Below are 57,671 nucleotides of genomic sequence, written 5' to 3' on the forward strand. Positions count from 1 at the left end.
AGAGCGCCGAACTGACCCGGCCATGGATATCGAGGGCATTCCTCCAGAGGTGGATTTCGTGTTACTCTCACACTATCACGGGGACCATTTCGATCACCTCGTCGAGGAGGAACTCGACAAGACGCTTCCGATTGTGACGACTCACCATGCAGCGGACAACCTCGAAGAAAAGGGGTTTCAGGAGGCGTATCCGCTGGATACGTGGGACACCATAGCTATTTCCAAGGGTGAGGTCGAACTCGACATCACCTCGATGCCCGGCAGACATGGGCCGCCGATCGTCGAAAAGGCATTACCGCCAGTCATGGGTAGTATGTTGGAGTTCGCACTCGAATCGGAGACAGTATTGAAGTCGCTCTTGTGTAGTGTAGCGGAACCGAGTCACAGCGGTTAGGGCATCCCGCCGACAGCAGTTGTTCATGTCTAACGAACACGCCGCTCTCGGCGGGATGCTCGAACAACTTGCCGAGCTCGGTGTAATAGAGTTCTGCTCCGAGCCGCTCGACGCCATCGTCGAGCGGCGTCTCAAGACCATCTGGACCTCCCAAGCATTCCGAACTGTGACGCTGACGCCCTCCGCGCTCTCGATGGCTCGACGCGAATCTGGTGTGGTCGCTGTGACTGGAAAACCACCTATACCCGTGGTACACCCTTCTACGACACGGAACTCGCTCCTGGCGAGTTCCTCGTCGCCTTCATCCTCTACGCTGACACTCTCCTCAGCATCAACCAAATCGCACCGCTGCTCGACCGCGCCTACAAAACCGTCTTCGAGGCAATTAGCGACGTGGAAACCGCGTTCACTCGGGGTTTCTCGACTGTGTGGGAACGCATCGGTCACACGATTGCTGGACCAACACAGGTGGACGAAACTCAGCGGGTGTGTTCGGGGTACAAAGGTCAGAACCCACCGCGGGACGGACTGTCCCGCGGCGGGTCTCCTGGACCCGGACGGGCGCGATGGACAGGAGAGCGGGGCGATGAGATGACGCTCGTCGCGGCCTGCCGCGACGTGCTCCGGGTGATTTCAGCCGAAGAAGGATCGAAATACGACGAGAACCTCGGGCCAGTCATAGAGGAAGCAGGCGATCTCTCCCAGCCGCTGGGAGAGATCTGGACCGACGAACTCCCCGCGTATCAGCAGATGGAACACGAGCATCGAACCGTTGTCCACGACGATGAATACGTCTCGGACGACGGTGTCCACACGAATCAGGTCGAGTGCCTCTGGTCGTTAGTGCAGCCGTGGCTGGCGAAATTCCGCGGCCTGTCCAAGCAGGGCTTGGAGCAGGCCGCTCATACTTTCGGACTTCTCCGATCCCTGAATCTCGTCGGAGCACCCGTCCACAGCCTCATCGATTGTGTCGCTGTCAATGCATTCCGCTAATCTACACAAGAGCGTCGTATTCAATGATGAAACGTGTCGCGCGCTCCGACGTGGCGGGCGTGACTTTGGACGACTGGTGGCCGTTATCGGCACATTCCTCCTAGCTGAAATTGCGGTCATCGTTCTTCACGCGATATCGCTGGCCCCGCTAGCGGACCTCGCTCTCACAGCGGCGGGTCTCATCGGCGGTTCAGTAGTGACCGTCGCTGTGATGAAGCGCGTCAACCTTGTGCCGACACGTGAAACGCTCCGCGAGATGAAGCGCGACCTCACACGCGAAGCGCGCGCTATCGCTGGAGACCCCCAAGCGATAGAATCCCGAGGAGAGGAAACCAGTAAGCCGTCTGCTCGCCCTGAACTCGCGTTTGGACTCCCCCCCAGCAGACTCTCTTATCGTCTGTGGAGTACCAGTAGTGGGGCTGACCGTAGCCTCTTCTGCGACCAGCCTCACAGTCTCTCTCCTGCTTCTTGCGGGGAGTATCGTACTCAGCGGTGTGCTATACGTGGATGCGAAGCGCGCGGACATGAACACGTATCCGCCCGAGGACCCACCCCATGACCGGCAGAGAGAGCATGACGATTCCGTGAGGGGAGACCGATGAACTCGCCCGACTGGCTCCACCTCACCGACGACGAGGCGGTACTGTGGTCGGGCCGGCCGAGCCTCTACACCATTGCGCCGGGGCTTCTGGCTGGGTTCGTGCTGGCCGTCGTCGGTCTTGCTTTCACCGCCGCGTTTGCGCTGTCGGTAGCGTGGCTGCCGGCACCGCTCACTGACCTTCCAGCGTGGGCACCGCTGGTTCTCGTGATCGGTGGGGCGTTCTACGCGGGCAGCGAATATCTGCTACTCAGCCAGACCCGCTATGTGCTCACGACCGAGGAAGTGTACCGGAAAGACGGGTTGCTGCGCCAAAACGTGAGCAAAATCCGTCATGACCGCATCCAGAACACGGCGTGCGACCAGTCGCTTGTTGAACGGCTGTTCTCGTTCGGCGACATCACGATCTACACCGCTGGCACGGATACTATGGAAATCAGGCTCACCGACGTTCCACAACCACAGACAGTGAACGGACTGCTCACCGAAGCGCTCGATGAAGCCGCCACTCAGTCCTCACGGAGGATATAGCAATGGGACTGCGAGATGCGCTACTCGGCGGCAGTAACGGCAAGGACGACAGCGAGGAAGACGGCTACCAAGATCAAGCCTATCGGTATGACACTACCAGCACCGAGCGCGTCCAAGGAGCGCCCGTCGTCGCCCACGGTGTCGATACCGAGCTTCCAGAAGGCCACGACGACCGCGACGTGACGTTTGCCAGCCTCCGAGCGCGCGGGATGCTGGCCGACGGCCGCACTAACCCCGACGCCCCGATCTGGCTGGGTATCGGCACCCGGCGCGGCCGTGACGTGAGTATCGAACAGCGCTCGATGTTCCGCCATCTCGCCTGCTTCGGCACCACCGGCTACGGCAAATCGACGTTGCAGAAAAACACCTTCCGACAGATCGCCGAACTCGGCGCGGGCGGCTGTTACATCGACCCCGGTGGAGACGACGCCGAGGAACTCATCGAAATCCTCCCCGAGCACCGCCTTGACGACGTTGTATGGATCGAACCCGGCAGCACACGCGGGCGTGTCTCCGGGTTCAACTTCCTCGACACCTCGATCCCGCCCGAGTCCGAGCAGTTCGACCACGCGGTAGAGTCGTTGGTTGCTGATTTCCGGCATATGCTCGGTGCCTCGCAGGGATGGGGAGCACGTATGGACGGCGTGACCGCCTCGCTCGTGCGCGCTTCGGCCAACACTGAATACGAGTTTACCCCGGCCGACCTGTTCTATATCATCGAAACCCCGGAGAACAGCCGTCGGTTTGCCGAAGCCGTCCGCGCGGCCGATCTCGAACTGCTCGCGGACTCGGCGGACAAGATCGCCGACGTGGCCGAGAATGATGCAAACGCGCTCGAACCGCTCTGGCGACGGTTCAAAGACTGGGTGGAATCACCCATCGCCCGGCAGTTCATGTCACTCCGTGATTCGCCAATCGACATAGCGAATGCGGTCGATGAAAACAAGCTCATCATCGTGCGGATGGGTCCCGAAGACGAGGACCTGAAACAGATGATCGGGACGGCGATCTTCCGGCGTATCTGGTCGGTCATTCGAGCACGCGCGGAGATGGACCGTGCCGAACGCACGCCGTTCTACCTGCTCGCCGACGAGTTCGACAACCTTGCGAGCCAGGACGGCGCTATCGACCAGATGCTCTCCGAGAGCCGCAAGTACCGTCTCTCGCTGTTCCTCTCGTGCCAAGCACCAAACCAGATTCAAGACGTGCTCCCGTCGCTCGCGGCGAACTGTGATACGTGGGTCAGTTTCTCGCCCGGTTCACCCAAAGACTCGCGGCTTGTAGCGAACAACATCGGGATGGACGCCGAGACGCTGCAACGCGACACGCCGTTCCACGTCTGGATGACGCTCGATCTTCCCGACCGCCGCCAGAGTTCCGAACCATTCCGTACCTACACGCTCCCCGAGTTCCCGCCGATGCGTACCCGCGACGAGCGCGACGAGATGATTATGGAGTACCTTCACGACCACGGCTTGCCGACACAGACCGCCGAGGAAGTCCGTGACTCGATCCTCATTCGCGGTGGCGAAGGAGCGCTGGAGCAGTCGGGTGCGCTCGGCCTCGATAGCATGGTCACGGAAGATAACATCCCGACCGACACGATCTTAGAATCCCTCTTCGTCGCCGCCGTCCGTGCGAGCGAGGACAACGATGGGACTGAGCCGGTGACGACCGACCGCGTTCACGAGGAGTTCGAGACCCGCACTGGCGTCGAGATGAGCGAAGCGAAGTTCTCCCAGCAACTCGAAACCGAGTACGGCGAGCGCGTCGAAGCGCTGCGCGAGGGCACGGAGAAAGCCAGACTCACCGACACCGGCCTGAGCAAATTGTTCGAGCAGGATACCGGCGGCGTGGAGAACGCAGGTGGCCCGGCCCATCGGTATATCCTCCGCGAGTCGATGAAGATGCTCTGTTGATCGCCGGTTCCGTCCGGCGATTCTACCGCTGAGTTCAGGGGAATTGGACGCCTTCTTGCGGTATGGAACGTTTGCGACAACGCGCGAAGAAATATCGAGAACTTGCCAAAGAACACGTGGAGGATCCAGACGCGCCTGCCGTCGCCGACGAAGACGGCGACGGCGAGCACGCTGAGTGGAACAAAATCGCGTTACTGCTTCTGCGCGAAGACATCGGAAAGCCGCTCCGTCATCTCGAAGATTATCTCAACGAGATGCCCGGGATTCTCGACGTGTTCGGGTTGGAGAAGTCGCCGGATCACACGTCGTTTTGCAACTGGGAGAAAGAGATCTCGATGCGAACACTGCGCAGCCTGCTCCGCAGAACGGCGGAGCAGGCTGGCTTCTCGGGAACTGGTGCGATCGATGCCAGCGGCTTCCAGCGTGGTCAGGCAAGCCATCATTACCGCAAGCGGGCGGATTACTCGTTTCAGGCGATGAAAACCACGGTTCTGGTTGACACGGAGTCGTTGGTGATCAGGGACGTCCATTTCACGACGAAGAAGGCCTACGACGGACATATCGGGTTGCAAGTCTTCCGGCGGAACGCCGGAGACCTGCGGGAACTCCTCGCGGATAAGATGTACTCGTGGAAAGAGCTTCGAGAGAAGTGCCGGAAAGAAGCCACGCGTCCGGTCATCAAGCACTGTGAGCAATCCCCGTTGCAGAAGGCTCACAACGCCCGGATCGACGATGACCTCTACAACCAGCGGTCAATGAGCGAAACCGTCTTTTCGATGCTGAAGGCAGATGATGGCGAGAATCTCCACACAAGGACGTGGCACGGGCAATTTCGAGAGCTGACTCGGAAGTGCATAATCCATAACCTCTCGCGGGCGGTCGGCTAACGCCGCCGCCCGCTCTTTCTCTGTCAGATGGTCTGAGAGGCATCACCAGCGATACGCCGATCCATCCGCCGGTCCTTATCAAATCTGTCAATTCTAACCCAACCGCAAATCTATGTTTCTGCATCGTGTGTCACGTTGAATCGTCGGTTAGAGCCGCTAAGAGTTGTATTCAGCTACCCCACCCCTTCGCTGTCTGTCGATCAACAGAGCATGATTTCATGTTCGTGGTCTATCCCGACGACAACAACGACGAGTATGACGAGCCGCACATCTATGAGCACGGTGAGTTGCGGCCACTCGTTCCTGACGAGAACAACGGTGAGAGCGACAGCAGTCCCGCCGAGACGGATACACCGGCCGAGGATGGGGCGTCGTCACAGCAGGCCATAGAGAGCGATGAACACAATTCTGAGAGCGCGAAGGGAGGGCAAGTGGAAAGCACCGATGCCGAGCAGAAACAGTCAGCAACGGCAGAGAGCGGGGACAGTGACGGTACTGATACAACGGCATCCAACGACAGTAACGAAACCACACAAGACACTGAATCAGCCGAGGATACCGAAGAAGACGCCGACGAATACCCGGACTACAACCTCTGATAGACGCTAACTGTTGTCGCCTTGTTTTTGCTCAGCCCATTCACTGTATCCGCCGTCGTCGCGGGCGTTGAGGTAATCCCGAAACCGGACCATACTCTGCCGGAGCGCTTCGAGCTTCCCATCAAGGTCGTCAACCTGTTCTTGAAGTTCATTCAGAGCGGCAGGGTCAGCGGGCGCATCACCGTCCGAGTCAGCGTCGAGGCGATCTATCTGTGATTCGACCCGCGTAAGTCGGGCGTTGAACTGCTCGACGGCATCGCCGATGTTGGTTGTCTCTCCCCGCTGTTCAATCACGGTCTCGGCCACGGCTTCACCATGAGGCGTGAGTGTCGCCACTTGAGGCAGCAATTCGTTTGCTTCGGAATCCGGCTGGGTGAGTTCGACCAGTCCGCGAGGGACGAGTTTGTTGTTGTAGCGATAGTTGATTGGATTGTTGTCGTTAATCCCTGTGAGCGCGCGGAGTTCCGTCGTGTTTGCCGACCCCTCGTTTTCGAGCAGCGCCCGGAGGATTTCTTGGTCGTGTCGCAAAGCGGTCTAGACTTCGGTAGCAACTGACTCCCTTCAGGAAGGGGTTGTCTCTGGTGACCAAACCGAGACCACCCCATGCACGCTGAAATCAACGTGCGGTTCGAACTCAGTACCGATGACGACAAAACCATACCGCTCGCCGCACTCGCCGAGTTCGTCACCGACCAGAACATCGAATCGGTACTTCTCGAAGAACTGGTCGAGAGCCTCGACGCGGGCCGCGTCGAGGCGCTCTGTGGCGAAAAATACGCCCACGGCAACGGTGACCAGCGGTTCCAGCGCCGCGGCACCGATCCCCGCACAGCCGTTACGACCGCCGGCGAGCACGAATTCGACCTCCACTACGTCGAAGATACAGCCGCTGACCACGACGAACCGAGCTATCTTCGGCCCGTCGAAGACGTCATCGACTTCGACGGGCAGAATCGCTATCAACAGGACATCGCGGCCAAGAGCGTCGATCTCGCTACCTCTCTCAGCTATCGAGATGCCGCCGATCACGGCGACGGCTTCGTCTCGATGCCGTCGCCAGACACCATCAACCGCCGTGCCAAAGAATACGGCAGCAAGCTCAAGCAGTTCCTTCCTGACTGTGTTGCCGGAACGGACGCTGACGCGATTATTGCCGACGGAACGAAGTGTCACAGCCAAGACGAAGACCGCTCGTACCACTCCGTTCAAGCAACGCTCGGCGAGGATACTGCTGGGGACTCGCGGTCCCTGCTGGATCTGTCGATCAATGCTGACTGGGACGAGACAGCGGCCGCTCTCGATGACATCGGCGCAGTCACTGACGACGCTACGGTCGTCAGTGACGCTGATGACAGTATCGTCACGGCATTTACCGACGAAACACGCGAGCATCAGCTTGATCTCGTCCACGTTGGCCGGACGCTGGGCTACAATCTCTGGGATGACGGCGTGTTCTCCTTGGAGCGGCGAACCGAGATCGTCACAGAAGTGATCGACGAGGTGTTCCATCTGAAGAACTCGGTTGCCAAGCACCGTCCCGAGGAAGAGTTCGCGGCGATCCGCGAACGGATCGCGCGAACAACCGAGCGTATTGAGAAGACAGCGTGGCAACTCTCGCAGTTCGGTTCGAGGAAGGCTGCGGGGTATCTCCGGCGGTGGTTGCCGTCGATAGTGACGTTCGCCGAGCAGGCTCTTGAGGGGTTCGAGGTACCGTGGACCTCGAACCCCGTGGAACGAGCGATGGGAGAGGTGGCGAACCGATGCAAGAACCAATGGATGCGCTGGACAGAGGCCGGGTTAGAGGCATTGCTTCAACTCAGACTCGTGAAGTACGCCAATCCAGGTCACTACCGGACGTTCTTCGACGAACTTCTCAGTCGATCAACCAAAACAACCATGAGCTGTGACCTCTCAGTGGAGGCTACCAGAGGCAAAGTCTAGAGGACTTTGCGACACCACCAAAGATTCGCCCGGAGGCAGCGGATTCGGAAAGTAAATCGCCATCTTCTGTTCGATTGCCGGTTGATAGTCACTGAGATTCTCGGTTTCCAATCGCTGACCGTCAGGCCCATCCAGAAACGCTGCGAGGTCCATGTCCTCGAACGTGATTTTGGTATCGCCGCTCTCCTTGTGGACAAGAGCGTTCGTCGGGGATGTTCCAGTGTTCTTGATCGTCACCCTCCGATAGCTATGCCAGTCGTCATTCGGTGTATCGAGAGCGTCAATACGCTTCAGATTCTTGTAGATATGCGACTTATCAACTAATTCCGGGTCGTTGTTCTCCAAGCTATACGACGTTGCCAGACGCCCCCGACGCATCTGCAAGGCGACTTCATCTACGGTAGAGGAATCAGAAATGACATCCTGGTTGGGTTCGATTCGTTTACCGACGGCTTCGGCAACCTGATCCAAAAGATCAGCATGGCGCTGACCCTTTTCTGTCAGAAGAAGGCTACCATCGTCGACTGTGATCGCGTTTTGTTCGGCAAAACGGCCGGTGAACTGGCGAAGTTGCTGTTTCGATGTGCTACGATCGATTTTCTCAAGACGATTTTTGACATCGCGAGCAGCCTTATTCGGAGGAACAGGCCGTGGAGTATCGCGGGCACCACCGATCTCGCTCCTAGAAGCTAACGAATCCAACAACAGAAACGGCACGCTGCCCCGTGAATCATGTAGCGGCGCGAAGCGTGCCGAAATCTGTTCTTTGTCGGATTCGGATCCCCAATCAACGGTATCCAGTTCAGTTCCCAACTGATGAGCGTCAGTTACGATTTCAACAATCTCCTTCCCTAAGTTCGTGAGTGTGTGGGTCCGACCAGATTTCTCGACAAGAGAGACATCGAAATTTTCGAGCTTGAGCGACTGGAAGGTGCTTGAGACAGTCGATTGATCTCGATTAATGACATCAGCAATCTCCGTCTGAGTGGTTGCAGTACCATTGTCGAGAAGCACTAACGATGCTAACGAGGTCGGAGTTACTCTCCGTACGACTTCCCCGGTAGTAACGAGGAGAGGAGTCGGCCAGTCGTGACGACATGATCGGAGCATCGTTTCCGTCATGGACAGTAATATGGACGCAGTATTCGCCCGACGAAAACGTTATGGATACAATACTGGGTTCTATGGACATAATATGACAATATTCGGAACGTTTAATCCGAAGGTGGAGCTATCGAAGAAGTATGATCCCGAACGAAGGGCCAACCCAGAACAACCAACATCAGTCGGGATCCAAGACACCCACATCATCCGGCATAAATGGTTTATACTCCCCGACCAATAACCCTATCACGACCGGAGATATGTCACCAGTTGTGCCGGGTCGGAACCGTGATGAAGACAGCGGGCGCTTCCAAGAGGAGTATCCACCAGAGGAAGTAATCGCTGCAATTCAGAAACAAGACGGCTACGCCGGAACCGCAAGTATCGCCGACGAGATCGGGACTACCACTGAATCAGCCTACGTCAAGTTGCGAGCAATGGAAGACGAAGGCTACGTCGAAAGTCAACTCGTCGGACAAAGTCGTATATGGGAAGTCGCAGAGGAGGACGCTCAAGAGGAATAAACATGGCTGTCAGGGAGTATCGAACAAGAAGCCACGAAGCGAGTGTCAGCGTGTGCCACCACGCCGACGAGTGGCTTCTTGCACCGCAACGCAGGACCGCGATTGGATGCGAGGTTCTGCTTTGTGACCAGTTAAACTGGTCTTATGACCACGGGACGCGCCCCACCGCCCGGCAGAGCGCAGGGCGCGTCGCCGGGACGGTGGTGGCTCGCCCGTGAGCTATTCTTTCACCTGCGGGCTTTTGGCTCTATCGCTCATCACTCCATCGTCTATGAAGGCTGTTGGAAGGCCTTCACGCGCCAAAATCTGCCGTTCAGATATTGAAACAATCTAACACAAGCAGTACCAACCGACGTAATTCAGTCACCACGCAATCGTTCGCAGTTTCATTCCCCTCAACAGGTGAATGCATTCGCTCGGTGTTCGGTCATCCCGATTGTGGACACCGATACGAACTAAGTCGCAGGGAGCAGGTGCGTGACCACTCTGGAGCTAGTCTGAAAAAGAGTCGAGCGACAAGCGCTCCAAACGATCGCACCGGCTCTCTCGTTTCAGGCTACCTATTCAGAGGGTGTCAGACACATCTACACACGAATGACACAACAGTAATAAGGCGGGCGGGAAACATTGACGCAAAGCTAGGAAAACAAAATAGTGCCGGTGGGATCGGGGGGTCCAACGCCCCCGTCCCGAGCAATCGGTACCAGCTGACCTACCTCTCCCAGGAGGTCTTACTGGTTTCTCATCGGCCCACGATAATAACGTTTGCCTCTTGGCGAGCGACTGCTCTGTGCAGCTCCCGAGGCTCGTTCATCGCTAAGCAAACGTTATTGTCGGGTACGACGTCGTGGTCCGGTCGTCAGCGCTGGAATGCTGGACTAACGCCTATGTCAAGAGACGAATCTCAACCCAGCACTGATCGTATCGCTACCGACCATCCCGACGCACCCGCCGAGAGCCCGGAGGCCGCGCTATGACTCCGGACGAGTCCGACCGCCAGTCAGACTGGCAACAATTCGGTGGTGGCATCTCAGAACCACCAACCCACGTCGTCCACCGAAGCGAGCCTCACGATGTCTATATTGGACGAGGTGACGGCGGCGATGCTCACCTCAATAACACCGACATCGGCGACACGGGCTGGCTCGGCAATCCATACAAGACGAAATCAGGAGGCGGTGACTATACCCGAGAGCAGTCAATTTCCCTCTATCGTGCCGACGTTCTCGACCGTCTCGACGATGATCCTACATTCGGGGCCGCACTCGCCCAGCTGAAAGGCCAGCGTCTCGCCTGCTACTGCCGACACGCTCGCGAGAACGCACCCGCCTGCCATGGCGATGTTCTCGTGGAAGTGATAGAGGGGCTGAAACCCGTCGGGGCGACCGATGCTGACTCCAGCTCCGACAGTGAGCGTGAAGCTGACCGCGACGGTGGCAATGGCAAACGATGACCGACGTCCGCGTTCCCGTCGGGCGCGAAGCCGACAGCGCGCTCTGCTGTCCGCGCTGTGTCGCTCTCGACGGTTACGATGAAGCTCCGGACCTCACCGCGAGCGTCGACGAATACGAGATTCCGACGGCCGCGGTCGGCGAGCCACGCCCCGAACGCGAGACGGTGCTAGCACTCGGCCGCTACTGCGACGAGCACGACGTCTTCCTGGTCGCAAGCTACGGCGATCTAGCCGACGAGTGGACGCAAAAGAGTGGGAAATGGATCGCAGTCCCCCTCCACACGGCAACCGACCAACCGATAGCGGTCCCGATTCGTCTCGATGAAATGCTGGGAGGGTCGGAATGAGCGCCGAGCGCCTCCCGAAACCCGTCTACAGGGATGCCATTCGTGTGAGAGAGGACGATATCTTTATCACGCGCCTCCCTGTCGGACTATGGCATAAGCTAGGAAAACAGAGCGCCAAGAGAAAACGGGGCGAGGAACTGACATTTCCTCGCCCCGCTTTGGACAGGCGCGGTCGCCGATCCCCGATCGGATTGACCGTTGCTTGTTCTCTCACGGCCGACGACCATATAGTTTGCTCCTTCGCCAGCCACGGCTATCGACTGCGTCGAAGGCCGCAAACGCCTGTTGGTCGTCGGTACGACGGTTCTACCGTCCGTCAGCGCTGGAACGGCGGGACTTCCCCATGAGTCAGCGAACACCAGCCGCCAATAGCGACGCGACCAGCCAGCCCTCGAGTTCGGAAGCGGGCATTTCGCTCGTTCCGCCCGGCAACAGTGGCCAGCTTACGCTCGATACGCCCCTCGTGCGTCAGGTTGGTCCGCGATTCACCGACTGGCTTCCCGATGTCCTCGACGCGCTCCTCCCGATGATTACCCAGACCGCGCGCGAACTTGCTGTTCAGTACGACCCTCGGACTATTCGCGACGAACGGCCGTACCGATTCGCAGCCGACCTTTTCGATACTCACGGCGTTGGGACCGCACCGAGCGCAGATACGCCCACGCATCCGTTCAACGACGCCCTTGCGAAGTTTGCCATTTCATACTTCGACGTTGACCCCGACGAGTTGAGTGATCGCAAGCGCGGACTGTACAACTACGCTCGTGACGAGATACTCGAGCTCGGCACGCGCGACCTCCCGGGAGCGCCGACCGGCCTCGACGCTCTCGGTGAGACGATTGTCCCGCTGTTCGACGCCGGCAGCAGAACTCCGACGATGGTTTTCAGCCTCGATGGCCCGGCATGGGAGGAAGCTGATGACGATCGGACGGCCGCCCGCGCTCTCGACGCGCTCGCGCTGCTCGCCGAAGTGGTCGACATCCGGTTCATCTGCTCACCACGACTCGACGCCCACCTCGAACGCACTCACCCGGACTGGTACGACGAACACCTTACTGACTCCGGGGATGACAACCGGGAACCAGCCCCCACTGAGACGAACGAGAGTGCGCTCTCAGCAGCATGGGATGCTATCGGGGAGTTCGCCCCCGGCGGTGGCCGTCTGCGGCTGCTCGCGGCGCTTGACCTGAATGGGGAGCGAGAGGTGCGCGATCTCAAGGCTGACACCGAAATCGAGCTCTCCAAAGGCGCAATCGACCGCTACGTACGCGAGTTCGACGATGAGCACGACCTCGTCGACATCGATGATCGGCCGAAATACAATCGCGTCTCGCTCACGGACACGGGAATAGCCGCACAGGAGTTAATCGGCCCGGAGTACCGCGTTTTCCATCCACAGCAAACCCATTTCGATGACCGTCTTACTGGCACCCGACATGGTTCAACAGGTGTAGTGTGTTGGTCAGACAGCAAAGATAGCCCCCCAGCCGCCGGCAGTTGCGGTGGCGGTGACGGTGCTGGGGGTGCGGGAGCGTCCTCTCCATCCTCCTTATCTTCATCTCCGCCTTCGTCCTCGCTTTCGTCTTCGGAGCACTCTCTGCCTGCGAGTGCTCCGACCGCTGAGGATTGGCTCGCCGCAACCGGCGAAGCGTCCGAATCCGGCTATGTACAATGGCTCGACGGTCCTGACGGTCGTCTCGGTATATGGGAGATGCACGAACGATTCCTTGCTGGACGTCGTACCGAGGGTGTAACACTCGTCGATGAGCCGGTAAAACCGTTCGAGAACGGGAAGGTGAGCTACGTCTCTTGTTTCGAGGACCATGCGCAGGCTGTCGTCCAGTGGGGTGGGCCCCTCTACACCTTGGTTCGCATCACATCGACCTTACTCAGCGAGAAGATGTTCTCGAAAGTGCTCACGCCATCGGCGGTCGGTGACGATCTCGACGAGCTGTACGATGGTGCGCTTGACGACGCGACCAAAGACGTACTTCGACTGGGTGCTCAGATCGGCTGGTTCGGTGAGGATGAACAAGAGTACGACGGTCTTCGCGAGCGCTTCGGAGAGATTCGACGACTGCTGCTCTCGAAGCTCGCGGAGGTCGAAGACGCCGATGCGACCGAGTGGAGCGACCTCTGTCGGGACGCTCACGGCCTACTCGCCTCAGCGACACATCTCTACCGGGCGGTCGGGGTGGATGTGACGATCCACGTCCGGGTTCCCGACACGAAGAAACTCCGGGCCGGCGAACGCCGGTATCAGGACTTCCTCGATTTCTTCAAGCACACCGTACCCAAGAACGCCTCCTACGGGATTCACTCGGTCTATCGGATGCTCTACGAGGACCGAGTGGACAAGCTCAAACACCGGATGAGCGTCGAATTCGACGCTGACGCCGCGGCGGACCTCACAGCGTCATGGGTAATTTCGGGACCGACCGCCTCGACGTTCCGCGAGGACGTACAGCGGGCCATCGCCTCGAAAGTCAACGACGTTCGTGAGACTATCCAGGAGGGCATCGAGCATGGTGTTAGTCTCGCAATTCCGGTCGTTGAGGGCAATTCGTATGGAGCACTCCGGCGGGTCATCGACCGCCATGCCGAGCGCAAGGGCTTCGCGGCCCTCGACGCTGATGAACGCCGCAAGCTCGTCCGTCTGGCGACGGCAACACTTGGTGAAGAACCGGGTCGGTGCTCGCCGTATGCGCTGGCCGAAGCACTGCTCTCGTTGGGGAAAGCCCGGTCGCCGACGCAATCGCTCAGGCCGGGTGACCTCGCGGCTGGTCTCACTAAACTGCCGGCCGAACGGCTCGTCCCGTCGCTGCCGCCGACGATGCAGAAAGCACTCAAAGCGCTGCTTGTGGCTGATGAACCGCTCGGCGCTTCGGACATTATCGAGCGGGCCGGTATCTCCGAGCGGTCCTACAGCCGCAATATCGGCGAATTGGCGGCACTCGGAATGGTCGAATCGGTCGGCGAGGGGGGTCACAAGAAGTGGCGAGCATGGATCATCCCGTGGTGGTCGCCGCTCGCCGGCGTTAATGAGCCGCGTACCGACGAGACTGACGAGAGCGGGGTTACACCGCCCTCTCGGTGGGATGACGTCCTCTACGACATCGTCCTTGCCCTCGGTTGCGACCCTGAATACGAGCTGTTTGCTGGGTCCGTCGATGTCGATGAAGTGTTTGCAACGCTGCCAGCGCTGGAGTGGTGGCACGGGTTCATCGAGAGCCACTACGGACTTGTCGATGTCGAGCAGCCAGCGTCAACCCCCGATGGCGACGCCATTGTGGATGGTCCTGACGCTCTTTCCTCGGTCGAGATCGGCTACGGTCGGACAGACCGGGGTAGCGAACAAGAATTCCTCGGCGAGACGAACAGTTCTACGAATTAGCAACCGAATCCACACTCTGCTTTGTATGTTCTCCGGTGGCTGTCAGAAATGGCTTGCAAGATACAGAGGCTATCCACTCGGACACGATATTCTCAACCATTGCCGTCAGAGATTCGGTGGATGAGTGGGTCTTGTGTCGTCCCAGATCAGGCAATGTTGAGCAAAGCAGGTCCGAGTGGATAGTACAGTCGCTGTCGGAGTAGTCGGGAAACACTCCCTGCTCTCGAGGGATTGACTCGGCCAATTTGCCGGGATAGTTCGGGTCATTTCGGGTAATCCTGGAAGTTGGCGTGTGGTGACTGCGAGCAGTCGGAGAGCCAGTAGCCTGTTTAGTGAGATGACGATTGTCGATTCGGCTGCTGGGATTCTTGAGGTCGGGTGATGGTTTACTTGCGTGTGTCCCTGAGATCCTTACATGAACGTGCCCGACCCGCCAGCGCCGGTGGTAATAGAGATGAACGATGGCGATACCCTCCGTGGCACGCTGATCGAAGAACGGACAGATGGATGGCTCCTCGACGAAGAGAGTGGTCGCCTGATTCTGGTGTACCCACAGGATGTCGAACAGATCGAGCGTAATACTGAATCGACGAATTGACGCGCGGACCGCTCTGTCCCGACTGGGACTGAGCGGTCAGGTCGAATACAGCGGCCGGGAACCACATCGAGCGTGATTCCAGACGCTCAAACGGCGAACGGACCGCTTCCATACGACCTGGAACGGCGGTCCGGCCAGCATTCGCTGCTGGCTGCGGCGATTCGTTCATTACTACAATACGCAACGTCCGCATCAAACTCTCAACCGCCGCACGCCGGCAGAGTAATCTTAACTAGACCGCGCCTGAGAGTCATTCATCACTGATCTCGGCGAGACGGGCTTGGATTTCGTCATCATCGGCGTCTGAGAGAGCTTCCAGACCGAACTGTACAACGAGGGGGTAGAAATGCCGGTTCTTCTTGAATTCATCTTGGCCGGCTTTTCGGAGTTTCAATTGAGATTCTAAATACGTATCCTCAAGTTCATCAAGGATCCCGTCTGGGATATAGATCGTCCGACCGTTCCATTCCTCCTTGATGTTTGTCTTCGTTTCGCTCGTTTTACTCGTTCTGTTCGGTGAACTCATTTCTTGGATTTCGGTAGATGAACTCGTTTCAGTTGTTTCGTTCATTTCATTCGATTTTTCCTCGTCGTCATCATCATCCTCATAGTTTCCTTCGATACCCGAGGCATCTCCCCAATCATCACTCACACTTCTACCTCCTTGGAGGGTGTTTTCTCGAATGTCTCGTCAAACAGATCGGCGATCTCGTTGAACAGGCCGCGAGCGTCTTCAACACGTTTGTTCTCCTTGTCAAAGCCGAAAATCGACACCCCTTCTCCAATTGATTGCGAGAGGTCTGTCCGCTTCGGAATCTCAAATAGCGGAAGCGAGTATGCTGATTCTATCTCCTCGATAGTGTTCCGATGTTCGGAATTCTGTTCAACACGGTTGCAGATGAGAGCGAGACGATTGATATCACCGTAGGCTGGTTCGAGCGATCCCAGCTGCTTTGCGAAAATCCGGAGGCTATTGGCGTTTAGTTGCTCAGGGATCACCGGAATAACCACATTCCCACTCGCCACGAGAGCATTATCAGTAAGAACGTTGAGAGACGGTGGCGTGTCTACGATGATGTAGTCGTAGTCGTTATCGAGTTTGTCGAGAGTCTTTCCCAATCGCTCTCGGCTTTTTGGAGCTTCAAGCAATGTTTGGATGTTCTTATTGTTTGCAAGTTGCTCACTGGCGGGGAGTATGTCGAACTCCTCGTGTTGAATGATGATATCGTTGACCGACGCCATCTGATCAAAGTCAAGAACGTCGAATAGCGTCGTCCGGTCGGTGTCGTAGTACAGATCGCTATAGCTGAGTGAGCACGTGAGCCCCCCGTGATAATCGATATCAACAAGAAGTACATCATAGCCGCGCGCGGATAGTGCGCCGCCTGTGTGGATGACATCCGTCGTTTTCCCTGCGCCTCCTTTTTGATTCGCTACAGTGATTCGGGTGGTCTGTGTATCGGTCATGTCTATTGTTCTTATCTAAGCTGCTGCCAGTTCGTTTTCTTCGTTTCTTTCGTTCTGTTCGTTTATCTCAGTGCGTTCGGTGCGAGCGTTTCGCTCAATGAGAGAATCACGGCGAAGTTAAAGCCTGCTGTTCGTTACACTCACTGACCGAAACGCATTCGTTTCTTTCGTTCTGTTCATTCTGTTCGTTTTGTTCGTTTCTACTTTCCGGCGGCTACAGTAGGTGGTGTACGATCCCCTTCGTTCAGAATGTGCACTGGGGAGTGGTGAAGCGATCTTCAAGGGGTCAATGCTGTCATCGCCGCTGTGATTCCATGTGTTCAATGGCCGTCCAAATATTCAGGACGCGTATTCGTCCTTCGTAGTACGTATTTTTGACCACTCCATCGATAGCTCGCTCAGCGTTCCGATCATCCATCAAGATTCCAACGGCGTCATGAGCCGATGAACCAAGCAGCATTACGGCCATGGCTGGCAGTTCCGCATCAGTCTTCCGCAATTCGTCAGGGGGTGTCTGCTCGAATTCCGCTAGGCGTTCCTGTGCCTGATCCATGACTTCACCCGCTCGTGGCCCGTCGTGAATACGAACCCCCGGCTGGAGATCGCTAAGGAGCGTAATCCACTCTGTCGTGTCTGATCGGTCCACCCAGTCGATGCTGATGTATCCGCGCTGCTCCTCGAGTTCTTCTACGACGCCACTGGTCAGATACAGCTCTCGCTCCTCCGTTTGAACGTAGCTGATGAACGTTTGATACGCAGAACTGTCCGTACCACCGATCGTCCGCAGGAAACTTGTATCGAGAACGAGAGCCGGCGGGAACGGTGACGGGTGGTCCTCACTCATCGGCGCGCTGGTACGGAGCCTGTTCGAGTGCTCGTTGATGGGTATCTACATCAAACGAGACATCATCGAGCATCGGATCAGCATCTTTCACCACAGCGATGATCTGCTCGATGGCTTGCGTGACCGCAATCGCCTCCACAGCAGGAACATCGAGGACGTCCGCGACGCCCCGTCGCGTTGTCTCGCCTTGAAGGTAGTCGATTGTTGCCGTGACTGCGGGGGCGAGTGCGGCCTTCCCGTGACGGTCGATGAATAGTTCGATATCATCGTTTGCACTGGTCGCTCCATAGACGGCGATGATGACCGGGCTGAGGTTGATCGTCGTTTCGTCTGTCCAGTTGCCGCTCACAGGGTCAGCACGCCAGAGTGCTGACCCATCTTCGTGTGTATCGAGCTCCGTGGCGACGCCCAGTTCAGCCAATGTGTTAGCGTACTTGTAGGCGGTGCTTTTCGAGAATCCTTGGCGGTCACGGGCAGCGGTGACTGTTGTTGGGGAGTTGACTAAGAGATCGGTGTAGAAGCATGCGAGTTCGGGTGTTGCCAGCAATTCTTGGACGGCGAAAAATCGGTGAGCTGTGTCCCCCACGTTTGGTGGATGAGTTGGGATTGAGGCGTTCGACATAGTGCATAGTACGCGAACTATAGACTAAACTGTTGCGGTGGCTCAAACCTCAGTACAAACCAACTTTTCGTTATTTCATGCTCTGTTGATCGACAGACAGCGAAGGGGTGGGGTAGCTGAATACAACTCTTAGCGGCTCTAACCGACGATTCAACGTGACACACGATGCAGAAACATAGATTTGCGGTTGGGTTAGAATTGACAGATTTGATAAGGACCGGCGGATGGATCGGCGTATCGCTGGTGATGCCTCTCAGACCATCTGACAGAGAAAGAGCGGGCGGCGGCGTTAGCCGACCGCCCGCGAGAGGTTATGGATTATGCACTTCCGAGTCAGCTCTCGAAATTGCCCGTGCCACGTCCTTGTGTGGAGATTCTCGCCATCATCTGCCTTCAGCATCGAAAAGACGGTTTCGCTCATTGACCGCTGGTTGTAGAGGTCATCGTCGATCCGGGCGTTGTGAGCCTTCTGCAACGGGGATTGCTCACAGTGCTTGATGACCGGACGCGTGGCTTCTTTCCGGCACTTCTCTCGAAGCTCTTTCCACGAGTACATCTTATCCGCGAGGAGTTCCCGCAGGTCTCCGGCGTTCCGCCGGAAGACTTGCAACCCGATATGTCCGTCGTAGGCCTTCTTCGTCGTGAAATGGACGTCCCTGATCACCAACGACTCCGTGTCAACCAGAACCGTGGTTTTCATCGCCTGAAACGAGTAATCCGCCCGCTTGCGGTAATGATGGCTTGCCTGACCACGCTGGAAGCCGCTGGCATCGATCGCACCAGTTCCCGAGAAGCCAGCCTGCTCCGCCGTTCTGCGGAGCAGGCTGCGCAGTGTTCGCATCGAGATCTCTTTCTCCCAGTTGCAAAACGACGTGTGATCCGGCGACTTCTCCAACCCGAACACGTCGAGAATCCCGGGCATCTCGTTGAGATAATCTTCGAGATGACGGAGCGGCTTTCCGATGTCTTCGCGCAGAAGCAGTAACGCGATTTTGTTCCACTCAGCGTGCTCGCCGTCGCCGTCTTCGTCGGCGACGGCAGGCGCGTCTGGATCCTCCACGTGTTCTTTGGCAAGTTCTCGATATTTCTTCGCGCGTTGTCGCAAACGTTCCATACCGCAAGAAGGCGTCCAATTCCCCTGAACTCAGCGGTAGAATCGCCGGACGGAACCGGCGATCAACAGAGCATTATTTCATCCATCGCCTGCAGGATGGGGTGCAGCGATAGCTGAACCATTGGATGTGAAATCACCTTCTGTTCGACGTGCTCAAGATATCGGAAACACCGAAGTGGGTGGGTGGTAGTATTCTTGACTGCTATGTCACTACTCGAACGTCTACTGGGAGAGGACACACCGGACGAACAGGTTGATCTCGAAGAGCGACAGCACGAAGCGGATGACACGCTGAATGGTCGCATCGACACAGCGGAATACGGAATTGACGCGTGTGCGGTAACGGGTATTGCGGTCGTCAACGAAGGGCCCGATGGTGAGCCGATCGTGGTGCCGATCGCGCGGTTCTCGCTCGGTGAGGACGTCGAGGAACCAGATTACGATCTCGTCTGGGAGTTGGTCGGTGAGGGTCTCAACGCGCTCCAACCAGCGCTTGAGGGCGTATTCGTGCGTCACTACGACATCCAGTTCACGTTCGACGGCGACGAATTGTTCGAAGCCGAGGAGTGCCGTCGCGTCGCCGTCACGCCCGATCTCGCCGATACGTTCGTTTCGGATGCCAGCTTCAATACCGGCGCGCTGCGAGACGCGATGCTCGACGCTGATGATATCGATGATGAAATCGCGCCGGTTGCGTGGGGCGAATCGAAAAACTACAGCAGTACGGCGAACGCGGCGATCGTGACCAACGGAGCTGCGATGGCAGCTGGGACGAGTGCGGGTGCAGCGAGTTGTGCTGGAGCAGGGGCGGCGGGTGCTGGTGCGGCTGGCGGCACCTGCGGTGGCGTTTGAGGGTGGTTTAAGGCCCAAGCCGACTCACGTCGGGTTGCTCACCACCGGTGGGAAAGACGATGGCACGAAAGCGCTGAATACCGAATGGAGGTCAGAGTACGTTGCGAGGCTGTGAATCCCAGCAGAGCCCTTAGCAGCCATCTATGGTTGAATCGACCGTTCCTGGTGTTGGTTGGCAGATCCAAAACTCGGAATCAGGACCCACGCGGTGGGGAACTCCCCCCGAAAATTTCGTCCCTTGCGTTCGAGAGGACGGAAAACGGCTTGTTGGTGTGGAAGGTCACGTTTTCGTACGCCTGCTGGATATGTTTTTGCTCGGGATCCGTGTGGCTGGCTTCGAGTGATTCCAGTTCTTCGACGAGTTGCTGGAGTTCGTCTTCGTTTTCGATGATTTCGGCGGTGAGCGCGAGGTCTTTGATGGATTTGGCCGCGGCACGGCGCACGCGGCCGTCACCGTCGGTAAGTGCATCAAGGTACAGCTCGCGCAGTTGGTGGCGATGAGAGGCTGTTTCGTCGGTGGTGTGGTCGCCCGGTAGTGCGTCATCGGTGAATTCCGAGCCAACTGTTCGGAACGCCAGTCGAGGATACAGCTCGGCTGCAAAGCGGATCGCGGACTGGCGTTGGTAGCCATCACCGTCCGCATATAGCTCTTGGCAGATCTCGAACCCTTCATCGAACAACTCCGCCTGTTCTTCGAGTTCCATCTCGTGGACTTCATCGAGTGCGCGGTTCACTTGTTCGGCATCGCCGGACCAGAGTGCCTCGGAGAATGCGGCGGGTGTGCGCTTCATACGTGGGTATTTTGATTACAGCCGCGTAACTCCTTGGGATGGCTGTACTGGGATGATTGATGGTCGTACTTCTACGGCTGCGATTGAGCACCTTTGTGTGGGTCGGTAGGTTGGTTCGTTCATCCTGACTATCTTCCATCCGGGGTGAGTACTAGTAGATCGTGACACGATCCGACAAAGACGAAGAACGGGACGAACGTATTGAGATGGAGATCATCGTCGATACCTACAGTCCGGAAGAGCAGGCGTATGTGTTTAGCGCAGTCCGTTCGTAGATGCCTCTGCACGTGATTCTGGTTCCTCTCCTCCGAGTATCGACATCAGTTGATCCGGCGGATCGAGTCCCTGTCGTTCCCACGTCGCTACCATCGTCGAGAGCGTTTCGTGGATGCGGACTCCGGTTTCCGACCGGAGTCCGCCGAACATCTTCCGCATCACTACCTGCTCGCGTAGAGCGCGCTCTGCGCGATTATTCGTCGAATCAACGTCCGGTTCCGTGACGAACGTCAGCCAACTTCCCAGCCCGTTCCTGATCTTCTCGACTAGTTGCGTCACTTCCTCGGTCTCGTAGCCCGCTCTGATTAACTCCTCCAGACACAGCGAGGCCTGTGCCCGCCTCCGCTCGCGGACGGAGGCGGGCGGGTCCTCTTCGTCGAACGCGGTCAAATCCTCGTGGAGGTCGTGTAGTACCTCCGAGATCGGCTCTGCTTCCTCGTGCCGTTCAGCTACGTACTTCGCCTCTCGTAGAAGGTGCGCCCAGCACCGCTGGAGTTTGCCGTGATAGCTCGGATACGCCGACCAGCCGTCACAGCTCAAAGTGGCGTCCTCGGCGAGTTCGTCGCCGAGGACGTCCTCCAGTACCTGACTTCCGCGGCTCTCGTCGATCGTATAGAAGACGTCCTCGTCGGTCACGAACGTCCAGACCCAGTGCTGGTCGCCGTCGACCGGAAAGCCAGTTTCATCGCAGTAGATGACGTCGCTGTCACGGACGCTGGCTCGAACGTCCTCGTACGCGGGTCGCAGCCGGTCTGCGACCCGCTCGGTCATGTTGTAGATCGTTGCCGGTGAAACCGGATGGTCGAGCTGCCAGTCGAACAGTTCGGCCTGCTTCCGGTGCGGAAGCCGGCCGTGATAGCGGAGGAGAGCGGTTTGGGCCAGCAAGCGTGGCCCAAACCGCCCGGTCTCCGGGCAATCAGGATGTTCGGCGACAACTTCGTTGCCACAGGAGCACTCCTGCTTTCCGAGCTCGTATTTCGTGACTTCGGTCGGGATGGGAAGCGGAATATCGACGATGACGCGGGAGACGTACTCATCGGGATCGGTGAGAACGCAGTCGCAATCGGGACAGTACGCCTCCCCGACCCGGACGGTCCTGTCCGGTTCGGGTGGTGGCCGGGTCGTTCCGTCGTGACCGGAGTTGCGTCCGGGTCCGGACGAGGAGTCGCTGGCGGCGTCTGCGTCGCCGCCAGCTTCGTCGTTCTCGTCGTTTTGCTCGGAATCGTCGTCCTGTGGCTGTTGTCCAGCACCGCCCTGCTTGCTGGACGGTGTGTGGGCGTTTTCGTACTTCTTGAGGCGGTTTTCGAGCTCTTCGATTCGTTCGTTCTGCTCGGCGTTTTGCTGGCGAAGAAACGCGTTCTCAGCGAGAAGAGCGAGATCTCGTTGGGGAAGGATCATTCGACCCACAGAACGGATCGCCGGGGTCGAACGACCCGGCGATCCGTCAGGCCCGGAAAGCACGATTAGCGGCTGTTCGTCCTGCTCTTCCCTGAGAGCTACGGTTTCGACTCGACTGTTCCGCTAAACACCTACGAGCAGGCAATGGGCTGGCACGCCTATCTGAACGATACGCTGGACTTTCCGTTCGAAGCGAGCTGTCTCACCGAGCGCGAAGAATCACCCCTCAAGGAAGGCGAAACGGTACGCGTGGTCGGAATGCCAACGACAGAGCCGACGCTCCGCCAGCAATTCGTAATCATAGAGTGGAAGAATAGGGAACTTGGTGTGCCACTCAAGCAACTGGAACCGGTCGATACCAGCAGTACCACCGAACAAGCGATCGCAGACTGGCACTACTGGCTTGAGCGCTGATAGTCGCCTGGTACCCAATGGAATCACTCTGTTCCCGCAGAAGCACAAGTAGATGGCTCGAAATTATCCACCCCCTCCAATCAGTATGGCTTATTCGGGTCGCGGTTCTGACCTCTACCAGATGCGGATCGAGTTCGACGGGGGTACGCTCCTGCTGCGGGGAGTCAGTGAGGATGTTCCGTACGCGGAGTGGGATGACCGGGTCGAGGACTACCGCGCGCACGCGTATCGGTACCGCCCCCTGCTTGAATGGGCCGACGCATGGGACGGTGAGACCTCTAGCACCACTGCAGAGGCGTCAAACAACCAAGAGACCATCCAATCGGCCACTGTTGCGGTCGAGGATACCGCCCGAGCCTATCCACAGCTTGCACTCGATCCGGCGCTTCAGATCGAGCCACGCGAGTACCAGCAGGCAGCACTCGACGCATGGCGCACTCATGACCGTCGTGGCAGCGTCGTGCTGCCGACCGGGAGCGGGAAGACGTTTCTCGGTATTCAGGCGATCTCCGACGCTGGTGTCGCCACGCTCGTAGTCGCGCCGACGATCGATTTGATGAACCAGTGGCACGCCACCCTCACCAACGCCTTCGGCGACCAACTACCCCAGCGGAGAGGAGATGGGCCTGAACAGGCGGTCGGCGTGCTCGGTGGCGGCACCCACGAGATCAGGCCGATCACGGTGACAACCTATGATAGTGCGTACCGGTACATCGACGAGTACGGCGACCAGTTCGGCCTGCTGATCGCGGACGAAATCCACCACCTGCCAGCCCCAACCTATAGACAGATCCCCGAGATGACCATCGCGCCGTATCGTCTCGGGCTCACCGCCACCTACGAGCGCGCCGACGATGCTCACGAACTCCTCGAAGACACCGGTCTCATCGGGCCGGTTGTCTACGAAGAGGAGGTTGACGAGCTCGCCGGCGAGTATCTTAGCGAATACGAAACCATCCACATGCAGGTCGAGTTGACCGACGACGAACGCTCCCAGTACGACGAGGAGTACGGTATCTATCGCGAATACGTCGATACGCACGACTTCGATCTCTGGAAAGCCGAGGGCTATCAGGAATTCCTTGCGCACACTTCCTACGATTCTGACGGCCGTCGAGCGCTGATCGCCAAGCAACGCGCCGAGGAGCTTGCACGCACAGCGGTGAAGAAACTTGATACGCTCGACACCCTGCTCAAGCGCCATCACGACGACCGCACGATCATCTTCACCGCGAACAACGACTTCGCCTACGAGATCTCCCAAGAGTTCATCGTCCCGTGTATCACCCACCAGACCAAGACCGACGAACGCACGGAGATACTCGAACGGTTCCGCACCGGCGAATATTCGATCTTGGCGACGTCGCAGGTGCTTGACGAAGGGATCGACGTGCCCGCCGCCAACGTCGGGATCATCCTCTCAGGGAGTGCATCAAAACGCCAGTACGCCCAGCGTCTCGGGCGGATCCTGCGCCCCACGGACGAACGACAACCGGCGCGCCTCTACGAGATCATTGCCACGGATACGATGGAGAACTACGTCTCCCAGCGCCGCCGCGAAGGCGTTGAGGCGGGAGCATGACCGTGACCACAATCGTGAGCACCACAGTGAGACAGGGGCCATGCTGACGGCAGACCTCGCGCGCTCGCGGACATCCGACGGTGAAGTGACGCCGCTGTTCATTGATCCCGACGATGCACGCTATCGAAAGACGGCGGGCGAGCTGATCGAACTGTTCGAGACGCACGTGGGCGAGCCGAAAGCCGACCTTGACACCGCGATCGACCAGCTGACGGTGGCGGATACCGATTACAAGATCATCCAAGGGCTGGCGAAACTGCTGCGTGACGAGTGCGACTTCGAGACGGTAGCGGCCGCCGAGCCGCACGAGATCCGCCAACGACTGTTCGAGCGTGCGAACGACTCCTATCCGATCGTTCGCCAGCCGACGCTCGAAGCGGATACCCGCAAACTCGATGTCTACACGGCGGTTGCTGATGAGCTCGGCATCTCACTCGCGGAGTGCCATCAGGGAATGTACGCGGATCTCGATGCGAACAATCGGCTCGTGCGCTTCGGCGATCAAGTCGCCGAGTCGGTCGAACTGGACACTGATGGAACGACCACCACGACCCAACTGACTGGCCAAAGCGAGGAGTCGTACACAGGCAAGGCACTCACTGACGAGTGGCTATTGAATCGGTATAACCTCGCGCTCGCGCAGGCAGTGCTCTACGATGCGACCGAACTGCGGATTCGGGTCTGGGATCAGTTTGCGACGGTGTTCAGCTACGTGAAGCTGTTCGGGTTGATGCACCGGATCTATCCGATCGACGAACACGGCGAGCGCGTGTCGAGCACGGACCTCGCGGAGGGATACGAAGCGATCTTGGATGGTCCGGCCTCATTGTTCCGGCAATCGCGCAAGTACGGCATCCGGATGGCGAATTTCCTGCCGGCGTTGCCCCACTGCAAGCGGTGGGAACTCACGGCGGACATTCTCGTCGACGAGTCAGCCAACGAAACACGCGAGCTCACACTGGACCAAACGACTGGATTCCAAACACACTACAGCGGTGGGAGCCGGTACGACAGCGATCTCGAACGCACGCTCGCCGACAAGTGGAGTCGATCGAATACGGAGTGGAACCTGGTCCGCGAGGACGACGTGATCGATCTGGGTGCCGAGGTCCTGCTACCGGATTTCGCGATGGAACATCCGGATGGCCGCCGAACGATTCTGGAAATCATGGGCTTCTGGACGCCTGAGTATCTCGAAGAAAAACTCGCCAAGATTCGGCAGGCCGATGTGGAGAATCTGGTCTTGGCGGTCTCCGAAAACCTCGACTGCACGAGTGAGGACATCGATATCGAAGCCGCCCGAGTGCTCTGGTTCAAGACCGGTATCCATGTCTACGATGTCGTCGATCTCGCTGAGAGATATGCAACCCAAGCACCCTCTGCTGGTTCCTGATTGCCCGAGAGTAGTGGTGAGGACGGTTTCAGTGATGATTTTGGCCAACAGAACAACTGAGACTGATGGCGTCTGCTGTCATGGAACGACACAGAGCATAATACCGGGCCTGTCGTAGCAGTCCCACAAGAGCATGAGTGACGGGCAGAGGCCCACCCTGACGGAAGCGACTGTGAGGGACCTGGCCAGAGCTAAATCATACGAACGCGGGCAGTCATACTACGAACGAGAAGCAGTCAGCGACGTGATTCGGCGCGGGGAGACAGTCCGAGCTGATGTCGAAGGGAGCCAGTATCAGCCCTATACGGTGACCATCGAATTCGACGACGCTGGCATCGCTCAGACCGACTGCTCCTGTCCGTACGACCACGGCGGAATCTGCAAGCATCGCGTTGCTGTACTGTTGACGTACATCCGTAATTCTGAGCGGATAAGCAACCGGCAACCGCTCTCGGAACTGATCGCTGACGCGAATCCGGAAACGCTTCAGGATCTACTCATTGAACTCGCCGACAGTCGTCCGGAAATGGCTGACTGGGTCGAAACTCGTCTCACCACTCCTGGCGACGATACAGACACCGACTCATCGGTGTCGGTGAGTCTGGACTCGATTCGCCGGCAGGCAAATCATGCGCTGCCAAAACCGGGGCAGAGAGGGCACAACGATGCCTATGCTGAGGCAGAACGCATGGCCGAGGAACTGGACGGATTGATCGAGCAGGCACGGATGGCTCTCGATGCCGAAGACGGCAAAACTGCGCTCGACGTTCTCGCAGCGGTCACCGATGAACTCGCCGACAACAGGTGGGCCGGTCTCCTTCCCCATGATATTCCTAGCGTGTACGAGGTTATCGGTGATCTCAACGAGACGTTCACCGAAGCTATTCTGACGGCTGAGTTGACGAAGCGTGAACGAAAGGACTGGAAAGACCGTCTCGCTGAATGGGATGACCAATTCATCCATTTCATGGGTGAATCCACGTTTATGGCTGCGGCGGACGCGGCGGTAGAAGGCTGGGATGATGAACGTGTCCTGCAGGCGATGGAGGGTGATCTCGCCAAGGGTGAGTTCTGGGAGGATGAGCCATCCTGGTATGCTGAAGATATCGTCACTGTCCGCCTCACGATTCTCGAACGAGAGGATCGCATCGAGGAGTATCTCAACCTCGCTGAGGCGACAGAGCAGACCCAAGCGTACGCGGAGATGCTCGTACAGCAAGGACATATCGAAGAAGCTGTTGACCACGCCACCGAGCGGTTGTCGACACCGGATTCAATGCTTGAGCTGGCCAAAACGCTGCGTGCGCACGACCAAACACAGGCAGCCTTGCGGGTGGCCCAACACGGCCTGACACTTGAGGGTTTCCGGAAAGACAGGCTTGCAGAGTGGCTGCGCGACCGTGCAGCCAGTACTGGCGATAGCGACCTCGCGCTGGAAGCAGCCGTCACTGCGTTCAAGGCGAGTCCATCGCTACGCTCCTACCAGGCAGTCGAAGAAATCGCTGACGACGGTTGGGAGAACGTTCAGCCCGACCTTCTCGAATTCCTCCGTACACAGAATCCGCGTGGTAACACTGCTGCGCGATCTGCGGAGGTGTTTCTCCATGAAGAACAGTACGAGGAAGCCATCGAACTCGCGGATAGCACCAGTCAAACCAGTGTAATCGAACCGGTCGTCGAGGCTGTCGTCAAGGAACACCCTCAGTGGGCGATCAGCACTTGCAAATCTCAGGCCGAACCGATAATCGAAGCCGGCCAGCATGACAGTTACAAGACGGCTGTGCGCTGGCTCAGACGAGCAGGACAGGCAGCCCAGGCGGCTGGCGAACTCGACGAGTGGCGTGACTATGTCGAAACGATGCGGGACGATCACTATCAAAAGTACAAGTTGCGCCCGATGCTGGAGGAATTGCTTGAGGAATTCGACGGGTGAGAACACAACGAAGACCATGACTGATACAGACATCACGGACCGATTCGTCATCGAAGTCAGCCGTGTAGGGACTGTCGATCACATCGTCGACTTGGAAGCAGAGCCAGTGGACAGGACGCCGTACTCACCGCGACGGGACTTGCCGGGCGAGAAGCTGTGTGATCGGAGCACGCGCTCGCCTGCAAGCGAGTACATCGAACTTCCGGACTACGCCGACTGGAAAGGTCTCGACAAGCCAGCCTTCGATGGCGATGCGCCGGACGAGGTGTGTTCGTATTGCTGGACAGATGTACTCACGGAGATCGAGAGAGAAGAACAGTTCGTGAGCGATGACAGAGACAAGCGAGTCGGGACGGTCGGGTACCGACTTCGGTGGAAACAGAAGGGCCGTGCTCGCAAGGAATGGTACGACATCGTCGTCCGGCCGGAGACGACCATGGCTGAACTCGACACGCTCATTTGTCGGTTCACGACACTCGATGACTTCCATCTTCGGATGTACGGTCTCGAAGATGAGTATATGGACTCGACACTCAACGTCATCCCCGATCAGCAATTCACTGAGATCGATGACCCCTCATACATGAAAGCAAGCGAGATGACGATCGCCGATGTCGCCGACCGTGCGACGCTCTGGGACGGAGACAGGCTCAGTATGGTCTACGATTTCGGGACGCCCTCACACTACTACTGCATCGTCAAGGACGTGTACGACCCAGACGAGATTGAGAGGCTTCTCGACGAGCGTGAGCCGATTGCAGCGACTGCGACAGCCGCCATCATCGACCAGAAACGACCCTAGCGATGCCACACGCGGCCAGTTGCCCCGCTTTTTTCACCGTACTCCTCGAACGCGCACTCAATGGCCGACTGTCCGTACTGTGAGCAATCTTTCGCGGATGAATCCGAGATTCGCGAGCATCTCTATGAAGACCACGAGTACGATGAGCTCGGTCGGATCGACACCAAGCGGGTCGACCAGTACGTCGATGAACACAACCTCGAAGGGAGCAACGACGATGACTCTCTTGATCAGCAGGACATCGACGAGGTAGTACGCACTGGCTCGGCAGTTGACCGTCACTCGGATGAGCGATGGGAGTTACATGACGTACAGGCGCTCTCGACGGTGGAAATCGTGGATGAGCTTGCCGAGCACGGTATCGAGACGACCGAGGAATCGTTCCGTGACCGCGCGGCCGAGATTGACTCCGCGATGACACTCGCTGACCAATGGGAGGACGACCACGACGTTGACGTGTCAGGGTATGATCGGGATTTCATTTGGATGGCTGCGGAAGTTCTCTGGAAACGGTGGGTACCCGGTATCCCGAATCGCGAACGGATCTACGACCTTCTACAGGAAGGTCGGGAACTCAGTGAGAAAGGACACGATGTCGAGGCCTGCCAGCGATGGCTGAGTGTGTGGGAGATCATTATCGCCGTGACACCGGATGAAATCACGATGATCGAGGCGGCTGACGATCACCTTCCGAACGTGCTCTCGCTCGAAGCGTTCTTGCGGTCGGTCGATAACGACCTCGCTACTCTGGCAGCAGACGATCCGGCCTATCATGAGCGACGACTCGAATTCTGTCGGGAGGTCTGTGACCAGTTTCCGGACGCACCCGACGAGCTGCTGTTGGACTTCCGCCATTTCGTTGCCGATTCGCTGACAGAGCTGGGAAGACTCACCGAGAGCAGGAACGAACTTGAGGCGCTCGTTCGTGACTATCCCGACGACCCTTGGGCGTACAAGAAACTCGCGGATAGCTACTGGCTCACCGATTCTCGCGATCCAACGGATAGCGAGATGAAACGCGCCGCAGAGCTATATCAACAGGCGTTGGAGGTCGAAAAGCCTCTTGAGCGGCCCTCGATAGTGTCTGATCGACTCGACGACATCGAATGCTGCCTACCTGATCAAACATAGTTGATTCTCGGGTTGGAGGCTGCGAAGTCTCCAATTCGGCCTGTTGTAAGAAACTCAACCCGTCCTCCTCTGTCAGCAAGTACTGGATTGTTAATAGAATGTCCGTAGCCTCTGTTCCTCATATATAAATCACCTTGTCAGAGTCGTAGAACATGAATTGTCGCTGCAGAGTTCATCAACAGATCTCTGCTGAACTACCCAGCCAGCGGTTACTGTCGAGATGCTTTCGCCTCGCGAACATCGTTTCCTTCTCGAACCATGCCGGGACAGTTCGGGCAGACGCGCACCGTGTCCATCCCAGTCGGAGCAAACACACGCACGTACTGCTCGGTGACGAATTCTCCACAATTCAGACAGTCAGGCATAGTAGAGTCCGCTGACCCTCGGAACTTCACTCTATCGCTACATTCGAAATCTGCGTTGCGGACGACCATTCGAGACGCTGGGAGAGCGTGGTGAGGTGTGTGGTTTCTGGATTCCACGTGTACAATGCCTCCTTCACGCAGTTTTCGACGGGTTTGGAGAATGAATCGTGCTGGATAACTCATTCGTTATCCGTCTATCGGTATATTTTACTGCTAGAATAACCACCTTCGAGATATGAGATATGTATGATCTGACTGGCTTCCAGCGGGATCTGCTGTACGTTGCTTCCAGCAAGGACGAACCGCATGGTCTTGCGCTCAAAGACGAACTCGAACAGTATTACGAGAGCCAAATCCACCACGGACGGCTCTATCCGAATCTCGATACGCTCGTTGAGAAAGGGTTGATCGAAAAGGGCCAGCTCGACCGGCGGACGAACTACTATCAGGTGACGCAACGAGGTCATCGAGAGATCGAGGCCCGCCGCGAGTGGGAAGACCAATACGTCTCACCGGAGATCTGATAGCCCATGCGTAGTGTTCCAGTTCCTCGGCCGTGCGCTTTCGGAAGCAACTCCTCGGGAATATCACTGATCAGTGACGGCGGTGAGCACGTCTAATGGTCGAGATCCCCGACCGACTGGCGTGTCTGTTCACCGATTCAGTCACCGAGACGGGCGATTCCTACACGGTTGAGGTGCCAAAGGAGGAGCTCGACGTGGGAGCGATTACGGCTGGCGAGACCTATCGAGTGGTGATCCTCGAGGATGCAGCGCCTGCGGGAAGCGACGACCAGCAGGATCCGTCGACGAATTCGGCAGCCTCAGCGACTTCGAAGCCACCAGTATCCCAGGGAGCGATCCGCGAGGTGACCATCGAGTCGCTGGGTGATCAGGGTGATGGGATAGCGAAAACCGATCGTGGATACGTGCTGATCGTTCCGGGAGCGCGTCCCGGCGACGAAGTGACCGTTGAGGTCACAGAAGTCCGCGAGAACGTCGCGTTCGCAGAGGTTCGATCAGGCCGAGATCAGGGCGAGACATCTGACGATCAGTAACTCTCTTTCAACCGAAGCGGGCAGTATTTGTCGAGAGAAACCACCTGACGCAGGTACATTTATCACTGTGTCTGTACTGTGTTCGCTTGGAACAACTCATGGCCAGCACGTCAGACGACCCTCGAAATTTCACACTGCGCGAGGAGAGCGGCGAGGAAACGAGCGTTTTCACCGGACAGACGCCACGACAGGCGGCACTCAAAATCGCTCGGCGACTCGACCCAGCCGATAGCGAAGCCCAAGCGAGCCGAGAGAGCTTTCGCTTGCGGGAGAAAGGAACGAAGAAACTCCACATCTACGAAGGGTGGGCGTGGCGCGAACAAGCACCCGAGGACAAGCCCGACTGGATGCCCGAAACGATCACTCAAGCGAACGTCTCGAAAGAGGGCATCGAGCACCTCGACGAGCTGTAGTTCGAGGGCCTGATACAGATTCATATACAGCCAGTTGAAACAACGTGCATGGATGAAGGGCGACGGATATCACCGTTCGCCGAAGACACGCTTGCGCTGCTGACCGAAGCTGCCGGTGGGTCCGGCGAGGATCTTGCGAAAGACGAGGCTCTCGAAGTGATTCAGGCCGACGAGCACTTTGGAGAAGCCGACGCCCAAGCAGCGCTGACCGAACTCGAAAGCCGTGGCCATATCTACTACGTCGATGAGACCGTCCGAATCACACCGACCGACGAGTGAGTGGTAACTCGCTGGGACACAGCCAGCAGGTCGTCTCTGTCGGGATTTCACTTTCAGTCCGGTTGGACAGCTTCTATCATCGTCCGGTGGATAGCTGAATATCGAGGGACGGAACGGGTCCGGACCTCGAACAAGCGTGTCACACGCTCCTTCCCTTTCATGATACAGATGCTCAGACGGATACTTTCCCGGACGACAGAGGAGTCGGTCGTTGAGTGCCGTCACTGCGGTGCGAACGTCGAGCCAGAGGCTGATTCCTGCCCGGGATGCGGGTCAACCGAGATCGCGTCCTATGACATAGCTTCATGAGCTGAGAGGAGTTGCTTCGTCCCGCCCGTCCTGTGCCCGCCCACAGCGACGTGGTGTGAGAGGTGAACCGCGCCAGAGAGCCGGGGATTTTCACTCGAAATCTGGTGATGTCCCTGGTTCTTTAGCCAGTGACGTTCTGAGTGGTGCCTATGGCGATACCGTTCGGCGCGACGTGGGGCACGCTGATCGAGCGGTGTGAACAACTGCCCGAAGAGGCGACATTGATCACGCCGCTGGCATCGCGACGCTTTCGGATTACCGATGTCAAGAATCAGCGAATCATCATCGAGGATGTTGATTCGGCTGATTCACAACCGCTGCAACGCGAGCAGTTCGAAGCGCTCGCCGAGCACACACGCGAGTCTATCGATGGTTTCGAACTTGACCGCCTCCCATCGAAAGCTGAACCGTATGCGGCGGTGCTCGCACTCCACCCGCGCTACGTCCTCGATGAGCGTGAGAACACGCTGACCGAACTCGATGAGGCCGACGAGAGCGCAGTGCTGGACGATGCGCCACACCTATCGATGAGTGCAGGCGCGGACGACGAACAGGATAGCGAGCGCGAGGAGCCCGAGATCGATGTGTATTCGGACATGCTGCTGTTGATCGACGCGCTTGAACGTGAAGACATGAGCGCTCTCGAAAGCGTCGAGACGCCCGTACTGGTGAATCTCTATACGTTGCTGTCGGATGTCCAGCGCAACGCCAACGACCTGCGACAGGACGTGTCCGATATGCTCTTAGAGCGTGTCGGTCACGACCGCCCACTCCACGGCCAGTACGGATCAGTTCAGCGAACGACGCGCCGGAACCGCTCGCTCAAGGATACCGAGGAAGTGCTTGATGCGTTCGCCGAGACCGGTATCGATCGCGAGCAACTCGTCAGCGTTGACCGCTCGAAAGTCGAGGAGGCACTGGATGTGGTCTCCGTTCCCGAATCGGTCGTCTACGATGTTTCCGAGAGCGAGTACGTGCGCAAAGCCGAGGTGGACGAGGAGCGTAAGGAAACGCGCTTGCAGGGGCTCAAAGATCGGCTGGCGGTCAGCGACGATCCCGAAGCGGATGTCCTGCGCCAGGAAGTCGAGCGGTTGGAACAGGAGATCGAGGAGCTGACCGAGTTCTCGCCAGCCAGCACGTTCGGCGAGCAGGCCGAAAGCGGCTGAGGCGTCTGTTCGCCTGATCGGGTCCACCGGCGAACGCGTGGTGTATCGCTATAGCATTCGACAAGTGGCTAAGATGGATAGAGATAGAGCGAAACGGCTGCCACGACGATCTCAGCTGCCTTGGACGGGAGAGCCAGTCCCGACAGATCACCACTCATCACGAAAAACGCGATGACGGTTATGATCGCATACGCGGCCGCAACGAGGTAGAATTCACGCCGCCAGAATCGGCTGACGAAGACGAGAATTCCGGCGAGCCACCCGACGCCGTTGAGATAGAACAGAATCCCGGATGTCTGGCTGAATGCCAGTATGCTCGGCGCGAGGTACAGATGAATTACTGCCGAGACGAGCGCTCCGAGAAGCGCCACGTAGGCGATACTATTCGTTGGAAGGCTCACCAGCGACTGCGAACTGGCTGTCCCAGTAGATTGGCTGGCCATATGTTCTCACCGTATCAATCGCACAAATAACTACTGATAGTCAGTGATTCCCTCACTCTATTCGGTACTTCACACCTTCATTGAGGGTGAGATGCACTCACTACTGGCTAAGAGTCTCGGTCTGAGTTCACTTCCACTGTCCTTTCCGCGTCTTTTTAGTTGGGAAGCGTCAACTGAGCGTGTCTCCCATCGAACACACGCGGAGGCAGGAAAAGACCATGCCCGATGTACATTCACACGCCGAAGAGATCCACGAGCAGTTCGCCGACCAGATGGACATTACCGTCGAGGAGGTCGAAGAACGCCTCGACACGCTCGCTAACGAGTATCAGGTGCCCATCGACGAAGCGCGCCGCAGCGTCACCAGCAGCTACTACGACGAGACCGACGCCGATCCGGAATCGGTGGGTGACGCGAACGAACAGCGCGAGATCGGCAGTATCAACACAGCCGAAGAATGGATCGACATCACCGCGAAAGTGGTTGAACTGTGGGAGCCACGGAGTGATTCGATCGCGCAGGTCGGCCTCGTGGGTGACGAGACTGGCCGGATCAAGTTCACCTCGTGGGCGAAATCCGAGCTGCCCACGCTCGAAGAGGGCGCAGTGTACCAGCTCGGCAACGTCGTCACCGACGAGTATCAGGGCCAATTCTCGGTAAAACTCAACCGGACCACCACCATCGAGGAAGTCGACGAGGAGATCGAAGTCGGTGACAACACCACGGAGGTTGAGGGTGCACTAGTGGACATCCAGAGCGGAAGCGGCCTGATCAAGCGCTGTCCCCACGAGGACTGCACGCGCGTGCTCCAGAACGGGCGGTGTTCCGAACACGGCGAGGTCGACGGCGAGTTCGACCTTCGGATCAAAGGTGTCCTCGACAACGGTAACGTGGTCCATGAGGTGATCTTCAACCAAGAGATGACCGAGGAACTGACAGGGATCACACTTGCAGAGGCGAAAGAGCGCGCGATGGACGCGCTGGATACGACAGTCGTCGCCGACGATATCAGTGACGACGTTCTCGGGCAGTATTACCGGATCAGCGGGCCTGAACTCGGGCGATACGTGTTGGCTGACGAATTCGAACAGCTTGGTGCGCGCATGGACTCAGAGGAAGTGCTGATCACAGCGAGGTCGCTGTAGATGAGCGCAAACTCAGACGCGGGCGAGTCGACGGGGCGGGAGGTCGCCAAGCGACTGTTCGCCCGCGAGTTCAACGACGCATCGTACACGTTCAAAGAGTCCGAGGATGAACTCGCACCGAACTACACGCTGCTCCCGACGGGTGACCGTGTCAACCGGCTGTTTTTCGCGGGCACGCTGACCGAGACGAACGATGTTGGATCGGACTCGGAATACTGGCAGGGGCGCGTGGTCGATCCGACGGGGACGTTCTACGTCTACGCGGGCCAGTATCAGCCAGAGGCGGCGAGCGCGCTGCGGCAGATCGAGACGCCAACGTATGTGACGGTAGTTGGAAAACCCCGGAGCTACGAGACCGACGACGGCGAGACGAACGTCGCCGTGCGGCCGGAGTCGATCACCCAAGTGGATGAAGCGACCCGGGATCGCTGGGTAGTCGAGACCGCCGATCAGACCATCGAACGCCTCCAAGCGTTCGACGCGGAGATCAACGATTACGCGCAGATGGCACGCGACGAGTACGGTGAGCGGCTCGCTCCCTATCGAGAGGCGGCCATCGAAGCGCTGGAAAGTCTCGATGCCACCGATGGCTCTACGAGTGCGGCCACAAGCGAGGCAGAATCGGACGCTTCGGGGAGCGGCCCACTCGCCAGCGATACCGACCCGATCGAAGAGGACGAATACACTCCTCCTGAGAGCGAAGAGAGCGTCGGAACCGACGAAAGCGCCGAGAGCGAGGAAAGCAGTTCTGACGATGCTTCAGACGTTGAGGAGTCGTCCGAGGATACTGGACTCGGCGAATACGACTGAAGGAGGAGTAGGCTTCGTCGGCGGCTCGACACCGTCTGGGGTGTCTCCAAGTGTAGTCCAGAAATAGTCGTCTGTGTGTCTCTGACGCATTCATTTACATGGGCAATCATTAATATGACCAAAAGATAGATATGACTTCAACAACTACGGCTACTCTATGACAATCACCTCGGAGCACGTGGGACCATCGGTTGCTGAGAATCTTCGGACGATCCTTACTGAAGAGAGTGGTGAGGTCATTGCAGTGGGTTTCGATGAAGAGTCGACAGGCGAACTCGTCAAGATACTTGCCGAGAGCGAGGAGCCGCCGAGCGTGCGCTTGCTCGTTCGGGAAGGCGTACTGAAATGGCTGCGCGATGATTTCGTGCTGGCGAGCACAGCCGCGGAGTTGCTCGAAGCGGAGACGCTGGAACTGCGAGCCGCTGCTGAGCGATTGGATAGGACACTGCTGGTGACGGAGGAGACGGTCGTCTCGTTGCTCATCCCGGATGACGAGCATAGTGCGGCGCTGGTGACCGATGACGAGGAGTTCGTCGCAGCGGTACGCGAGCGCTGGAGTGGTGTCTGGGACGATGGCGAGGCGTTCAATCTGCGAACGCCGGTGTACTCGCGAGTGCTGGACTCACTTGGTGAGGAGTTCAACTCGGCGATGGAGTCGGACTTTCGGACGGTGCTGGAATCGGTCGAGGATATGGACGATAGCGGTGAACTGGACGAGGTGGGGCTGAGTCTGTTGATAGCGGCCAAACACGAGCAGTTGCTCTACGATATTTCGAAGTGGGGTGAAGATGTGGGTGTCGCAAGCAAGGCAACGTTCTCACGGACGAAAACTCACTTCGAAGAACAGGGACTCCTGGAGACGGAGAAAGTACCGATCGACGTGGGACGGCCACGGCTGCGTCTGCTGCTGGGCGAAGAGCGGCTCCGCGAAGCCGAGGCTGGAGAGCTGGCGAACGTGGCTCGTGACTTGCTCTCGGCGGCCCCGGCCTAATCAGAGACCGTTCGAGAAGCTATTCGGAGGAGAGAGGAGGTGAGAACAGGGATATTAGATACCGTAGGCGGGTCACGCAGGGATTCTGGACAGTGAGGTACTCTTCGAGAGGACACGAGCCACCGACTGAAACGATTGTGGTTAGTCGTTCGCCGGTGTGACTCCTGTTCCGTCGGTGTTTTCGACATCGACACTGCCGGTAAGTTCGGTGTAGGGATACGGCATGCCGATGCCCTCAGCGTCGAAGCGTTTCTTGACCGCTTCGGTGAACTCAGTAGCGACTGGTTTGTAGCTGGTCTTGTTCGGGTTGATCCAGAGTCGCCCCGAGAGCACGACTGCGGAGTCGCCGAGGCTCGTCACGGGCGCAGATGGTGCGGGGTCAGGGAGGGTACCGTCGAGGTTTCGTGCTTCCTCGATGATAGCCGCTCTGGCCTCCTCGATATCATCGTCGTACTCGATGCCGAAGTCGATCGCCACTCTGAGTTCGTTGTTTCCTGTCGGATTGGTCACGACAGCGTCAGCGAGGTCGCTGTTCGGAACAGTGACTTCCTCGTTATCGAACGTGTTGAGCTTCGTGACACGGAGTTGGATCTCCTCGACAACGCCTTCATTGTCATCCCACTCGATCCAATCACCGATTGTGAATGGTTCGTCTTGGATGATGAAAATGCCCGCGACGAAGTTGGCGATGAGGTCCTGTGCAGCAAACCCAACAGCGAGCGAGAGTGCACCGAGAAGCGTCGCAAACGCCGTAAGTACGACACCAGCGCCCGCGATCGTCGCTGCAATCACAATTGCAAGCACGCCGATGAGAGCGACCGTGATACTCACCGCTAACCCCGCAAGCGTTTCGTCGACACCACGAGTATCGAGCACGGCTTTCAACGCCCGGATGATGACAGCTTTCCCGACGTAGTAGATGATGACGAACGCGACGACGAACAGGACGATTTTCACGGCCGCACTGACAAGTGCGGGACCGAACTGGTTGAGCAGGGATTGTGGGTTGAGTGAAAACCCTTGTTGCATCGGTATCATTGTATGCAGGTATTCAGACAGATGAAGCACCAATTAAAGTTGTGGCTCTTGGTCGGAGGATTCCATCGTGCTTTGGCTACACTCTCATAAGATTTGACATCCTCTCGTGCCTGTAGGGCGTGTAGAGTAGGATCGTCAGAAACGTGAGGATGAAGATCGAACACGACACCCATCTCCACGTTCCCCCGGTATGATGAAGCGGGTGTACCGGGGGTTCAATCCACAGACATCGTCTCAAAAAGAGTTCTGGCCGTCCATTGAAGATTCAGATTCGGCGACAGAGAGTTATCTTCGGGCGGGGGGATCTGACGGGGAGCTGAGCTTGGGCGTATCAGAAAACGTGGGGACACGAGCGCACGGAGAGACATGACGACCATTCCCCACGCTTGCTGTCTGACTCCGGGACAACAACCGCGTCTCAGTTGAAAGACCGTGATGGTAAATGGTTTGCGGTCGATTGACATGCGTCCAAACCGGCGTGATGCAGTGCAGGCGTAGAAATCCCACAACTATAGGCGAGGTGATCGTGGACAACACGGCGGACTACAGCATTGTTGCTTGGTCCGCTGTGGTGTCTGCCGGTTGATCGGTGTCGGCGGGTGTCTCCCGGACGACCATCGTCCCGGCGAGACGGTCACCGATCCGCTGTCTCTTGTCGGAAGCGGCCATCGCGATGAACCCGATGAGGTAGTAAAACAGGCCGTCGATTATCTCGAGAAGATTCCGAACGAATGCGGAACTCAGTGAGCATTGCCCGCCGTCTTCCTCGACGACTTTGATGCCGAACAGTTTCTTGCCGACGGTGTAGCCGTCCCACAACCCCTCCAGCAGGAAGAAGTAGATGAAGCCGGCGACGACTCCGAGCAAGAGTCCAATCCCGCCGATCACGCTCCCTGCATCGCCACCGATCGCACCACCGATCGCCCCGATCACACCGGCGATGACGCCGATGATGAGGGCCACGGCGATACTGTCGACGATCTGGGCTCCGATTCTGGCACCGATAACACTCGTGTCGTCCCGTGTCGGTCGGGTCGGATATCCTTCCATACCATTCCATCTACAATATGGGACTTAAATCTATGTACTTGGGTTTAAGAGGAACCGCCAGCAACACGCTGGTCCACTCACGAGTTAGACAGCGGGCGTACTCAACCACGACGGTCGGTGTGACGTTGCGGTCGGCGTTCCGTCGGCAGAATGTCCGCTCTGGGAACACTATCCGATGACCATGGCAGAATGATTCAGTGGCCGGTCTATGCATCGAGGAATTTTGCGTATCACGTGTACCCCGTCGCTCGGCACTCACACCATCGTCCGGACGACGGCGGATGGTTTGTCGTTCACCCACGACGTCTCGTGAGCCTTTCTGATGGATATTGTAATAGAGACCAACAGATCGGCTGGAAAGTGTGTCCATACGCCAACTAGTCGGCAAGGAGACTGAGATCGGTAAGCTGTTCGGCAACCGTTGCGACCGCCGTCTCGAGAGTCGTGCGCTCGGTCGCACCCGCCACGACGAGTTTCCCCGACCCGAAGAGCAACACGACTACTGTTGGCGAGTCGAGACGATACACCAATCCCGGAAACTGTTCGGGCTCGTATTCGGTTTGCTCTAAGCCCAGCCCTATCGCTACCGGGCTCAGATTCAGCTGTTCATCGAGATCAGCGGTCGCGACGATGTTCTGGACTGTGATCTCGGGTGTGCATTCGATCGAGACTCCGAGATCACGCACGATCGTCACGAAATGTTCGAAGGCCGTCCGCATCTCGCTAGTGCTCGTCGCTCCTGTCACAGTGGCTTTGCCTGACTCAAAAACCATCACCGTCGCTTCGTGGTCCGGAGCCTGATACAAGAGGCCGGAAAAGTTCGACGGCTGGTAGTCTGCGCCATTGAGATCAGACGCTAAGGTCGCCAAATCGACCTCCCGTTCAAGATCACCTGCACCGACCACGTTCTGTATCTCGACAGTGTCGGTCGGGTCAGTTTCCAGTGTCACGCCTTATCCCGTGAAATTTCAAACAGCGGCGGGATAAACCTGTCCGAATACGTGACACCGCACGATTTTTCTCCCGCGCTCATCTCGATAGATCGTAACGACTGATCTATTGAAAATGGGGTACGGCGGCAGGGTTCGTGGATTTGAACTGAGACGTCACACATTTGAGTCGGAAAGAATCGTGAGTTTCCTGTCTGATTTGGCAGTGATCGTCGCGATCAATCCAATTATATATACCAGATGCTTAATGAATTATATCGGGGAGAAATTGTCTAAACCATCAAAACCCTGCGCAATTGTCTATTTTCAATAGAGAAGACTGTTCGATTTCTTGTGCCCATGCTCCGCGCAGGGATAGCAGGATTTCCACCGAGTCACAAGAGTGTCCCCAGAGTACACCGGAGAGCAAACCTGACTAAGCGTCGACAACGATCAACATCCGCTTCGTGTGGTCGAAGTCATCGGTCGTGACGAGTAGCCTATGGGTGGCAGTGCGGGCGGGTAGTTCACACCGTGACGGTGCTTTCAGAGCCGCCACTGATCGTCAATGACAGCAGCATATCCTCTACTTGCTGGCCAACCTCCGAGGAATACACCATCTCTGGGATGGTACTCGCAGCGGTATAGAGGGTATCACCAACGAGCGTGAGAACCGCATTTTGTCGGATGTTCATGGAGGCCTCGGCCGAGCTGAGTCGCAGATCGAGAAAGGTCGCGCGGCTGTCGTTTGGAAGCGTGACTTCCCGTCGATCGAGCGTTTCATTCGTCATCTCGTTCTCTCCGGCAGACTGTTGGTAACCGCTCAAGAACTGCTCTGTCGCCTGGTCGAGCGTCACTGACGATGGCGCACCTTCGCGGAGGAACACAGTCAGGCTGCTTGGCATATTTGCAGCTGTGAAAGAAACCTCCGTGGGGTCGGTTTCATCCACTTGCCAGTTGCTCGGATATTCGATCGTGTACGGGTAGGAATCACTGCTGTAGGTCTCGCGATCCGAGAGGTCAAGACTTCCCTCCCCCATCGCTGCCGTTCCGGCAGCTGTGGGTTCTGCTGTGGGCTGGGATGTAGCTGTCTGCATTGGGGTGGGAGTTGCAGTGGCTGTTTGGGTCTGTGTCTGAGTTTGAGTTTGAGTCTGAGTAGCGGTCTCTTGTGCGGTTTCGGCCATTGTGGTCGCAACTGTCGTTGCAGTTGTCTCACCGCCTGCCGACGTGTTAGATCCGTTTGTGGACTGGGTAGAGTTGTTCCCGCTACTGTTGTTGCCTGTACTACCATTACAGCCAGCGAGGAGTGAAAACCCTGCTGTGAGACCAACCAAGACGCGTCGTCGTTGCATATTATTGGTTCTCACATACGATATATGAAGATTTCTATTTTCGTATTGGAATATCAAAACGGCATATCTCGTGATCAAACGCGACAGCTCCTGATTTTTCTGCTCTATTAAAAATGCGGCACAGAGTTGGAGTTGAGGATTCTAGACGAGTAGAACAAGCGTCTCCAGACATTCTATCGACAACATTCTTTGAAGGCTGCTCAGATTGACGAATTTCCAATGTCGTGAGCTAACTTGACAATAATAAAGAAATGCTGCATGAGCGGCTCCGAAACCGGACATGGGTGAAGATCTACTGCTCGACAAAACCACCCGACGCACAACGGATGAGTATGGGTTGAGCAGGCACTGAAAGTGGGCCGAGAGGTGCTCGACGACCGAGATCGAATCTACTACGTCAACGATCAGGTCTAGATCATGTCGACCGACGAGTAACTCGAAATCAAACTCTTTCACGGGTCGGTCCGTCGGTTTCACGCAAATTGCTGTGGGAACCCCTCTATGACATGTTTTCAGCAGTTGCGTGACCGACGCAATACAGTGGTAACTGCTAGCATGAACCAGAAACGTTCTCGAATATGTAACGATAAATAGAATGAGGTAATTCAGGAAAGAAAGGGCTATATTCCCCTATCGAGTAGTGTCTTTGTACATAGTGGTCCGTCTTTCAAACCCTCTCAGAGTAGTCGTACTGTATATCGGTCTTGCGCTCGTGCGTGCCGATCTCATCGAACCAGAGCGGGCACGCCGGACGACCCACCTCGCGTGGCCACGCATCCTTACCGGCATCGCCCGGATGTCGAAAAACGCCGTCGACATCGCGATGGTCGGGGTCGCGGTTGGCTCCGCTGGCATCGCCGGTGTGGGCTTTGCGAGTCCCTTCTGGGGGCTCGCGTTCGCCGCCGGCGGCGGGATCGCTGCCGGGACGATCGCGCTGGTCTCCCAGCGCTACGGGGCCAAGCGCCTCGGTGCGGTCGATCGAGCCGTGCGATCGAGCGCCGTCATCGTAGTGGCGATCACGCTCCCGCTCATTGCGATCTTCTGGGTCTTCGGCGGCGATCTCGTCGCGCTGTTGAGCAACGATACCGAGGCGGTCGCGCTCGGTGCGACCTACCTCCGGATCGTGGCGTTTGGCATCCCCTTTGCGGCGCTCAACCTTATCGGGAGTCGGGTGTTCCTCGGCGTCGACGACGCCAAGACACCGATGATTCTCCGTTCGGGTGGTGCGATCGCAAACGCCGTCATCAACGGCGTCATGATCTTCGGGCTTGATCTCGGAGTCGCCGGCGCGGCGATTGGTACTGTGCTCTCGAACGCACTCGTGACTGGGATCTTCGCGGGCGGGCTCGTCGCGGGGCGGCTGCCCGGTCTCGGCGAGCTTCCGGTGCAGATCGATCCGCGGGGGAGTTACCTTGGCGATGTCCGCGAACTCGTCGACATCGGAACCCCCGTGGTCGGTCGGAAACTCGTCTGGACGATCGCGCAGTTTCCGATGCTCGCGATCGTTGCGCTGTTCGGCCCGCAGGTCGTGGCGGCGTACGTGATCGCGCGCCGGATCTGGGGGCTGATGAATACGCCCGGCTGGGGGTTCGGTCTCGCCTCCTCCAGCCTCGTGGGCCAGGCGCTCGGCAGTGGCCACGAGGAGACCGCCGAGGCGTACGGCCGCGAGATCGTGCGGTTCGCGGTCGCGGTCTACGTCGTCTCGGCCAGTATCGTCTTCGTGCTCGCCGACCCCATCGTCGCCACCTTCGCGGGCGGCGGCTCCGAGACCATGATCTCGGTCGCGGTGTCGTTGGTTTCTGCGGCCTGCGTTGCAATCGTTCTCAAGGGTGTTTCGGAGTCCGCTGCCGGCACGCTCGATGCGAGCGGCGACACCGAGTGGCCGTTCTACAGCCAGGTGCTCGGCATCTTCGGCGTCGCGATCCCGCTGGCCTACCTCGGCGCGACGACCTCACTCGGTCTCTACGGCCTGTATCTTGCCTTCCTCGCTGAAACGACGGTACCGGCGGTGCTCAATTACTACCGCTTCGCCACCGACAAGTGGAAACAGGTCAGCCGGCGTCACCGCCCCGACACCCCAGCGTAATATCAGTACCTCACAAAGTGGGTCGCTCTTGTGTAGATTAGCGGAATACGTTGACAGCGACGCAATCGACAAGGCTGTGGATGGGTGCTTGAACAAGATTCAGGGAGCGAAGAAGCCCGAAGGTGCGAGCGGCCTGCTCCAAGCCTTGCTTGGACAGGCCGCGGAATTTCGCCAGCCACGGTTGCACTAACGACCAGAGGCATTCGACCTGATTCGTGTGGATACCTTCCTCTGAGACGTACTCATCATCATGGACAACGGTTCGATGCTCGTGTTCCATTTGCTGATACGCGGGAAGCTCGTCGGTCCAGATCTCTCCCAGCGGCTGGGAGAGATCGCCTGCTTCCTCAATCACTGGCCCGAGGTTCTCGTCGTATTTCGACCCCTCTTCGGCTGAGATCACCTGGAGCACGTCGCGGCAGGCCGCGACGAGCGTCATCTCATCGCCCTGCTCTCCTGTCCATCGCGCCCGTCCGGGTCCAGGGGACCCGCCGCGGGACAGTCCGTCCCGCGGTGGGTTCTGGCCTTTGAACCCCGAGCACACCCGCTGAGTTTCGTCCACCTGTGTCGGCCCAGCAATCGTGTGCTCGATGCGTTCCCAAACAGTCGGGAAACCGCGAGCGAACGCGGTTTCCACGTCGCTAATTGCCTCGAAGACGGTTTTGTAGGTGCGGTCAAGCAGCGGTGCGATTTGGTTGATGCTGAGGAGGGAATCAGCGTACAGGACGAAGGCGACGAGGAACTCGCCGGGGGCGAGTTCCGAGTCATAGAAGGGTGTGCCACGGGTGTAGGTGGTTTTCCAGTCACAGCGGCCACACCAGATACGGGCCGAACCATCGAGGGCGTGGAGGGCGTCGGCGTCACAGCTCGGGCAGGTACGGGTGGTCCAGATGGCTTTGAGTCGCCGCTCGACGATGGCGTCGAGCGGCTCCGGCCGAAACTCTATTGCTCCGAGGTCAACGAGTTGCTCAAGCATTCCGCCGAGAGCAGCGCGTTCATTGGTCATGTACGACTGCTGTCGGCGGGATGCCGTAATCTCCGTGACTCGGTTCCGCTACACTACACAAGAGCGAAGTGGGTTGGGTGAACGGGCTGCTTGATCGGTTGATGCAGCCAGACCAAGCAGCCAACGAACTCACCAGCAGGTGCTTAACTTTCTCGTCAACACTCTGGATGAAGAGATCGATATCGAACTCGGCGAGAACGCCGATATCGACTCCGAGGACATCTGGGACGTCCTTGACGTGCCGTCCCAGACGATAGTAGGTGGACTATTTATGACCTTCCCCCGTTGACGAACTGCTATGTACGGAATCCTCACGAGCGACCCAACGCTAGCCCGCGCGGACGTCGGGGAGTTCGTTCATTTCGTCACTGACGATGTGAGCGGTCGACGTGGCACTCCACTCGACGGCGTCGTCAATGCCGTCGCTTGCTGGGGGAACACAGAGATCGTTCGAGACGACCCAGACCGCGCCGCAACCACCACCAAGGGAACACGGGCGACACCCGAGACGGAGGGTCACCACTGGGGAACGATCTGCCCGACAGACCCCGACTATCGCGCTGGACTCCTCGACCGGATTGAGACGGTCGGTGACAACGGGGACGTCAGACTCACCACACCCGGCTTTCCCGGTGGCGGGTTCTGTCGCTGTGTGCGCTGTGAGCGACAGTTCGCAACGAGCGAGTTCGACGACCGTGTCGCGTGGCGGACGGCGACCATCACACGGTTCGTCAGGGAAGCGAAAAATCGGATCACGGGAGACCTTATCGTCACACTGTACCCGGATCCGTATCCCGGCAATCTCCGCGCCCGCGCCGGGATAGACCCACAAGCTCTCGAATCGGTGGCTGACGGCTTTCTCGTCCCGCTCTGTAGTATCAGCTACGAGACGACGTACTGGGTCGAGTCGCTGGCCCGTGGCTTCGCTCACGAACTCGGTGACCTCGACATACCACTCACGTTTCAGCTATCGGCGTCCGAAGCCGGAGTCGACCGTCTCGTTGATGTGACCCATCAGATCGAATCGTACGCCGATGCGGTCGTCTACGGGACCTACGAGGGCGACTTTGAGACTGTTCGAGAGGTCATCCATCGTCGCGGGACGGCTACACCACGGTCTCAGCCCGTTTGAACGTTCCCGAGGTCTCTTCGTCGCGTCACTATTGATCGTCTTCTTCGAAAGCACTGGTCGTCTGATCGGTTCCATTGAATCGCCATAGGAAATAGAATTTTCTGCCTGACCTCAGAGCGTGTTCTGAAACCACTCTTAGTGGGCTGGCTTTCGATGCAGAGAGTCAGTGCTGAATCTTCCTCGATGATTTTGTCTTGGCTTGGATGACTGTGTGTGAAACCACTCAGCAACATCCGGCCAAACGTCCTCATGTGAACTGTTCGAAAACAATAGGCCGATATGTCCGGTAGGGTGTTCGATAGTGCTCACGTTGTCGGTGCCGATGACGGCATTGAATGGCTGTGACGCTTTGGAAGGGATGAGATGATCATCCTCACCGGTAATCTGAAGCACGGGCATATCGATCTCCGTAATATCGACGTGTTCACCGTTGAGATAGAAATCATTCGTGAATAGCTTGTTGTCCTGATATATATCTTCCACTAGTCGGATGTAGGTTTTGCCTGCCACGTCGATACCGTCCGAGAACCATCGCTCCATCCGAAGGAAGTTCTTGACGAACTCTTCGTCGTCCAGATTCTCGTACAGCCGGATGTACTTGCCAACCGTGCTATCGACAGGATCCATCAGCGTAAAAATCACGTAGAGCAGTTCCGACGGCATATTTCCATATATATCGATCACGGTTTCGGGATCGTAGTACGTCTCATCGCTCCACAATTCGAGCAACCCGCCAGTATCGTTGAGATAGAGTGGGCTGGCTATCAGCCCAAGTGCGTTCACCTTCTCGGAGTGGAGTGCAGCGTACATCGCTGCCATCGTCCCGCCCGTACAGTAGCCAAGGAGATTGATCGACTCCTCTCCTGAGCGCTTGCACACCTCGTCGACGCTATTGGCGATGTAGCGGTTGACGTAATCACCGAACGTCAGTCCCGTATCATACCGCGTGGGTTCGTTCCACTTGAGAAGGTACACGTCGTGACCGTCTTCCAATAGATGGCGAATAACGCTCCGAGCAGGTTGTAGATCGAGGATATACGATTTGTTGATAAGTGCAGCGATAACGAGAATCGGCACGTCGTCTTGCTCGTCCGTCTGTGGTTCGTAGTGGTGCAACTCCAGCATGTCCTCAGTACAGACGACCTCACTCGGTGTCTGACCCACCTTAACGGCCGAAACTTCGTCGAGTCGCTCTTTTGTAACCGAGAGCTTGTGGAGCGATTCTGTGAGTGTATCCACTATCTCGCACGAGCGGTTACGCATCGGTACGACTGGGTCGCCCGGTAAATCAGTGATTGTTGACATTGGTGTCTGGATAGTATGAAATGGTTGGCTGAATGTGATTCGCGTTGTTTGTGCTGATTCGGCGTCGATTCATCGCATGTAGCGTCAGTTCGCGAGCGAAGTCAGCTCCTCGACATCGGGAATGTGTTCGCTCGCAGAGGTGATCTGTTTCATGCGCTGTTCGTGTTTGTTGGTTGCGTACTCGGTGAGTTCTGTCGGCGTGACGCCTTCGTCACCGGCGCGCTCGTAGCTTGGAATCGCTGCCTGCACCAACGGCAGGAGGTCGCCGACGGTCTCTTCGATGATGGTTGGCTGTATGCGCTCGGTTTCGACGAGTTCTTTGAGCTTTGCCATCCCGAAGCCGACGTGGCGGCCTTCGTCGCTGCGAATGTAGGTGAGGCCCTCGACGAGTCCCGGCAGGTGGGGAATGTCAGGATAGGTGTCCTCGTCGAACTGGCGCGTGAGTCCGTAGTAGCCGGTCTGGGCGAGGATACCCTCGACGGTCATGTGGTAGTGTGAGTACGCTTTCGCGCGATTTTCAGGGGTATCCTCATCGAGTAGTGCGGCCATTGCGGCCTCGTTGCGCTCGAACAGCTCGTCATATTCGTCAGAGAACCACCGCTCGTCAGCCGGCGAGGAGTGTTCCTGACCACGGTCGTCCTCCGCCGCGTGGATTACTTCGCGCCAGTAGCGGTCGAAGAAGTCCGAGTGTTTGGCTTCCTCGTAGAGTTGGGTCGTGATGAACAGTTGGTCTTCAAAGTCATCGAGCGCGACCGCCAGCGGTGCGAGATCCTCTGCAACGGCATCCTCACCCGCGCCGAACAGCGCGAGCGCGCGCTTCAATCCCTCGAACGCCGCATCGTCGAGGTCGCCGAGTGCCTCGCGGTCGGCATCGAGGTCGATGTCGTGGGGGTCCCAGTGTTTCTCAACGGCGTGGCGGTAGTATCTGAACGTCTGTGCATCAGTATCGATCTGCATCGATGCGTCGGTGGTCGCCATGACAGCTATGAGTAGGTCCCGTCGATGAACGAATGTTGAGCCTAACTCGTTGTGGTGTTTATCAATGGTTCTCGTCGAGAGCGACAGTATGCTGAATGAGTCGGTCCTGCGCGCGGCGAAGCCGTTCGGAGACCGACGGTGCGGACACGCCGAGTTCAGCGCCAATCTCTGCTAGGGAGCCGGTTCGAGGAATCGAGAAATAGCCCGCTTCGTGGGCTACAAGCAGCGTTTCGCGCTGTTTTGGCGTGAGTCCATATTCGTTGTCGGTCTCGGGTGAAGCTTCGAATATCTGGTCGAGTTGAAACGTAATACCGTACGTCTCACAGGCGTCGTGGAACTCGGCGAGCGCCTCACGGTCGGAAAATCGGATACGTGCTCGCCATCCCGTCGGCGTGATCATCGCGTTGATTGGGGCGGTATCCAATCGAACGAACTCAGTATAGATGGCTGGCGGTTGGTCGGATAATTCCACCCGATAGAGACGGCGATTCTCTGTCGTTCCGAGGACACTGTACGTCGCCACCGCTGTATCGTCGAGTGCCGCTTCAAGGGTATCGAATGTCTCACCTTCGGCCCAGAAAACGATCACCGGCCGGCTGCGCTCGGAGGTAAGAATATCATCAATTCTGAGAGTTGAATCCGAAGCAGTAGCGGCAACCGCTGTTAGCGGTAATCGGTCCGAGATCAGATCGAATTCGACAACGAGAGCCATCGGTATTCGAGAGAAGGGACGGTCTCCTCAATAATAATTCGACTTTGAACGTTTATAAGTGGTGTTGAATCACACCGATTTAGAACCTCAAGCGACGAATCTATTCTTCGATTCGTCACCCGGTTGACCACGTTTGTGGCCGGAAAAACGTCACATAGTCGGCGATCACCACCCACGTGATCGCCTCGCTATGGACGGTCATACCCAAACTCTGGGATTTCAAGCTGTCTACACGACGTTCTGAGGATGCCTTATAAATGTGCAGAGCCGAGTAAGATAATCTATCTTTTAACCAGTCTGATCAGGAACCCTCATTTCTGGCCATGCTGACATTCCCCACGGATCACTCTGTTGCCTTTGTTCGAGCCAACTTCGGCGAGATTCTGTATCACGAGGCCAAACAGCCATCGCCGTCACGACTTCCCCTGCTTGAGGAGGCAAATGCCGAGCTGTGTGGCGGTTTTCATCTCAATCAAACACGACTGCATCAAAGGTCAGTCACCCTCACGTGCTCTGATGTGCATGTCATAGATCGACCTTTGTGAGTCCCTGATGTACTTCACACTCCGGTGACTTCAGCGGGATTCTCATGGAGTCACCCGCTGATGTATAAAACAAATTTCATAACACAGGTGCTTTTATAATAATCGTAGGAGAATCGGTGGCCACTGGTGTCACGCAGGTCCGGAAGACTACGGATGCGTGACACCGGGAGTCATCATGACGGCTCCATTGAATCACTAGACGGCGGCGTGATGGGGCGATAGATCGAAGAGTATGAAGCGGGTGAGTAGCGTTTGCAGTGAACCTTACCACCCGCTTCACCGAGGAGTTGGTCTCGCTCGCTAAAAGTTATTCCGACGATGCTGACGAACCTGCCGCGCCGGAAGGCGGCGGCAGGTTCGCCGACTACGCGATCATATCCCTCCACGGGCTGCGGATTTTCCTCGAAGAATCCTACGAGATGATCATCGACCGACTCGAAGTAATGCCACCAATTCTGGAGGTTATTGACCTTGAGGCGGATGATCTTCCTCATCCGTCGACGTTGAATAAGTGGCTTGATAGAATCGTGATGGACGTCTGGCGCGTGCTGCTGCGCCAGTCGGCGCAGCTGCACGACCCATCCCCTCACGTCGCCGTCGATGCAACACACTACGAGCGCTCTCCAGCCAGCAAACACTACTGCGACCGCACGAATTACCGCGTGCAGACCATCGAAACCACGAAACTCGTCGATACAGAGACTCAAGCTATCCTCGACGTTCACTGTACGACGACCAGAGACGGAAGCGATGCAGAGGTATGCGCGCAACTCGCCCGCCGGTACGCGGGCGAGTTGCAGACACTGGCCGCCGACAAGGGATACGACAGTCAGTGGTTACGTGAAACACTCCGCGATCGCGGGATACGACCGCTGGTCAAACACTGCGTGCACGCACCGTACGATCACGCTCACAACGCCAGAATCGACGACGATCTCTACGGGCAGCGTTCGATGACCGAGACAGCGAACTCGTCGGTCAAGCGCTCGTACGGCTCCGCCGTCCGAGCGCGTGAATGGTACCGCGAGTTCCGTGAAGTCGTCCTGATGTGTCTCGTCTACAACATCAAGCGCCTCGTCAAACCGTGAATTCCACCACCTTATAGCGATTCAATGGAGCCAAATATTCCTTAATCATCTTCTCCGTAGGATCCCACTTTCAGTACCTGCTCAACTCGATCTCATCCTTTTTGTGCCGGGCTATTTTGCCGGATAGTAGCTTTTCATTCATTTCGGATTGCGGGATCAGACGCAGAGCTTCTATGGTGTCACCTGGCTCAGAGAATGCGATCAAATCAGCAAAATCCTTCTATTGAAAATGCGGTACGAGAGTACGATCATAGCGTCTGGGCGAGTTTCTTGATGTTGTTGAGCGCGAACAGGAGAACGATCTCACGGAACTGGCGATACCAGAACCGCGAACGCAGGGCGGAGTCCTGCGTTCGCTTGACCGTTGAGTAGGAGGTACTGAAAGTGGGGTCAATAGGCACCCCCCTAATTACAGGGTGCTCTAAGACTGCCACTCAGCTCGATCGAAAGTATATCCGCCGCACTCGGGACACACTTGCGGTTGAAGCCTGAAGCACGCCCCACAGTTCTTGCACTCGTATGGATGGGATTCGTCAGGATCAGCGTCCGTGAATACCGTTTTGACACGATCTAGTGCGCTCATTGTGAACCATCCTTGTACCTGACCATAATATCTCAGGACATGAATGTCTTCTCCCCGCCTGTAACGAGGCGAAATCTACTAACAGAGGAGCGCTCCTATCCGATTGACGCAACCAATCCCGGTTGTACGCTCGGACTCGCCTTGGCGCTCGCGGCGAGTGCCTCGCAGTACCGAAACAATGTCCAGCACGCTCGACCCGGGAGTTCTGGTCGCTTACGTATCTCGACATCGAAATGGCAGTTCTCACCGCCCACGGGCGGAAGTATTACGGTTGTGCGTTTTGGATGCACATACGATGGGCCGTGATAGCGAGCACGCCGGCGGAGCTGGTGGGATGTATCCTCGGAGTGGCGTCCGAGTTGAGTGAGAGCAGTTCCGTGCTACCCACCACCGAAAACCGCACGTCCCGGCGTGCTCGCCACGACAGTCCGCTTCTCCGGCCACCAGTCCTGTCGTAATTATCTCCTCTCACCGACAGTTCCATCTCGATACCATCCTTGAAAATTCTCATAGAGTCAGATCTCCCTCCCCGAAGGGGGCCGTGAGGCACCGCGGTGGGGAGATGCTCACGCTCGTCGATCTCATGTCCAATATCCATCGCTTGCTAATCAGCAGATGAGAATATTCACTACCTGATGCCCGGTTGTATTCTTGAATCATCAAGTAGCTCAAGATTGAATTGCCAGTATAGAATGAGCAGTCCGGTGTAGAAGCCCGCCCACGCATACCATCCGGGCGGTCTCTGTTTGATGAGAGGCTCCGCCGCCCAAAAGACAAACAGCAGCAATGAGAACCCCAACCATTTCAGACGGCATTTTTCTTCGGCCTTGATGTCTGTGATATAATCAACTGCACCGATTATACCGAGCATTCCCCAGCCGAGCCCACGCAGTCGAGGGGATGATCGCTGCTCCTTCTTCGCTTCTCGATAAACGTACAGACCGATAAGCATCCAGAAAAATAGGAACAGCACTCCAGTATTGAGGATTGTTCCACCGGATACGCCCAACCATTCCATGCTTGTCATTAGCCTGCTGTGACATTAAATCCTCTAGGTGTGGTTTGTTTATGTTCGCTGATGAGGGTGAATATCCAACCCCTGTCAGCAGCCACATGGTTGCTGGCAGGCTGTCAGTAGCCCCACCTCATTCAATACAGAATCGCCTTGTCAGCAAGAGCAGTCGTTTCCCGACTAATTTTCACTCCGAATGAGGAGTGTCGTCGCGCCGATCACGCCGGAGCGCCACCCCGTCAGCAATCAAACGGTTGCTCACAGGCGAGATAGTGCCTCTTATCGATGAAGAGGCGTCTCCGCTACTTTCAGGCGCGTTTGACGAGTCGTTTCAGATCGAGGTGACCGGCACCGTGGTAGGTTTCGTCACCGGGTGCGCTGCTTGCGGTTTTCTGGATGAGTGATTCGACCTCCTCGACGCTGGCGTCCGGCCGGAGCGAGCGAACGAGCGCGGCCGCACCTGCGACCTGTGGGGCGGCCATCGAGGTACCCGCTTTCCAGCCGTAGGCGGGGACAGTGTTGCCGTTCTCGTCGGTCTCGTAGATAGTCGAGTAGACGAGGTCTTGTCCCGCTTCGGGAATTTTGTCGAGTGCGTCAAGGTCCGCGTCGCCGCCCGCGGCGCTCACATCGACGGCATTCCCGTAGTTGGTGTAGAACGCCGGGGAATCGGTGGGATCCTCCAGTCGATTGCCTGTGAGCCACTTCGCCTCGTTGTCGCTATGCTTGCCGCCCCAGCCACAGCCGATCGGGCCGGTCGCGGCGACACCGAAGACTCCCTCGGCCTCCGTGGGGATGCTGAGGGTGTTTTCCGGCGACATGTTGAGCGAGTCGTTGCCCGCAGAGTTGACGATGATCGTTCCCTGCGAACGGACGTACTCTGCGACTTGTTCGGCGATGCGGAGCTCTTCTGTCAGGAACGGATACTGGTCGACGTAGACGAACGGTGCGGGGAAGCCGACGCTGTAGTTGATGACGTCACAGTTCGCTTCGGCGGCTTTCACCCACCCAGCGTAGCCGTCGCCTTGTTTCCCTTCCTCGCCCGAGAACATTCGGTAGGAGACGATCTCAGTGTCCGGGGCCGTCCCGAGGACGCCGCCGTCGGGACCGTCATTGCTGTTGGTCGCGGCAATGATACCGGCGACGTGCGTTCCGTGGCTGCCCGCACCGTTGGGCCGCCAGTCGTACTCGTCTTCGGAAACGTTCTCGGAGAGTTCGTCGTTGACGACGCCCGCGAGATCGGGGTGGGCATCGTAGACGCCCGAGTCGACGACGGCAACGCGGGTGCCCGCGCCGGTCGTCGTGTCGTGAATGGACTTGCCGCCACCCGGTTTGTCAGTCAGTTCGTTGCTGACGCCCTGGACGCGCTTGTCCCACTGGAATTCGCTGTTTTTCGGTGCACCGTCGTGGTTGTGGCTCGATCCCTTGCCATCGGTAGTCGGTCCACCGCGGGATTTGACGGCACCAGTACGGTCGTCTCCTCGATCGATAACGCGGTCGGCGACCGTCGTGCCGTTCACCCGCTCTTGATCGCCGCGTGCAACGAGGACGTCGGCCTGCGAGAGGTCGTGAATGATCTCGATGTCATCTGGGACCTCCGACCGGTCGACATCGCGGAGGTTGATGAAAAATCGCGAGTCCGAGGGGGCCGCTGTTGCAGTGCCCGCACCGAGCGTTGCAGCACCGAGTGCTGTGCCCGTCAATCGAAGGAACGACCGCCTGTTGTGTCGTACCATGACAAAGCATATTACTGGTCGAAGCATTATTAAACGTTAGGTTTGTATTTATTGAGGTTATAGTTTCAGATTCTCAAGTTGTATCTAAGCGTATTAGTAGAAATTCTGTCGTGAAGTAAACATGAGCATGAAGCCGTAGAGGTGCATCCCATGTAATCCCAAACCACGGGTTGCGCGTCGAGATCATACCGATCCTGATTTTGCACATCAAATAGCCGAACACACCGACTTCGATGTGCAAAAATAGCAGCACACCCGCCGATTTCGTGTATGTGAATTGATAGTAGTCAGACGAGTGCATGACAGACGGCAGACGGCAGCCGGTTCTCTCACCCGAGCAGAACGGCTTTGCGAGAGCGATGTGCAAAATCAGCCGACACATGAGAATCGAGACCAGTGGGAAGTACGCCTGGCGGATCGACCTCTACGACGACGTTGGCGAGCTGCTCGACGAGAGCACCCGAAGCGGAGCCGTCGATGGCGCGTGCGAGTTCACCCAGCAGATGCTCCCGGCGCTCGCGAAGGCCGTCGAGCATCCGGATATGACCGAAGAGCTCGCCGAGATACTGAGCACGCGCGTCGTCGACGTCGAGTACGAGATCTCGACCGATGTGAGCGTTCGCAAGTAGCCGTCAAGCAGGTTCCATCCACCCCTCCGAGAGTCGATTCCAGCAGCTGGTGTGGAAAGCGTATTCTTCCACGCTGTCGCGGTCGCTGGTCCGTCTATGCTCTGCCTCGACCCGAACGTGGTCGGTGTCTCGCTCGACGTACCCGCCGCAAATGGCACAGTTCACCTTCGTCATTGGACGATCCCGTTTCACTTGATGGGCGGTGGGCGTCAATCTTCGGATGGCGTCGCAAAACTGCTTGATCTCGTTTGCTGTACTGTTTCCTACAATTTCTACTGGCAACTGATAGAACGGTGAATAGCTGGTAGAAGCGGTGAATCTGTCGTTCAACGTGATATTGAGAAACCCTGCTGACCATGGGTTAGAGGACGGAAAGAAATCTAAACGACTTTGCGACGCGACCAATCGTTTGAATGATCTTTCGCACCTAAGTTGATCTACTTTCAATTGTATACGTGGCCAATAAGGAATTTAGAGCGTAGCAACATTGAAAATGTCAGATTGGACCGGTTTGCTATCGACTTGCTCACCGACGCTGCTTCGAAGAGTTTATTCGTTCCACTGGTATACGATGAGGTCCGAAAGAAGTGAGGATTCCGCCCCTGCGGTCCGCCGTCAAGATGGAATCTGACGTTAGCCCTGATAGTTCGGTGACACCCGGTTCGGTCCGCGGTGTCACGAACGCGAACCCGATAGGTGAACACAACCTTGTGTTCCCGCCTAACCCCCCGAGCCTTCGTGCTCGGGACATTCCGGTTGATCCTGCCGGAGGCTATTGCTATCGGGGTCCGATTCAGCCATGCTAGTTGTACGGGTTTAGACCCGTAGCAAATAGCTCCGTAACACGTGGTCAAACTACCCTCTGGACCGGGATACCCTCGGGAAACTGAGGTCAATCCCAGATACTGCTTTCATGTTGGAATACAGAAAGTCGGAAACGGTCCGCCGCCGGAGGACGTGACTGCGGCCGATTAGGTAGACGGTGGGGTAACGGCCCACCGTGCCGATAATCGGTACGGGTTGTGAGAGCAAGAACCCGGAGACGGTATCTGAGACAAGATACCGGGCCCTACGGGGCGCAGCAGGCGCGAAACCTTTACACTGCACGCCAGTGCGATAAGGGGACCCCGAGTGCGAGGGCATACAGTCCTCGCTTTTCGTGACCGTAAGAAGGTCTCAGAATAAGAGCTGGGCAAGACCGGTGCCAGCCGCCGCGGTAATACCGGCAGCTCGAGTGATAGCCACTATTATTGGGCCTAAAGCGTCCGTAGCCGGCCGAACAGGTCCGTCGGGAAATCCACCCGCTCAACGGGTGGACGTCCGGCGGAAACCAGTCGGCTTGGGGCCGGGAGACCAGAGAGGTACGTCCGGGGTAGGAGTGAAATCCTGTAATCCTGGACGGACCACCGGTAGCGAAAGCGTCTCTGGAGAACGGACCCGACGGTGAGGGACGAAAGCTTGGGTCTCGAACCGGATTAGATACCCGGGTAGTCCAAGCTGTAAACGATGCTCGCTAGGTGTGGCGTTGGCTACGAGCCAGCGCTGTGCCGTAGGGAAGCCGAGAAGCGAGCCGCCTGGGAAGTACGTCCGCAAGGATGAAACTTAAAGGAATTGGCGGGGGAGCACTACAACCGGAGGAGCCTGCGGTTTAATTGGACTCAACGCCGGACATCTCACCGGCACCGACAGTGTGCAGTGACAGTCAGTTTGATGAGCTTACTTGAGCCACTGAGAGGAGGTGCATGGCCGCCGTCAGCTCGTACCGTGAGGCGTCCTGTTAAGTCAGGCAACGAGCGAGACCCGCGTCCCTAATTGCCAGCAGCAGCCTTGTGCTGGCTGGGTACATTAGGGAGACTGCCGTCGCTAAGACGGAGGAAGGAACGGGCAACGGTAGGTCAGTATGCCCCGAATGTGCCGGGCGACACGCGGGCTACAATGGCCGAGACAGTGGGACGCTACCCCGAGAGGGGACGCTAATCTCCTAACCTCGGTCGTAGTTCGGATTGCGGGTTGAAACCCACCCGCATGAAGCTGGATTCGGTAGTAATCGCATTTCAGAAGAGTGCGGTGAATACGTCCCTGCTCCTTGCACACACCGCCCGTCAAATCACCCGAGTGAGGTCCGGATGAGGCCGGCGCAACGCCGGTCGAATCTGGGCTTCGCAAGGGGGATTAAGTCGTAACAAGGTAGCCGTAGGGGAATCTGCGGCTGGATCACCTCCTACAGACCGGGATCGGGCCGACGGCCCGACCCATTTGCAACTGTGTTCGCGTTCGTGACTCGCGGTGCCGACCGGGCACCTACGAACTATCAGGGCTGACAGCAAACACGAACCTTGCTTGGTGTCTCGTATAGGCGAGTGTTCCAAGGGAGACAGGCCCATAGCTCAGTGGGAGAGTACCTCTTTTGCATGGAGGATGTCTTGGGTTCGAATCCCAGTGGGTCTATCCGTCGACTCGTATAAATCGAATCTCTTAAGTAGGGATTGGTGATATATTCGAGTCCGACCAAATCGATGCACCACTCCGTGTAAGCGTGAGTGGGAAGGGTTGAGACGTACCTCGTGACACTCGGGTACGTCCGTGAGACTGTGTGTACGTGCGATCCAGGCGTCCACTGGACCCGTTCAGCGGGTTCATGGATTCTGATTAGAAGACCGTGGCTACTATGCCAACTGGTGAATAGCTCGGCTCGAGTGCCGATGAAGGACGTGCCAAGCTGCGATAAGCTCAGGGGAGCCGCACGGAGGCGAAGAACCTGAGATTTCCGAATGGGAATCCCCACCGCAATTGCTTCGCGCAATGGGGAACGCCGGGAACTGAAACATCTCAGTACCGGCAGGAAGAGAAACCGAATGGGATGTCGTTACTAACGGCGAGTGAACGCGACACAGTCCAAACCGAAGCTTACGGGGCTCTGCCCCACGAGCAATGTGGTGTTCGGACTGACTCTCAGCACCGGATCGTCTGTGTGAAGTCTCCTGGAACGGAGCGTGAGACAGGGTGAAAACCCCGTAACACAGACCAGTACGGTGTGCGTCAGCTCCAGAGTATCGGGGGTTGGATATCCCTCGTGAATATGGCCGGCATCGACGGCCAAGACTAAACACATCTCGAGACCGATAGTGAACAAGTAGCGTGAGCGAACGCTGAAAAGCACCCCACAAAGGGAGGTGCAATAGGGCTTGAACTCAGTTGGCGATCGAGCGACGGGGCATAAAAGGCGTCTTAGTGAACGACCCGGGGGCGACCCCGCAGTAGCAACCGAGACGAGCCGATGTTCCGTCGTGCGTTTTGAAAAACGAGCCAGGGAGTGTGTCTGCTTGACGAGTCTAACCCGAGCATCGGGGAAGGCACAGGGAAACCGACATGGCCGCAGTGCGTCCTACGTACGAGGGCCGCCGTGTTCAAGCGCGGGGAGTCGAGCGGACACGACCCGAATCCGGACGATCTACACGATGGCAAGGTGAAGCGTGGCGAAAGCTGCGTGGAGGCCTGTTAGGGATGGTGTCCTACAATACCCTCCCGTGACCAGTGTGTAGGGGTGAAAGGCCCATCGAGTCCGGCAACAGCTGGTTCCGACCGAAACATGTCGAAGCATGACCTCCGCCGAG

At 57.4% G+C, this 57,671-nt stretch carries 52 protein-coding genes, 1 tRNA gene, 2 rRNA genes and 3 pseudogenes (2 of these 58 cut by a window edge); 36 read left to right on the forward strand and 22 right to left on the reverse strand.

Features of this window, described 5'->3' with window-relative positions:
• The 6 genes and pseudogenes from MUK72_RS18670 to MUK72_RS18695 all read left to right on the forward strand — a co-directional run.
• Positions 1-394: the 3' portion of an MBL fold metallo-hydrolase gene (locus MUK72_RS18670; protein WP_342346259.1), read on the forward strand. It extends 137 nt beyond the left edge of the window; the window shows 394 of its 531 coding nt (coding positions 138-531); the start codon falls outside the window, past its left edge; its stop codon occupies positions 392-394.
• Between the two features lie 25 nt (positions 395-419).
• Positions 420-1,387: pseudogene (locus tag MUK72_RS18675) on the forward strand (IS1595 family transposase).
• A gap of 598 nt (positions 1,388-1,985) precedes the next feature.
• A complete protein-coding gene (locus tag MUK72_RS18680) occupies positions 1,986-2,516 on the forward strand; it encodes a PH domain-containing protein (RefSeq protein ID WP_244707142.1) in 531 nt (176 codons plus the stop codon).
• A 2-nt stretch (positions 2,517-2,518) separates the two neighbouring features.
• The gene (locus MUK72_RS18685) at positions 2,519-4,435 is read left to right on the forward strand and encodes a type IV secretory system conjugative DNA transfer family protein (RefSeq protein WP_244707143.1); all 1,917 of its coding nucleotides are present in this window, start codon (positions 2,519-2,521) and stop codon (positions 4,433-4,435) included.
• 62 nt (positions 4,436-4,497) lie between these two features.
• Positions 4,498-5,322, forward strand: coding sequence for an IS5 family transposase (locus MUK72_RS18690; protein ID WP_244699423.1), 825 nt, complete (start codon positions 4,498-4,500; stop codon positions 5,320-5,322).
• Between the two features lie 218 nt (positions 5,323-5,540).
• Positions 5,541-5,921 (forward strand): hypothetical protein, encoded by a 381-nt coding sequence (locus MUK72_RS18695; RefSeq protein WP_244707145.1) that lies wholly within the window; start codon positions 5,541-5,543, stop codon positions 5,919-5,921.
• Positions 5,922-5,927: 6 nt separating this feature from the next.
• Here the strand turns inward: MUK72_RS18695 and MUK72_RS18700 are convergent, their stop codons facing one another.
• Positions 5,928-6,449, reverse strand: a complete 522-nt coding sequence (locus MUK72_RS18700) for a hypothetical protein (RefSeq protein ID WP_244707147.1) — start codon at positions 6,447-6,449, stop codon at positions 5,928-5,930.
• A gap of 75 nt (positions 6,450-6,524) precedes the next feature.
• On the opposite strand from MUK72_RS18700, the gene MUK72_RS18705 reads away from it, so the two are divergent.
• On the forward strand, positions 6,525-7,862 hold the full coding sequence (locus MUK72_RS18705; RefSeq protein ID WP_244701090.1) for an ISH6 family transposase: 1,338 nt from the start codon (positions 6,525-6,527) through the stop codon (positions 7,860-7,862).
• Here the strand turns inward: MUK72_RS18705 and MUK72_RS18710 are convergent.
• Positions 7,833-8,876, reverse strand: a complete 1,044-nt coding sequence (locus MUK72_RS18710) for a hypothetical protein (RefSeq protein WP_244707149.1) — start codon at positions 8,874-8,876, stop codon at positions 7,833-7,835. The two genes, MUK72_RS18705 and MUK72_RS18710, sit on opposite strands and share 30 nt — an antisense overlap.
• Positions 8,877-9,106: 230 nt before the next feature.
• Between MUK72_RS18710 and MUK72_RS18715 the strand changes: the two genes are divergently transcribed.
• The 6 genes and pseudogenes from MUK72_RS18715 to MUK72_RS18740 form a co-directional block, all read left to right on the forward strand.
• Entirely contained in the window at positions 9,107-9,490 is a 384-nt protein-coding gene (locus MUK72_RS18715) for a helix-turn-helix domain-containing protein (protein WP_244707152.1), read from the forward strand.
• Between the two features lie 973 nt (positions 9,491-10,463).
• Positions 10,464-10,943 (forward strand): DUF4326 domain-containing protein, encoded by a 480-nt coding sequence (locus MUK72_RS18720; RefSeq protein ID WP_244707154.1) that lies wholly within the window; start codon positions 10,464-10,466, stop codon positions 10,941-10,943.
• Positions 10,940-11,290, forward strand: a complete 351-nt coding sequence (locus tag MUK72_RS18725; protein WP_244707156.1) for a hypothetical protein — start codon at positions 10,940-10,942, stop codon at positions 11,288-11,290. The genes MUK72_RS18720 and MUK72_RS18725 overlap by 4 nt, the downstream gene beginning before the upstream one ends.
• Positions 11,291-11,633: 343 nt before the next feature.
• Positions 11,634-14,684, forward strand: coding sequence for a helix-turn-helix domain-containing protein (locus MUK72_RS18730; protein ID WP_244707158.1), 3,051 nt, complete (start codon positions 11,634-11,636; stop codon positions 14,682-14,684).
• Positions 14,685-15,099: 415 nt separating this feature from the next.
• A complete protein-coding gene (locus tag MUK72_RS18735) occupies positions 15,100-15,282 on the forward strand; it encodes a hypothetical protein (RefSeq protein ID WP_244707159.1) in 183 nt (60 codons plus the stop codon).
• A gap of 7 nt (positions 15,283-15,289) precedes the next feature.
• Positions 15,290-15,508: pseudogene (locus tag MUK72_RS18740) on the forward strand (integrase core domain-containing protein); the annotation flags it as partial.
• A gap of 24 nt (positions 15,509-15,532) precedes the next feature.
• Here the strand turns inward: MUK72_RS18740 and MUK72_RS18745 are convergent.
• The 5 genes from MUK72_RS18745 to MUK72_RS18765 form a co-directional block, all read right to left on the reverse strand.
• Positions 15,533-15,934, reverse strand: a complete 402-nt coding sequence (locus MUK72_RS18745) for a DUF8160 family protein (RefSeq protein WP_244707162.1) — start codon at positions 15,932-15,934, stop codon at positions 15,533-15,535.
• The gene (locus MUK72_RS18750) at positions 15,931-16,749 is read right to left on the reverse strand and encodes a ParA family protein (protein WP_244707164.1); all 819 of its coding nucleotides are present in this window, start codon (positions 16,747-16,749) and stop codon (positions 15,931-15,933) included. Before MUK72_RS18750 ends, MUK72_RS18745 begins: the two co-directional genes overlap by 4 nt.
• A 295-nt stretch (positions 16,750-17,044) precedes the next feature.
• Positions 17,045-17,593: a PIN domain-containing protein gene (locus MUK72_RS18755; protein WP_244707166.1), complete on the reverse strand. Its 549-nt coding sequence runs from the start codon at positions 17,591-17,593 to the stop codon at positions 17,045-17,047.
• Positions 17,586-18,215, reverse strand: coding sequence for a DUF7437 domain-containing protein (locus MUK72_RS18760; RefSeq protein WP_152415492.1), 630 nt, complete (start codon positions 18,213-18,215; stop codon positions 17,586-17,588). Before MUK72_RS18760 ends, MUK72_RS18755 begins: the two co-directional genes overlap by 8 nt.
• A gap of 289 nt (positions 18,216-18,504) precedes the next feature.
• Positions 18,505-19,329 carry an IS5 family transposase gene (locus MUK72_RS18765; RefSeq protein WP_244699423.1) on the reverse strand — a complete coding sequence of 275 codons (825 nt, stop codon included), beginning with the start codon at positions 19,327-19,329 and terminating at the stop codon, positions 18,505-18,507.
• 204 nt (positions 19,330-19,533) lie between these two features.
• Between MUK72_RS18765 and MUK72_RS18770 the strand changes: the two genes are divergently transcribed.
• Positions 19,534-20,181, forward strand: coding sequence for a hypothetical protein (locus tag MUK72_RS18770; protein ID WP_004051324.1), 648 nt, complete (start codon positions 19,534-19,536; stop codon positions 20,179-20,181).
• Positions 20,182-20,375: 194 nt separating this feature from the next.
• Here MUK72_RS18770 and MUK72_RS18775 read toward each other — a convergent pair whose 3' ends face one another.
• Complete coding sequence (locus tag MUK72_RS18775) at positions 20,376-20,972, reverse strand: hypothetical protein (protein ID WP_244707168.1); 597 nt, start codon at positions 20,970-20,972, stop codon at positions 20,376-20,378.
• Between the two features lie 255 nt (positions 20,973-21,227).
• On the reverse strand, positions 21,228-22,646 hold the full coding sequence (tnpC, locus tag MUK72_RS18780) for an IS66 family transposase (protein ID WP_244699194.1): 1,419 nt from the start codon (positions 22,644-22,646) through the stop codon (positions 21,228-21,230).
• 144 nt (positions 22,647-22,790) lie between these two features.
• On the opposite strand from tnpC, the gene MUK72_RS18785 reads away from it, so the two are divergent.
• The 6 genes from MUK72_RS18785 (at position 22,791) to MUK72_RS18810 (ending at position 29,901) form a co-directional block, all read left to right on the forward strand.
• Positions 22,791-23,060: a calcium-binding protein gene (locus tag MUK72_RS18785; protein ID WP_342346260.1), complete on the forward strand. Its 270-nt coding sequence runs from the start codon at positions 22,791-22,793 to the stop codon at positions 23,058-23,060.
• Between the two features lie 121 nt (positions 23,061-23,181).
• Positions 23,182-24,642 (forward strand): DEAD/DEAH box helicase family protein, encoded by a 1,461-nt coding sequence (locus tag MUK72_RS18790; RefSeq protein ID WP_244707170.1) that lies wholly within the window; start codon positions 23,182-23,184, stop codon positions 24,640-24,642.
• Between the two features lie 40 nt (positions 24,643-24,682).
• Complete coding sequence (locus tag MUK72_RS18795; RefSeq protein ID WP_244707172.1) at positions 24,683-26,035, forward strand: DUF790 family protein; 1,353 nt, start codon at positions 24,683-24,685, stop codon at positions 26,033-26,035.
• Between the two features lie 133 nt (positions 26,036-26,168).
• A complete protein-coding gene (locus tag MUK72_RS18800) occupies positions 26,169-27,968 on the forward strand; it encodes an SWIM zinc finger family protein (RefSeq protein WP_244707174.1) in 1,800 nt (599 codons plus the stop codon).
• A gap of 16 nt (positions 27,969-27,984) precedes the next feature.
• Positions 27,985-28,770, forward strand: a complete 786-nt coding sequence (locus tag MUK72_RS18805) for a hypothetical protein (RefSeq protein ID WP_004051331.1) — start codon at positions 27,985-27,987, stop codon at positions 28,768-28,770.
• Positions 28,771-28,830: 60 nt separating this feature from the next.
• Entirely contained in the window at positions 28,831-29,901 is a 1,071-nt protein-coding gene (locus tag MUK72_RS18810) for a tetratricopeptide repeat protein (RefSeq protein WP_244707176.1), read from the forward strand.
• A 209-nt stretch (positions 29,902-30,110) separates the two neighbouring features.
• Here MUK72_RS18810 and MUK72_RS20525 read toward each other — a convergent pair whose 3' ends face one another.
• Positions 30,111-30,266 (reverse strand): DUF7563 family protein, encoded by a 156-nt coding sequence (locus MUK72_RS20525; RefSeq protein ID WP_425311116.1) that lies wholly within the window; start codon positions 30,264-30,266, stop codon positions 30,111-30,113.
• A 242-nt stretch (positions 30,267-30,508) separates the two neighbouring features.
• On the opposite strand from MUK72_RS20525, the gene MUK72_RS18815 reads away from it, so the two are divergent.
• The 5 genes from MUK72_RS18815 to MUK72_RS18835 all read left to right on the forward strand — a co-directional run bounded on the left by MUK72_RS18815 (position 30,509) and on the right by MUK72_RS18835 (position 33,490).
• Complete coding sequence (locus tag MUK72_RS18815) at positions 30,509-30,790, forward strand: PadR family transcriptional regulator (protein ID WP_004051343.1); 282 nt, start codon at positions 30,509-30,511, stop codon at positions 30,788-30,790.
• Positions 30,791-30,885: 95 nt separating this feature from the next.
• Positions 30,886-31,323: a TRAM domain-containing protein gene (locus MUK72_RS18820; protein WP_244707178.1), complete on the forward strand. Its 438-nt coding sequence runs from the start codon at positions 30,886-30,888 to the stop codon at positions 31,321-31,323.
• A 98-nt stretch (positions 31,324-31,421) separates the two neighbouring features.
• Positions 31,422-31,736, forward strand: a complete 315-nt coding sequence (locus MUK72_RS18825) for a non-histone chromosomal MC1 family protein (RefSeq protein WP_244707179.1) — start codon at positions 31,422-31,424, stop codon at positions 31,734-31,736.
• Between the two features lie 48 nt (positions 31,737-31,784).
• Positions 31,785-32,015, forward strand: a complete 231-nt coding sequence (locus MUK72_RS18830) for a hypothetical protein (protein WP_244707181.1) — start codon at positions 31,785-31,787, stop codon at positions 32,013-32,015.
• A gap of 458 nt (positions 32,016-32,473) precedes the next feature.
• Positions 32,474-33,490, forward strand: a complete 1,017-nt coding sequence (locus tag MUK72_RS18835; RefSeq protein WP_244707183.1) for a DUF7983 family protein — start codon at positions 32,474-32,476, stop codon at positions 33,488-33,490.
• Between the two features lie 68 nt (positions 33,491-33,558).
• Here the strand turns inward: MUK72_RS18835 and MUK72_RS18840 are convergent, their stop codons facing one another.
• On the reverse strand, positions 33,559-33,933 hold the full coding sequence (locus tag MUK72_RS18840) for a DUF7475 family protein (RefSeq protein ID WP_049916011.1): 375 nt from the start codon (positions 33,931-33,933) through the stop codon (positions 33,559-33,561).
• A 218-nt stretch (positions 33,934-34,151) separates the two neighbouring features.
• Between MUK72_RS18840 and MUK72_RS18845 the strand changes: the two genes are divergently transcribed.
• From MUK72_RS18845 to tbsP, 3 genes are all read left to right on the forward strand, one after another.
• A complete protein-coding gene (locus tag MUK72_RS18845) occupies positions 34,152-35,078 on the forward strand; it encodes a replication factor A (RefSeq protein ID WP_244707185.1) in 927 nt (308 codons plus the stop codon).
• Positions 35,079-35,888: an RPA family protein gene (locus MUK72_RS18850; protein ID WP_244707187.1), complete on the forward strand. Its 810-nt coding sequence runs from the start codon at positions 35,079-35,081 to the stop codon at positions 35,886-35,888. It abuts the gene before it with no gap.
• A 157-nt stretch (positions 35,889-36,045) separates the two neighbouring features.
• Positions 36,046-36,879, forward strand: coding sequence for a transcriptional regulator TbsP (tbsP, locus tag MUK72_RS18855; protein WP_244707189.1), 834 nt, complete (start codon positions 36,046-36,048; stop codon positions 36,877-36,879).
• Positions 36,880-37,020: 141 nt separating this feature from the next.
• On the opposite strand, the gene MUK72_RS18860 is transcribed toward tbsP, so the two are convergent.
• From MUK72_RS18860 to MUK72_RS18875, 4 genes are all read right to left on the reverse strand, one after another.
• Complete coding sequence (locus MUK72_RS18860) at positions 37,021-37,917, reverse strand: mechanosensitive ion channel family protein (protein ID WP_244706918.1); 897 nt, start codon at positions 37,915-37,917, stop codon at positions 37,021-37,023.
• Positions 37,918-38,460: 543 nt separating this feature from the next.
• Complete coding sequence (locus MUK72_RS18865; protein WP_004051344.1) at positions 38,461-38,967, reverse strand: RDD family protein; 507 nt, start codon at positions 38,965-38,967, stop codon at positions 38,461-38,463.
• Positions 38,968-39,344: 377 nt separating this feature from the next.
• Positions 39,345-39,911 (reverse strand): TATA-box-binding protein, encoded by a 567-nt coding sequence (locus tag MUK72_RS18870; protein ID WP_049916014.1) that lies wholly within the window; start codon positions 39,909-39,911, stop codon positions 39,345-39,347.
• Positions 39,912-40,423: 512 nt separating this feature from the next.
• Positions 40,424-41,080 carry a hypothetical protein gene (locus MUK72_RS18875; RefSeq protein WP_080503136.1) on the reverse strand — a complete coding sequence of 219 codons (657 nt, stop codon included), beginning with the start codon at positions 41,078-41,080 and terminating at the stop codon, positions 40,424-40,426.
• An 880-nt stretch (positions 41,081-41,960) separates the two neighbouring features.
• Between MUK72_RS18875 and MUK72_RS18880 the strand changes: the two genes are divergently transcribed.
• Entirely contained in the window at positions 41,961-43,334 is a 1,374-nt protein-coding gene (locus MUK72_RS18880) for an MATE family efflux transporter (protein WP_004051348.1), read from the forward strand.
• Positions 43,335-43,371: 37 nt separating this feature from the next.
• Here MUK72_RS18880 and MUK72_RS18885 read toward each other — a convergent pair whose 3' ends face one another.
• A complete protein-coding gene (locus MUK72_RS18885) occupies positions 43,372-44,340 on the reverse strand; it encodes an IS1595 family transposase (RefSeq protein WP_244703527.1) in 969 nt (322 codons plus the stop codon).
• A 139-nt stretch (positions 44,341-44,479) separates the two neighbouring features.
• Here MUK72_RS18885 and MUK72_RS18890 point away from each other — a divergent pair, with 139 nt between their 5' ends.
• Together MUK72_RS18890 and MUK72_RS18895 are read left to right on the forward strand one after the other, a co-directional pair.
• Positions 44,480-44,629: a hypothetical protein gene (locus MUK72_RS18890; RefSeq protein WP_004052553.1), complete on the forward strand. Its 150-nt coding sequence runs from the start codon at positions 44,480-44,482 to the stop codon at positions 44,627-44,629.
• Positions 44,630-44,638: 9 nt separating this feature from the next.
• Positions 44,639-45,472 (forward strand): type 2 periplasmic-binding domain-containing protein, encoded by an 834-nt coding sequence (locus tag MUK72_RS18895; protein ID WP_004052552.1) that lies wholly within the window; start codon positions 44,639-44,641, stop codon positions 45,470-45,472.
• A 135-nt stretch (positions 45,473-45,607) separates the two neighbouring features.
• Here the strand turns inward: MUK72_RS18895 and MUK72_RS18900 are convergent, their stop codons facing one another.
• From MUK72_RS18900 to MUK72_RS18910, 3 genes are all read right to left on the reverse strand, one after another.
• Positions 45,608-46,735, reverse strand: coding sequence for a PHA/PHB synthase family protein (locus MUK72_RS18900; RefSeq protein ID WP_004052550.1), 1,128 nt, complete (start codon positions 46,733-46,735; stop codon positions 45,608-45,610).
• 126 nt (positions 46,736-46,861) lie between these two features.
• Positions 46,862-47,755, reverse strand: a complete 894-nt coding sequence (locus MUK72_RS18905) for a ribonucleotide-diphosphate reductase subunit beta (RefSeq protein ID WP_244707191.1) — start codon at positions 47,753-47,755, stop codon at positions 46,862-46,864.
• A gap of 61 nt (positions 47,756-47,816) precedes the next feature.
• Positions 47,817-48,467, reverse strand: a complete 651-nt coding sequence (locus MUK72_RS18910) for a helix-turn-helix domain-containing protein (protein WP_049916087.1) — start codon at positions 48,465-48,467, stop codon at positions 47,817-47,819.
• A gap of 802 nt (positions 48,468-49,269) precedes the next feature.
• On the opposite strand from MUK72_RS18910, the gene MUK72_RS18915 reads away from it, so the two are divergent.
• A complete protein-coding gene (locus MUK72_RS18915) occupies positions 49,270-50,100 on the forward strand; it encodes an IS5 family transposase (RefSeq protein WP_244707193.1) in 831 nt (276 codons plus the stop codon).
• 248 nt (positions 50,101-50,348) lie between these two features.
• Here MUK72_RS18915 and MUK72_RS20355 read toward each other — a convergent pair.
• From MUK72_RS20355 to MUK72_RS18925, 3 genes and pseudogenes are all read right to left on the reverse strand, one after another.
• A pseudogene (locus MUK72_RS20355) lies at positions 50,349-50,477 on the reverse strand (IS5/IS1182 family transposase); the annotation flags it as partial.
• An 834-nt stretch (positions 50,478-51,311) separates the two neighbouring features.
• Entirely contained in the window at positions 51,312-51,701 is a 390-nt protein-coding gene (locus MUK72_RS18920) for a hypothetical protein (RefSeq protein ID WP_244707195.1), read from the reverse strand.
• A gap of 302 nt (positions 51,702-52,003) precedes the next feature.
• Positions 52,004-53,428, reverse strand: coding sequence for a S8 family peptidase (locus tag MUK72_RS18925; RefSeq protein ID WP_244707197.1), 1,425 nt, complete (start codon positions 53,426-53,428; stop codon positions 52,004-52,006).
• Positions 53,429-53,808: 380 nt separating this feature from the next.
• On the opposite strand from MUK72_RS18925, the gene MUK72_RS18930 reads away from it, so the two are divergent.
• The 4 genes from MUK72_RS18930 to MUK72_RS18945 form a co-directional block, all read left to right on the forward strand.
• Positions 53,809-54,057, forward strand: coding sequence for a DUF7692 domain-containing protein (locus tag MUK72_RS18930; RefSeq protein WP_244707199.1), 249 nt, complete (start codon positions 53,809-53,811; stop codon positions 54,055-54,057).
• A gap of 749 nt (positions 54,058-54,806) precedes the next feature.
• Positions 54,807-56,280: ribosomal RNA gene (locus tag MUK72_RS18935) — 16S ribosomal RNA — on the forward strand.
• 153 nt (positions 56,281-56,433) lie between these two features.
• Positions 56,434-56,505 (forward strand) — tRNA-Ala (locus tag MUK72_RS18940).
• Between the two features lie 206 nt (positions 56,506-56,711).
• Positions 56,712-57,671: ribosomal RNA gene (locus tag MUK72_RS18945) — 23S ribosomal RNA — on the forward strand (it continues 1,976 nt past the right edge of the window).
• The 16S and 23S rRNA genes sit together here with 1 tRNA gene alongside, the layout of an rRNA operon.

Origin of the sequence: Halococcus dombrowskii, from assembly GCF_022870485.1 — an archaeon.
Lineage (GTDB): Archaea > Halobacteriota > Halobacteria > Halobacteriales > Halococcaceae > Halococcus > Halococcus morrhuae.

What these genes read in the sequence shown, in the direction of transcription:
- MUK72_RS18680 (WP_244707142.1), top strand. Translation starts at nt 1,986, where the DNA reads ATGAACTCGCCCGACTGGCTCCACCTCACCGACGACGAGGCGGTACTG.
- MUK72_RS18685 (WP_244707143.1), top strand. Translation starts at nt 2,519, where the DNA reads ATGGGACTGCGAGATGCGCTACTCGGCGGCAGTAACGGCAAGGACGAC.
- MUK72_RS18690 (WP_244699423.1), top strand. Translation starts at nt 4,498, where the DNA reads ATGGAACGTTTGCGACAACGCGCGAAGAAATATCGAGAACTTGCCAAA.
- MUK72_RS18695 (WP_244707145.1), top strand. Translation starts at nt 5,541, where the DNA reads ATGTTCGTGGTCTATCCCGACGACAACAACGACGAGTATGACGAGCCG.
- MUK72_RS18705 (WP_244701090.1), top strand. Translation starts at nt 6,525, where the DNA reads ATGCACGCTGAAATCAACGTGCGGTTCGAACTCAGTACCGATGACGAC.
- MUK72_RS18715 (WP_244707152.1), top strand. Translation starts at nt 9,107, where the DNA reads ATGATCCCGAACGAAGGGCCAACCCAGAACAACCAACATCAGTCGGGA.
- MUK72_RS18720 (WP_244707154.1), top strand. Translation starts at nt 10,464, where the DNA reads ATGACTCCGGACGAGTCCGACCGCCAGTCAGACTGGCAACAATTCGGT.
- MUK72_RS18725 (WP_244707156.1), top strand. Translation starts at nt 10,940, where the DNA reads ATGACCGACGTCCGCGTTCCCGTCGGGCGCGAAGCCGACAGCGCGCTC.
- MUK72_RS18730 (WP_244707158.1), top strand. Translation starts at nt 11,634, where the DNA reads ATGAGTCAGCGAACACCAGCCGCCAATAGCGACGCGACCAGCCAGCCC.
- MUK72_RS18735 (WP_244707159.1), top strand. Translation starts at nt 15,100, where the DNA reads ATGAACGTGCCCGACCCGCCAGCGCCGGTGGTAATAGAGATGAACGAT.
- MUK72_RS18750 (WP_244707164.1), bottom strand. Translation starts at nt 16,749, where the DNA reads ATGACCGATACACAGACCACCCGAATCACTGTAGCGAATCAAAAAGGA.
- MUK72_RS18755 (WP_244707166.1), bottom strand. Translation starts at nt 17,593, where the DNA reads ATGAGTGAGGACCACCCGTCACCGTTCCCGCCGGCTCTCGTTCTCGAT.
- MUK72_RS18760 (WP_152415492.1), bottom strand. Translation starts at nt 18,215, where the DNA reads ATGTCGAACGCCTCAATCCCAACTCATCCACCAAACGTGGGGGACACA.
- MUK72_RS18765 (WP_244699423.1), bottom strand. Translation starts at nt 19,329, where the DNA reads ATGGAACGTTTGCGACAACGCGCGAAGAAATATCGAGAACTTGCCAAA.
- MUK72_RS18770 (WP_004051324.1), top strand. Translation starts at nt 19,534, where the DNA reads ATGTCACTACTCGAACGTCTACTGGGAGAGGACACACCGGACGAACAG.
- MUK72_RS18775 (WP_244707168.1), bottom strand. Translation starts at nt 20,972, where the DNA reads ATGAAGCGCACACCCGCCGCATTCTCCGAGGCACTCTGGTCCGGCGAT.
- tnpC (WP_244699194.1), bottom strand. Translation starts at nt 22,646, where the DNA reads ATGATCCTTCCCCAACGAGATCTCGCTCTTCTCGCTGAGAACGCGTTT.
- MUK72_RS18785 (WP_342346260.1), top strand. Translation starts at nt 22,791, where the DNA reads ATGGGCTGGCACGCCTATCTGAACGATACGCTGGACTTTCCGTTCGAA.
- MUK72_RS18790 (WP_244707170.1), top strand. Translation starts at nt 23,182, where the DNA reads ATGCGGATCGAGTTCGACGGGGGTACGCTCCTGCTGCGGGGAGTCAGT.
- MUK72_RS18795 (WP_244707172.1), top strand. Translation starts at nt 24,683, where the DNA reads ATGCTGACGGCAGACCTCGCGCGCTCGCGGACATCCGACGGTGAAGTG.
- MUK72_RS18800 (WP_244707174.1), top strand. Translation starts at nt 26,169, where the DNA reads ATGAGTGACGGGCAGAGGCCCACCCTGACGGAAGCGACTGTGAGGGAC.
- MUK72_RS18805 (WP_004051331.1), top strand. Translation starts at nt 27,985, where the DNA reads ATGACTGATACAGACATCACGGACCGATTCGTCATCGAAGTCAGCCGT.
- MUK72_RS18810 (WP_244707176.1), top strand. Translation starts at nt 28,831, where the DNA reads ATGGCCGACTGTCCGTACTGTGAGCAATCTTTCGCGGATGAATCCGAG.
- MUK72_RS20525 (WP_425311116.1), bottom strand. Translation starts at nt 30,266, where the DNA reads ATGCCTGACTGTCTGAATTGTGGAGAATTCGTCACCGAGCAGTACGTG.
- MUK72_RS18815 (WP_004051343.1), top strand. Translation starts at nt 30,509, where the DNA reads ATGTATGATCTGACTGGCTTCCAGCGGGATCTGCTGTACGTTGCTTCC.
- MUK72_RS18820 (WP_244707178.1), top strand. Translation starts at nt 30,886, where the DNA reads ATGGTCGAGATCCCCGACCGACTGGCGTGTCTGTTCACCGATTCAGTC.
- MUK72_RS18825 (WP_244707179.1), top strand. Translation starts at nt 31,422, where the DNA reads ATGGCCAGCACGTCAGACGACCCTCGAAATTTCACACTGCGCGAGGAG.
- MUK72_RS18830 (WP_244707181.1), top strand. Translation starts at nt 31,785, where the DNA reads ATGGATGAAGGGCGACGGATATCACCGTTCGCCGAAGACACGCTTGCG.
- MUK72_RS18835 (WP_244707183.1), top strand. Translation starts at nt 32,474, where the DNA reads ATGGCGATACCGTTCGGCGCGACGTGGGGCACGCTGATCGAGCGGTGT.
- MUK72_RS18840 (WP_049916011.1), bottom strand. Translation starts at nt 33,933, where the DNA reads ATGGCCAGCCAATCTACTGGGACAGCCAGTTCGCAGTCGCTGGTGAGC.
- MUK72_RS18845 (WP_244707185.1), top strand. Translation starts at nt 34,152, where the DNA reads ATGCCCGATGTACATTCACACGCCGAAGAGATCCACGAGCAGTTCGCC.
- MUK72_RS18850 (WP_244707187.1), top strand. Translation starts at nt 35,079, where the DNA reads ATGAGCGCAAACTCAGACGCGGGCGAGTCGACGGGGCGGGAGGTCGCC.
- tbsP (WP_244707189.1), top strand. Translation starts at nt 36,046, where the DNA reads ATGACAATCACCTCGGAGCACGTGGGACCATCGGTTGCTGAGAATCTT.
- MUK72_RS18860 (WP_244706918.1), bottom strand. Translation starts at nt 37,917, where the DNA reads ATGATACCGATGCAACAAGGGTTTTCACTCAACCCACAATCCCTGCTC.
- MUK72_RS18865 (WP_004051344.1), bottom strand. Translation starts at nt 38,967, where the DNA reads ATGGAAGGATATCCGACCCGACCGACACGGGACGACACGAGTGTTATC.
- MUK72_RS18875 (WP_080503136.1), bottom strand. Translation starts at nt 41,080, where the DNA reads ATGGCCGAAACCGCACAAGAGACCGCTACTCAGACTCAAACTCAAACT.
- MUK72_RS18885 (WP_244703527.1), bottom strand. Translation starts at nt 44,340, where the DNA reads ATGACCAATGAACGCGCTGCTCTCGGCGGAATGCTTGAGCAACTCGTT.
- MUK72_RS18895 (WP_004052552.1), top strand. Translation starts at nt 44,639, where the DNA reads ATGTACGGAATCCTCACGAGCGACCCAACGCTAGCCCGCGCGGACGTC.
- MUK72_RS18900 (WP_004052550.1), bottom strand. Translation starts at nt 46,735, where the DNA reads ATGCGTAACCGCTCGTGCGAGATAGTGGATACACTCACAGAATCGCTC.
- MUK72_RS18905 (WP_244707191.1), bottom strand. Translation starts at nt 47,755, where the DNA reads ATGGCGACCACCGACGCATCGATGCAGATCGATACTGATGCACAGACG.
- MUK72_RS18910 (WP_049916087.1), bottom strand. Translation starts at nt 48,467, where the DNA reads ATGGCTCTCGTTGTCGAATTCGATCTGATCTCGGACCGATTACCGCTA.
- MUK72_RS18920 (WP_244707195.1), bottom strand. Translation starts at nt 51,701, where the DNA reads ATGGAATGGTTGGGCGTATCCGGTGGAACAATCCTCAATACTGGAGTG.
- MUK72_RS18925 (WP_244707197.1), bottom strand. Translation starts at nt 53,428, where the DNA reads ATGGTACGACACAACAGGCGGTCGTTCCTTCGATTGACGGGCACAGCA.
- MUK72_RS18930 (WP_244707199.1), top strand. Translation starts at nt 53,809, where the DNA reads ATGAGAATCGAGACCAGTGGGAAGTACGCCTGGCGGATCGACCTCTAC.